Genomic DNA, 57,671 nt, shown 5'->3' on the forward strand with positions numbered 1-57,671 from the left:
GAGCATGCGCTGGAGGCTGTGGCGCGGCGGCTGGCGGGCGTCACGGCTGCGGTCGATGGCTTTGCTGAGCGGCAGCAGGATCTGCTTAGCCGCGATTACAGCGAAGACCTCGCCTTGATCCATCAAAGCTGCGAAGACCTGCGTGAGACGATCGATGCGTTGGCGCAGAAGCCCGCGCTGGTGCTGACTCCCGAGATGATAGTTCAGCAGATCGAGGCGGCGGGGCGGCAGGTGCGCAAGGATGCCGATCTGGCTCTGGCTGCCGTCCACAACAATCTTCAGAATGCGATCAGCGCTCTCGCCAGGATGACAGGTTCGGTACGAACGGTGCGGCAGCAAAACCAATGGCTTGCCGGGGCTGCTGGTTTAGCTCTTGTACTGGGTACGATGGGCGGGTCGATCATCCTGCCTGCGATCGACTGGGTTGTGCCAGAAGGCTGGCTGTGGCCTGAAAAGCGGGCAATGTCGGCATTGCACCGTAACGGGTGGGCAGCAGGAGAACGCTTGCTTCTGGTCTCCGATCCGGAGCGCTGGAAGGCCATCCAGGCCGCGGCAACATTGTCGGAGGCAAACAGCGGCGCCATCAAGAGATGCGCCAGGCGCGCCGCAGACCGGAAACTCCGAAGCGTCGGTTGCACAGTTGAGGTAGAGGCACGAGATTACTGAATTGCCCCACTTGAGCTCACCACTGGACCTCAAAGATTGTAACGTGGTGCCCAGCATTGGATAGAGTCTGCGGCAGCTTTGCGCCCCAATCTCGGTCATTAGGCGGATCGTCATCGCTTCTCGAAAGCGGTCATAAGGGCTTCGCTGCAAGAGCGTCCGCTTTATTTCGCGCGAACCAGTTGGAGCCCGTTCTTTGTTCTTGGCCAATTACGGCCAAGGAGAATGACGATGACCTACTCTCACCTTGACCCTGCGATGCAAAATCGCTTGGCCTGGAATGCTGGCAAAAACGTCGGTACGAAGCGGCCTCTCACTCAGAAGCAGATCTGGGCGATCCGGTTCTTCCTCGACCGCGAGGAGCGACTGCGCGACCGCGCGCTGTTCGATCTTGCCATCGACAGCAAGCTGCGTGGCTGCGACCTCGTGAAGCTGAAGATCGGCGACCTGGTAGCCGGGACGGATTTTCGGACGCGGGCAATGGTGATCCAGCAGAAGACGGGCCGACCTGTGCAGTTCGAGATCACCGCCGACGCTCGCGGGAGCCTTGCGACATGGCTCCAACGCCGTCGCGGTTCAGCTGAAGACTATGTGTTCCCCAGTCGGCTCGATCAAAGCTCCCCAATGAGCACGCGCCAATATGCCCGGCTAGTAGATGAATGGGTGACAGCCATCGGACTGCGGCGCGAAGACTATGGCACGCATTCGATGCGGCGAACGAAGGCCGCGATGATTTACCGTGCAACAGGGAACCTACGCGCAGTGCAAATCCTGTTGGGGCATACCAAAATCGAAAACACCGTTCGCTATCTGGGCGTCGACGTGGAGGATGCGCTGATCCTTGCTGAGCGTACGGAAATCTGACTATAAATGCGGCCGTCGGGGATTGCCCGATGGCCGCTATCGGGGAGCGCAGAAAACCTTAAATTCGACGGAAACTGGGTGGTTAGCGGACCTATTGTGCGCATCGCTCCAAAGTTTCGATGGCCGACGAAGAGAGTGGCTGATTATGGCGGATCCTGGTTTTGACGGTGCCATCTGAAGGCTGCACCGAGAGGCGCATCTGCCCGTCGGCTGAAAGATAAGTCATCCCTATTTGGCAAGGCGTCCGACCGGTGCTTCCCCAACGGCATATACTAATTGGCTCGAGGTCACTCTTGATCTGCCTACTCTTGCTGGAAATGCACTCCATCACATTGCTCAAGCTTCGCTCACTCACATAGAGCGTTGTCAAGGCATACTCATCCCCCCGCACGAAGTTCGAAACCAAGACTACAGCGACGAGACAAGCGAAGATAGCGAACAGAGTTTTGATCACGGCGTGCCCCTGAAGTATTCAACCAGACAATGCGTTGTTTCGCCGGAGGCCTATGCAGTCAACGTCCGAAATGGGGTCGCTTTGCGAATTTCCGGTTCTGGCAAAAAATCCGTTGAAGCTGCCCGGCGGGTTTGAGGAGCAGGTCGAACCCCGGCTCATGGCCGCACTTGGGTGGATTTCGGACGCTTTCGCATCTATCGTCGCATGATGCGAAAACTGATTATTGCAGTCCTTGCCTGCTCTGCTTTTGCTTCACCAGCTTGTGCGGAGCCGAACCTTGAAAAGGGTTTCGACGGTGCGCTGCGCGGGTGCGAGGAATGGCTGCTAAATCCCGCAAGCTGGGCAGAGGGAGCCCGCCAATTCATCGACGCTGTCGGCCTTGGTGAGCAGATGGGGCTTGTTGACCGAGTGGAAGAGGTGAACCTGCCACCGCTCGAACTTCGGCGCGCGAACCACTACTGGCGCATCAATTCGACGACAAATGCAGGCTATGTCCTCGTTGTCTCCGACCAATTGCCAATGTGCCACATCACTGGTGGCGGCGGCGCAGACCTTCAGCCGAGCATTCAGAGCGTCCTCGCCTCAGATGAATTTAACCGAAGGTGGCAATCCGATAGGTCAACTGTAAAGAACGGCATGGCAACGACCGTTTTCCGCAACAGAGAAGAACCGGCCTTGTCCATCACCATCAGCCGAGCGGACAAAGCGGGTCAGCGATTGGATAGGGTGCAGGTGTTGGCGACTGCCGTCTACGAGATGGGCGGCTAATACCCCGACCCCATGACCGCAACGGGGTCGCTCCCAGAGCTGCAGGAAAAAGCGACAAACCGAAAAAATCGGCCTGGCGGCTTGCGACCCCGTTTCGGACATTCGCGATCGATGCTAAGCGTTGAGACATGCAAGTCAGTCGTATTCTCCTTGCCGCTCTAGTAACTTTACTTAGTGCTTGTGGCCCGAGCGGCCCGCCTTCCACTCCATTGTTCATCGGCGTTCAAGGTAAAAGCTACGCTGAGGGAACTCAACTGATCCAGAACCGTGTGATCACACGATTTCCCAAGGGAAGTTCGGAAGTTGCTCTGAAGAAATATCTGGAAGAGCAGGGTCTGCAAATTGAGACGAACTCGCGCTTGCCTGAGCCATACGCGGGTCGCGCTTCGGTGAAATACGGGGGATCGATTTGCGGGAGCCAAATCCGCGTGATTTGGATGGCAAACGAGGCCGGAAAGGTCGACAGCATCGACGCCTTGTATAGTGACAGCGGTTGCCCTTAGGGTCCGGAAACCACCCACAGATCGCCATTCAACACGGTTCGGTGCGCGCCCAAGACCGGACAGGCACCTATCGTAGCGATTCCGCCAGAACCGGAAATTCTTTTGCCGACCCCTTTGTGGTCATTGCAGCCTGCGGTAAGATCATGGCCATGAGACGCATTCACGCAGGCAGCCTTGTCCTCGTAAGTAGCTTGCTTGGTTGCCAATCGGGCACGCCTAGCGCGGAAACAACGCAGCGCGTTGTCGAGGAATCGCAAGCACAGAGTGTCTTTGGTGTAAAACCCAACTGGCTGAAGTTTACCGATAAGCCTGAGCTTTTTGATCGGGTGCGTGACCAAGCCTATAGCTATTGTCTGTCAGGCGGACGGATCAATATGGAATGTGCTGACAAGCAGGACGAAGCAGTAGAGGCGTCTGTGCTCGCGATACACATTGCTTCCGCTCAGGCGGAGATGACGAACAAAGACGCCTTGGGCACCAAAGAGAGATGGGTCGCCATTAACCCGGATATAGCGCCGCGTGTGGCGAAGGAATGCTGGTCACTCTACGAGGAGCATGGGGCATCAGACGCTCGAATCCTGGCGGTATGTCTTGGCAATCTGACAGACTATTCGCCGCTCATTCAGCTGCCCGTCGCGAATTGAAGCGGCCATTCCGCAAACCACCCAGTTTCGGCCATGGGACGCCCTGCGGTGGCTGGCTGAAAGCTGACATGCAGCTTCAGCCATTCGGTGGCCAAGACCTGCCATTCAACAACCGGCCCAATTGCCGACCTTCCGCTGATGGGACTTTGCTGCCGTCTACTAGCGCATTGCGAACGTCTGATTTTGCCAGGAACTGACCTCCAGCGCTCACCCGAACGATATTGAAGATCAACGGAAAATGGGCTAAACGCGTCGAATTGTAATTTTGCGGATCGACCGGCCTAGGGCCACGCTTCGTTGACCCTTCCGGGGACCGCAGGTGACGCACGTTTTTGTAGTGCATCCGCCATTTCCGTTGGCTAAATTGCGCGCTCAACTTAGATTGTGGCTGTCGCAAACTGCGGGCGAGGCTTTCATCGAATGGACGAGAAGACCGGATCATTTCGACCCGAACCGGGTGAGGGGTATTTCAGTGGCCTTGTCGCCCTCAGTGTGCGGTCGCCAGCCAACCGCATTGCCACGCAATTCCCTGTCAATCTGCTTCTCGAACTCGACGAGCATATCCTTGAAGTCGCCCCGCAACCTGGGTTCCTTCAGCGCGTAACCCAGCGCTTCTCCTTGCCGTCAGACAGCGCGCCGTCGCCGATCAGACTCGCCATCCGTCTGCGCCATTGCACAGTGCGTTACCTAGAGGACGGGGTCTCGGTGATCGCCGAGACGAAGTACCGCAGCCCGATTGAAGTGGGCAAATACACCGAGTCGACGTCAGAGAATGAAAAGGCAAAGCGCGAGAGCAGCGTCAGCGCCAATTCCACGTTGAAGACCGGAGCGACGCTCTCTCGTCCCATATTCAGCGTGCAAGGCCAGGTCGAAGCCGACGAGGACTGGCATGGAAACAACAGCACCGAGCGCGCGATCAAAGTGACCAAAGACCTCTATGAGGTTGAGGCAATCCCGAATGGCTGGCGTGTCGGCGACCGACAACTCGGCGACCCGCTCAAGCGTGGCGCCCTTCTGAGCGGCCCCTATTTCGGGCGGCCCCAACCCGACTATGACTATACCTGCTGGGTGGAGTTCGCCGATCAAGCCGATGCCGGCTCACTCACCGTCGTCGTCGCCGTCCACGATGGCCTGCAGGTCGAGCGGCTCGACGGTCACATGGCGACCGACAACGACCTCGACGCGGCGGAACGCGCAATGCGCGACAAACTCGCAGCCATCCGTATCGAGCGCGACAAGGCGGGGGCGGGCACTATATCTGACGCTCAGGGTGAAATGCCGCTTTATATCGTCGTTTGCCGATGCGAACGTGGTGATGATCTTGGTGCCGAGGCGGGCGAGGCGCCGCGTCTCGTGCCGTCTCCGACAGCTTTGCTCGAGGGGCCACCGCCGAGGCCGGCCGCCAAAGCGAAGCGTGCCCGGGCTCGTTCGCCACGGGCGAAGCCATGACCGGCTCGTCCGGCAAGGCCGCTCTAGTGGAGGATCTGTACGCGCTCTACGCGGAGCCGACGGGACTGTTCGATCATATGGTGGAAGCGGGAGGTCTAGATCCCGCGACCGATTTTCGCGATCGTGACCTTCGCACGATGTTGTTTCGCGGCGCGGATCTCGCAGGCTTCGATTTCTCGCGATCTAACCTTGTCGGAACCGCTATACGCCGCGCGCGCCGCGTCGACGCCTCGACCAAACTCGACGGCGCACTTCTCGACGAGCTGGATCAGGCGTGGCTTGCGCGGCGGCTCGATGGCGAGGGCCGATCTCGTCCAGCGCCCGCCGTTCTCCTGTCGCCGGTCAACAATCCCTTTGCGCCCGGCGCCGGTACTTTCCCACCGTTGCTCGCGGGTCGCGCAGACATCATTGAACGTGTCGAAGTCAGCTTCCAGCGGCTTCGACAGGGACGACCGGTACGCTCGTTGATCCTAACTGGCCTGCGCGGTGTCGGAAAGACGGTGCTACTTTCCGCGATCCAGGCGGTCGCTGAGCGCGACCACATGATCGTCGTGCGTCTCGAATCGATCGGTGAGCGGTCGCTGCCAGGCGCACTTGTGCCACCACTGAGACAGACCCTGCTCGCGCTCAGCGAGGGTGCACCTAATAAAATGGATGTCGAGAAGGCGCTCAGCGCCCTCGCAAGCATTGCTGAACTCACGTCGCTCGATGAGGAATTAAGTGGGGAGATCAGCGGATTGACGACCCCCGAACTCGCGGACGATAGCGACCTGTACTTCGATCTTTCAGACCTTTTTTCGACTCTTGGAGACATAGCTGAAAAGCGCGGGTCCGGTTTCGTCCTGATAATCGATGAAATGCAGTATCTTGCAGATAAGCAGCTTGCCGCGCTCATGGCCGCGCTGCACCAGCGATCACAGAAGGCGCGTCCGGTTATGATCGTGGGTGCCGGACTCCCGATATTGCTCGGCAAAATTGGGTCCGTCATGTCCTATGGTGAGCGGCAGTTCGAGTTCATCCACATCGGCCCGCTCGACGAAGTAGCGACGAACGATGCCGTTCTTGGTCCCCTCGTAAAGGAAGGGGTCCTGATCGAACCGGACGGGCTTGCCGCGATCTACGCGCACACAGAGGGTTATCCCTATTTCATCCAAGAATGGGCGCTCCACAGCTGGAACGAGGCCAAGGTTTCGCCAATCACCCGTGAGCACGTCGAGCGCGCGACCACGGCGGCATTGGCGCATCTCGACGAGAATTTCTTCCGCATGAGGTTCGATCGGCTCACCCCGTCAGAGATGCGCTATCTTCGGGCGATGGCAGAGCTTGGCCCGGGACCGCACCAGAGCCAGGATGTCGCAGGGGTCCTCAATTCGAAGGTCGTCGGCCTGGGACCAGTCCGTGGGAGCCTGATCAGAAAGGGCATGATATATTCCCCGACCCATGGTGAAACGGCTTTCACCGTCCCGCTCTTCGACGACTTCATCCGACGCGCGATGCCGAGCCTCTAGCGAGCCCGCCAGTATGGATTGCAAGGCCGCGACGGTAGCATGAATTTTTTTGACATGCTTGGATCGGAAGCGCCCGAACCGCGCGTATAGGGTCAGGGCTCACAACCACTGTGTGACGGCAGCCGCGAGATAGATAGCGCCGAGGAAATTGACGGCGAGTCAGTCGCATCGGGCGGCATACGGCGGAAATCCTTGAGGCGGCAGAATATACACTCGACGGCATTGCGGCCTTCGCAAAGCGGGCGCGAGGAGCAGGTTCTCCAGTGGCGCTTTGCCTTGGAGGGGATGTTTGGCGCTGCGCCCAAGCGCTCGATCAGGTCCCGGATGGCGTTACTATCATGGGCCATGCGGGCAAGTATGATCGTGCGCAGCTCGAAGTTGTCGAACAGGGGGTCGGATGCACAGCAGGCCGCGATATTGCCGCTGGTTAGAAGGAAGCGGAGCGGTCGGCCGTCGCCACCTGCAAGGGCATGGAGCTTGCAATTGCAACCACCCCGGCTGAGCCCCATGGCTTGAGAGCACGCCCCCGTTTTCTATCGCCCGCCGAGCGGAGGGCCTTTATATGATTGCGATAGATCTTGTGGGCTGCTCATTACTGCCAGACATTTTGGCGCACAGCCTGAGGGTAATCCTGCCGAAAGCTGCCCTCCAGAGCCCGATTGACGAACGGCTCGTTTTGGGTCGGATGCTGCCGAAATATTGGGGCTCAAACCCTGTCCATAACTCGGTCAATCGCAAGCCAAACTCTGCTGAGTGATTCTCGAAAGCAAGCAAAGCTCAAGTTCGAGGAAATTCCATCGCGGAGTTCAATCGAATCTCGCCTTAGGTTTATCGTTCGAGAGGGTGTTGGAGAGCCTTCGCCAGCCATGGCGCACAAACTTTTTTGACAGCCCAGATGTTACCTAGGGCGTTACCTAGAGCCATTTCCCGTCAATCTGACGAAAAAGGTAACCCGGCAACCATTTGAATTTAATAGAAAAATGGTGGACGCACTTGGGCTCGAACCAAGGACCCGCTGATTAAGAGTCAGCTGCTCTACCAACTGAGCTATGCGTCCATTCCGTGGCGGCGTGGTTTCGAATCAACCGCCGCTCGGGAGAGCGCTGCCTATAAAAGATTGGGCGCGGATGAAAAGGCTTTTGTGCGGTTTCCTGCGATTTTCTGGTCACCACCCGCGATCGCGAGCACAGCAACGGCGATCAATCGATCACCCGGCCGCCGCTGCCGCTGCTTTGGCGGGTGTTGTGTGCGATCCCCATCAACAGTCCGATGCAGATCATGATCGTCATCATCGATGACCCGCCATAGCTGAGAAAGGGCAGGGGGATACCGACGACCGGGGCCAGGCCCGTCACCATCAGCAAGTTGATCGCGATATAGAAGAAGATCACCATGGTCAGCCCGCCGCCAGCAAGCTTGCCGAAGCGGCCGGGGGCATTGAGTGAGACGAAGGTTGCCCAGCGCAGTAACAGCGCGAACAGCCCGATAACCACCAGCCCGCCGATCAGCCCCCATTCCTCGGCCATTGTCGCAAACACGAAATCGGTGTGGCCCTCGGGCAGGTATTCGAGCTGATTTTGCGACCCCTGCAGATATCCCTTGCCGCTAATGCCGCCCGATCCGATCGCGATCTTGGACTGGCTGATATGATAACCAGTGCCCAGCGGATCGCTCTCCGGGTCGAGAAAGGTCAGGACGCGGTTCTGCTGATATTCCTTGAGCAGGAAGAAATAGGCGACCGGCACGAATGCGGCCCCCGCAAGCCCCGCGCCGATGAACAGCCTCAGCGGGACTCCAGCAAGGAACATCACGGTCACGCCGCCGGTGACGATCGCGATCGAGGTCCCGAGGTCAGGTTGGGTCATCACCAGAGCGAAGGGGATCCCCATAATCACGAGCGGCGGCCACACCGCTCTCCAGTTGCGCGCCTGCCCGATGGGAAGCAACTCGTAAAACCGCGCCAGGGCCAGCACCACCAAAGGCTTCATGACCTCTGAGGGCTGCAGCCGAATGAACCCCAGATCGATCCAGCGCTGGCTGCCGCCCTTCACCGCCCCGACCAGCTCGACCAACAGCAGCAAAACGGCGACGACGATGTACCCGGGATAAGTCCAAAGCTTGATGAAGTCCTCATTGAACAGCCGGATCACCAATGCCATGATCAGAAACACAGAAAACCGGATGGCGTGCGTACCGGCCCAAGGAGAAAGGCTGCCGCCGGCTGCCGAGTACAGCACCACCACCCCGAAACCGGCGATGCCCAAAGTGATGCAGATGATCTGCCAGGGCATTTCTGCGATCGGGCGGGGGACGAAGCCGAACATGTCAGCCTGTCGGCTCGTCAGGCGGGGTCTGCGGCGCGCGCCCCTCGCTGCGGGCGCGGAACGCGGCAAATTCGGATGCCATGCGCTCTGAGATATTGCCGCCCCATCCAGCCTCGAGCGCGAGCAGACTGTCCATCGCCTTTTGCGGATCGAACATATAGGTCATGAAATCCTTGGCGACCGGCGCAGCGGCGCGCGATCCGCCAAGTCCGTGCTCGATCACCACGGCGGTAGCATAGAGCGGCTGCTCGACCGGGGCAAAGCCTATGAAAAGCCCGTGATCGCGGTATTTCCAAGGAACCCCCGCACCGCCACGGCTCCCCGAGCCAAACCCGCGGACCTGCGCGGTTCCGGTCTTGCCCGCCATCGTGATGCCTTCTAGCGGCAGCTTGCTGCGCGCGGCCGTCCCCTGGCTCACCACCTGCGCCATGCCGAGTTGCGCGATGGCGAGATGCTCGGGGGAATAGGGCAGGGTGGGGGCGAGTTTGCCGTTGGGGATGAAGTGCGGATATAGCTTTCGACCCGATGCGATGCGGGCGGTCATCACCGCCAGCTGCAGCGGATTGACGATGACATAGCCCTGACCGATCACCGCATTGAGCGAATCCGATGCGGTCCACGCCTGCTTGTACTTGCGCAGCTTCCATTCGCTGTCGGGGATCGTGCCGTACCGCTGGTTTGCACCGGCCAGATCGAATTCCTCGCCCAGTCCAAGTTCACGCGCGACCATCGCGATCTTGTCGTACCCCAGCCGGTGCGCCTGCGCGTAGAAATAGGTGTTGCAGCTCTTTTCAATCGCGCGGGTCATGTTGACCGGCCCGTGGCGGCCGAGACACTGATAGAAGCGGTTGCCGAGGCGATAGCCGCCGGGACAGTTGACCGTCTCGTCGGGATCGACCCCGTTCTGCAGCGCCGCGATCGCAGCCATCGGCTTGAGCGTGGAGCCGGGCGGATACAGCCCGCGGGTCGCCTTGTTGAGCAATGGCACTCGCTCGTCCTGCGACATCATGGCGTATTCCAGTCGCCCGATACCATCGGAAAAGCTGTTGGGATCGAAACACGGCATCGAGGAGAAGGCGAGGATACCTCCGGTCTGGCAATCGATCACCACCGCCGCGCCCGACTCGCGGCCCATCCGCCGCGCGACGAACTCCTGCAACCCGCCATCGATTGTGAGCTTGAGCGGCTTGCCGGGAATATCCTCCTGCACGCCCAGCTCGCGCACGATCTTGCCACGCGCGGTCACCTCGACCTTACGCGCACCTGGCTTGCCTTGCAGCTGCGGCTCGAAATACTGTTCCAGACCGTCCTTGCCGATCTTGAACCCCGGGGTGATCAGCAACGGGTTCCTGTTCTTTTCGTATTCCTCGGCGTTGACGATGCCGACATAGCCCAGCAAGTGCCCGACTGCGGCTCCTGTGGGGTATTGGCGCGAGAATCCTCGCTGCGGTGCGACACCGGGGAGATCGGGCAATCGCACGGATAGCGTTGCAAAGTCCTCATAGGTCAGCCCCGATGCCACCGGTACCGGCTGCAACCCTCGCGCATCCTTCATCGCGGTGCGCAGATCCTCGACCTTGTCGGGTGGCATTTGCAGGATATCGCGCAGCTGTTCGATCGTCGCATCGACATCCTTGACGCGCTGCGGAATCAGATCAACCCGGAAATCGGCCTTGTTGTTCGCCAGCGGTTTGCCGTGTCGGTCGATGATCCAGCCGCGCCGAGGCGGAATTAGCGTCAGGTTGACCCGGTTGCTCTCCGACAGCATTTTATAACGCTCGTTCTCGACCACCGAGATGTACGCCATGCGTGTCGCCAGAATGGCACCTACCAGCCCCTGCGCACCACCGATCAGCGCGGTGCGGCGGTTGAATGTGACATTGAGCGAACTGCGGGTGATCAGCTTGCCGGGTCGTTTCATGGCGTTGGCGCCTTCACCGCTTCAAACGGACATGGTCGAGCCTTGCTACCAGTCGCAGCACCAGGGGGAAGGTGAAGATTGCAAGTATCATCTGGGGATAGAGCACCGACAGGTGGATATCGCTCACGAGAAAATTGTTGATCGCAAGGCCGCCTGCGAGCGCGACTATAATCGACACCGCCGCGATGAACCAGTCCTGCCAGTAATTGCGCCAGATATAGCGCTGATCGATCAGGTTGATCGCAATCAGGATGATCGACCACAACAGCACCGCGCTGCCGACGGGCTGACCGCCGACTATATCATCGAACACGCCAAAGGGCACGCCGACCCAGACCGGCCAGAGACCGGGGCGCAAGATCTGCCAGGAGATCAGCACCATCAGCCCGAACGGAGGCAGGACCGGGGCGGATGCGACCAAAGGCAGTAGCGGGGTCATCGATCCGGCAAGCACCGTCGCGATCGGTATCGAGGCCCGGCGCAAGGGGGAGGCTTCGCGGTTGAGCCGGGCACGATAGGGTGCCTTCATGGCTGCGGCGCGCCGATCGCTGGCACAGGCTGTGACGGCGCAGCGGGCAAGGGGGCGGCGGGCATAGAAGATACCGGCGGGAGCTCGCTCGGTTCAGGGGCGACAAGTTCGGGCTCGTACATTTCCTGCACGATCACGAAATCGGTGCCGGCAGGGTTGGCGAGCAGCTTGCCTATCGCGCCGTCGCTGGTGAGCCGTTCGATGATCGCAACCGGTACGTTGGGGGGATAAATGCCGCCATTGCCCGATGTCACCATGACATCGCCCACCTTGAAGGGGTTCACGCCGATGTCGATCAGCTTGATATCCACCCGGCCATCACCACGGCCCTGCGAGAAAGCGACAACGCCATCGCGCGCGCGGCGCACAGGCACAACGTTTTCGGTATCGCTGAGCAAAAGCACCCGCGATGTATTGGGCCCGGTTTCCAACACCCGTCCAACCAGTCCGCGCTGCGCCCGCACCGGCTGGCTGCGCTGCACGCCCTGACGCGAGCCGACATCGATAGTGGCATAACGCCGGCTGCTCGAGGCGCTGGAGTTTATCAGCCGCGCGGTAGCGACCGGCCGGCCTTCCTGCTTGATCAGTCCCAGCAGGCGGCGCAGTTCGCGGTTTTCTTGGCGGAGCGCGCGCGCTTCGATCATGCGGACGCGATTGCGTTCGACCTCGCGCTGCAACTTGGCATTTTTCGACCCTGCCTCAAAATAGGCAGAAACCTCGCGCCAGCCGCTCTGGGTGCTTACCCGAATTCCGGTCAGCAGCCGGGCTGGTGGCGCAGTGACCTCGGCGGTCATGCTGCGCACGGCGGAAAAGGCCGCTGGATCGAAATAGGACAAAGCAAGCAGCAGCAATCCAGCGAACGCACCGGTAAAGGCCAGCAAATAGCCGGTGAAAATCTGCAACTGCGCCTTGCGGGAGAACCCGGGGCGCCGGTTCCGCGGCGGCGCCATGCTGTGCTCGCCCGTCAGGCGGTCATCAGCACGCCCCGGAAGATCGGATCTTCCATGGCGCGGCCGGTGCCGATAGCAACACAGGTCAGCGGGTCTTCCGCAACCGAGACGGGCAGGCCGGTCTCTTCACGCAGATGCGCATCAAGGCCCTGGATTAGCGCCCCACCGCCGGTGAGAACGATGCCCTGATCGACGATATCGGCGGCGAGTTCGGGCGCGGTGTTTTCCAGCGCGATGCGTACGCCCTCGACGATCGTGCTGATCGGTTCGGACAAAGCTTCGGCGATCTGGCCCTGGTTGATCGAGATTTCCTTGGGGATGCCGTTGACGAGGTCACGGCCCTTGATCTGGATGGTGTGGCCGATGCCGTCTGCAGGCGCGACCGCAACGCCGAAGTCCTTCTTGATGCGCTCGGCGGTGGTTTCACCGATCAGCAGGTTGTGGTGACGGCGGACATAGGAGACGATCGCCTCGTCCATCTTGTCGCCGCCGGTACGCACCGAGGTGGTGTAGGCCAGACCACGCAGCGAAAGCACAGCGACTTCGGTGGTACCACCGCCGATATCGACGACCATCGATCCGATCGGTTCGGTCACCGGCATATCCGCGCCGATGGCTGCTGCCATCGGCTCGACGATCAGCATCACCTGGCTCGCGCCTGCATTCGATGCCGCATCGCGGATCGCGCGGCGCTCGACCGAGGTCGAACCCGAGGGCACGCAGATCACGATCTCGGGGTAACTGAACATGCTCCGCTTGCCGTGCACCTTCTGGATGAAATACTTGATCATGTGCTCGGCGACTTCGATGTCGGCAATGACGCCGTCACGCAAAGGGCGGATCGCCTCGATCGAATCCGGGGTCTTGCCCATCATCATCTTGGCATCGACGCCCACGGCCTTGACCCGCTTGATGCCGTTGATCGTCTCCAGTGCCACTACTGAAGGTTCGTTCAGCACAATCCCCTGATCCTGGACGTAGACAAGCGTGTTCGCGGTGCCCAAGTCGATCGCCATGTTGTGCGAGCCGAACCGGAAAAGTTTGGAGATGAACGACATGCAGACTTTCCAAAAATCAAAGTGGCCAGGAACCATGCGCAGGCAGTGGCAACCGCGCTGTTTTGCAAGCGCAAGAGGTCTCAGATCGGAGGCTAACCCGAGAGCCCGGCCAGACCAAGCGTTGATATGCGGGGAACTCGGGAGTCGCGTCCAAGGCGCGCTTGGGCTAGGACCGAACCCATGTCAATAAGAAGGCTTCCAAACGCACTGATAAACCGGATCGCAGCGGGCGAAGTGGTGGAAAGACCAGCCAGTGCGTTGAAGGAACTGGTTGAAAACGCCATTGATGCCGGCGCAGACCGCATCACTATCGCGCTGGAAGACGGCAGCCTTGGCGGGCTTGAAGTGATCGACAACGGCTGCGGCATGACCCCCGACGACATTGCGCTGGCGCTCGAGCGCCACGCGACATCCAAGCTCCCCGATGACGCCATCGAACTGGTCGCAACGCTGGGTTTCCGCGGAGAGGCGCTGCCCAGCATCGCCAGCGTGGCGCGGCTCTCGATCTCCAGCCGCGTGGCGGGCGGCGATGGCTGGCGGCGGGTGGTCGATCATGGCGAGGTGGTGGAGGACGGTCCGGCTTCGGTGCCGCCCGGCACCCGCATCCGGATGGACAATCTGTTTGGCAATGTTCCTGCGCGGCGCAAGTTTCTGCGATCTGCGCGCAGCGAATATGCCGCGTGCAGCGATGTGGTGAAGCGGCTCGCCATGGCGCGGCCCGATATCGCGTTCAGCTTCGAATCGGATGGCAGGCGCGTGTTCTCGGTTCAGGCGGGCGAAGCGCGACTCACCCGCATCGCCTCGCTGACCGCACGCGGACTGGCCGACAACGCGGTGCTGCTCGATTTCGAGCGCGAGAGCGTGCGGCTGACCGGGGTCGCAGGCCTGCCGACCTACAATCGCGGTGTCGCCGATCATCAGTTCCTGTTCGTCAATGCACGGCCGGTGCGCGACCGGGTGCTGGTGGGCGCGGTGCGCGCTGCCTATGCCGAAATGCTGGCGCGCGACCGACACCCGGTGGTGGCGCTGTTTCTCGACGTTGTGCCCCAGGATGTCGATGTCAACGTCCACCCCGCCAAGACCGAGGTCCGGTTTCGCGATGCCGCTATGGTGCGCGGCATGATCGTCTCCGGCCTTCGCCGTGCACTCGATGAGGGCGGCTTCCGCGCGGTGCAGCGCCCGGCAGAGGGCGCGCTGTCGCGCTGGCAGAGCGAGGCTGCTACACCGCCGCCGCCCGAGCGCGATATGTTCAGCGCAGCTCCGGCCATTGCACTGGCGCCCGCCGAGGAACCGGCGTGGCTTGCGGCCGCCGGGATAGCGGGCGGGTTCGCCGAACGCAGCCAGCCTTATATCGCCGCAGCCCCGATGGGCCGCGCCGAGCCGTCTTATGCTCCGGTGCCGATGGCCGAGCGCTATCCCTTGGGCATCGCGCGCGGGCAGATCGCCAAGACCTACATTGTCGCCGAAGCCGAGGACGGTCTGGTCATCGTCGACCAGCACGCCGCGCACGAGCGGCTGGTGCTCGAGCGGATGCGCAAGGCCGCAGACGGCGGGCGAATTGCTTCCCAGGCGCTGCTGATCCCCGAGGTCGTCGAGCTCGACGAGATTTCCTGCGACCGGATCGAACAGCGCGCAGGCGAGCTTTCGGATTTCGGGCTGGAGGTTGAGCGCTTCGGCCCTGCGGCGGTGCTGGTGCGCGCGGTGCCGGCGATGCTGGGCGGCGGCGATGTGCACGGTCTGGTGCAGGACATCGCCGACGAACTTGGCACATTCGATGCGGCGCTTTCGCTCAAGGAGCGGCTCGATCTGGTCGCCTCGACGATGGCGTGCCACGGATCGGTCCGCGCAGGCCGCGTGCTCTCGGTCGCGGAGATGAACGCGCTGCTGCGCGAGATGGAGATCACCCCGCATTCGGGCCAGTGCAACCACGGGCGGCCGACCTGGGTGAAGCTGGCGCATAGCGATATCGAGCGGCTGTTCGGGCGGAAGTGATCGCAAGCAAAGCTCCTCACAGTCTGCCAGAGGCGAGAGGCACGAGGCTTTAACCTCGTGCTTTGGCGCGCTAGGGTCGATTGTCTGTCCCAAGTCTCCGGAGCATCCCCATGCGCATCGTTTTCCTGTTTCCAATCGCCTTGCTCGCCGCATGCAGCAGTCAAACACCCGCTGATGATTCGACTGGAACGCCCGATGGGTCGAGCGGGAACGCGCCTGCTGCCACCGCGGCTGCAGGTAGCGGGCCTTCAGCCAGCGGGCCTGCGACCTCGCAAGCCGCCGTCCAGGCCGTCGATGCCGAAGGACCGAAGCTTGAACCCCTGCTGTCCAACGCGATCACCGAGGCGGGTCTGGTTTCTGCGTCTTGCAGGTTCAGCCCGGCACAGGGCGCGCTGCCGGTCCTGGTCGCGAGCACGACCGGTGGCAATGGCATCATCTCGGTCGCAGGCAGGCAGATCGATGTCGCGCCTTCGGGCGCGGTCGCGCTGACCGGTGGCAGCTTCGCAGCGCCGGGTGTGACGATGATGGTCTCGGCCTCGGGCAACGCTGCGGGTAGCACAGCCAGCATGCAGGTCACCGGCGCCGATGGCGCGGTGTTCGTCTATCGCGACGGGATCTGGTTCTGCAACTAAGTGCCCGAAGGCGTCATTCCTCGATCGGCGCTTGCGGATTGCGCACCATGATCAGGCCGTTGCTGCGCATCGTCATCACCGGTTCGTCGTTCTGGTTGAAGACGGTGAGGTCGGACTTGAACAGGCCCATTTCGGGGCGCTTTTTCGAGCGGCGCTTTTCGATGACCTTGGATTCGCAGCGCAGCGTATCGCCGGGATAGACCGGCTTGACCCAGCGCAATTCGTCCATTCCGGGTGACCCGAGCCCCGCCTGCTTGTGCTCCTTGAGGTTGGCGACCAGCATCGCCATGGTCATCGCGCACGTATGCCAGCCGCTGGCCGACAGCCGCCCGAAATGGGTCTTGGCTGCCGCCTCGTCGCTAAGGTGAAACTCCTGCGGATCATATTTCGAGGCGAATTCGATCACCTCCTCGCGGACGACGTCATAGCGGCCGAAGCTTTGGGTGACGCCGATTTCAAGATCTTCAAAATACATCATGGCCATGAGTTTCGTTTGGCAACCTTGAAACTGCAAGCGAATTATCGGGTGACTATACCCGAAAGCGTTGCGACAGTGCCATCCGTGGGGAGCGGGTCGAAACCCGCAAGCCTGGCAATCAGCGGGTAGACATCGACATTATCGAACACCGGCAGACTCGGCGTCGGCGTGATCGACGGGCCGAACGCCATGAACAGCGCCAGCATGTCGGGATCGGCATTGTCATAGCCGTGCGCACCGCCGGTGACCGGATTGCGCGGCGGGCCCGAGAGGATGGTCCATCCGGGGGCAGCCAGGCAGATGATCGCTGCGACACGTGGGTTCTTGCCATAGTGCAACCGCGCGGGAAGGTCTTCCTTGCGATAGCACTGCATGTGGTCGTGTGGCTTGAGCAACGCATCATGGACGCGGGTGTCGGTGCCGGTGACCGGCTCGATCGCGCCATAGGGCCCCATCTCGACCGCGATATAGCTCGCCTGATCAATCAGATCGTCAAGCTGGATCACGCGGTCTTCGGCCATCTGCGCCATGCCATGGTCGGCGGTGATGACGATGTTGGCTTCGCGGCCCATCGCGGCGATCCCGGCAACGAGATCGCCGATCCGCGCATCGACCTCGGTGATCGCAGCATCGAGTTCGGGTGACCGGCCCGGACCGAAGCGGTGGCCTATGGTATCGACGGTATCGAAATACATCGTGATCAGCTGGGGGCGGATCTCGGCGGGGCGGCGCATCCAGTCCAGCACGGTGTTGACCCGCTGCGCGTTGCCGATGTTCTGGTCGAAGCGCATCCAGTCGCGCGGTCGCAACTTCAGCCCGGTAGCAGGGTCAACGCTCGCGACCTCGCTGCCCGGCCAGAACATCGTTGCTGCGCGGATGCCTGCCTTTTCGGCGGTGATCCACACAGGTTCGGCCTCGCTCCACCAGAACGGGTCGAGCGCCTGCCGGGCATCGCCCATGCTGAAGATCTGTCCGGGGCGGCGCGGATCCATCATTGAATTGCCGACGATGCCGCTGCGGTCGGGCCGCATGCCGGTGACGATGGTGTAATGGTTGGGGAAGGTCTTGGTCGGGAAGCTCGGGCGCATCGCGGCGGCGACGCCCTTGGCCTTCAGCGCGTTGAGATTGGGTGTAAGGCCGCGGTCGAGATAGTCAGGGCGCATCCCGTCGATCGAGATCAGGATGGTCGCGGGGTGCTCGGCTGCCTGTGCCGTCGCAGGTTGTACTGTCGCAGGTTGTGCTGTCGCAGGTTGTGCAGTCGCCTGCTGGGCTCCGGCAGGCAAGGTTGTCGTTAGTGCTGCGGTCAAGGACAGCGCGATGAATGCGCGGAAGGTCATCATGCTGAAACTCCTGTCATACGCGCCCCGGGGACACCGTGCGCGACCTCGGCGGTGGCGCGACGCTTGATGGTGTTGGTCTTTGTCGAAACCTTGTCGACCACCTGAAAATGGCTGAGCCACGCATCGGGACTGACCTCGCATACGACATAGCCCCGCTGGTCGTTGAGGAACTTGAGCTCGGGGTTGTTGGTCATCATCAGCTCGCTGCCATAGCGCAGGTCCGATCCGTCACCGCCACTGCTGATCGATGTCGAGACGATCTCGGTGCCAACCACCTTATCGCGATGAACCAGATCGCCGACGAAATTCTGGTGCTCATCGCCCGTCAGCACGATGACATTGCCGAGGCCTGCCATCCGGTCCAGCATCCGCTGGCGCGGCACTTCGTAAGCTGCCCAGCTGTCCATGTTGGCGATGCGCGTGTCCTCGTTGGCGGCGCGCCTGCGATCAAGGCTCATCATCATGATCTGCTGCGCAAGGCAGTTCCAGCGCGCCTGGTTGCCCGAAAGGTTCTTGGCCAGCCACGCTTCCTGTTCGGCACCCAGAACCTGCGCATTGCGGTCGTTCACGCCCTCGCATAGCGGCTTGAAGCCATCGTCGCAGGCCTGGTCGCTGCGATACGAGCGGGTATCGAGCAACTGAATTTCCGCGAGATTGCCGAAGCGCGCGGTGCGATGGAATTTACCGGTGCCAAAGCGCGGCATATTCGCCTTGCGCACCGGCATATGCTCATACCACGCCTGCAATGCTGCGGCCCGGCGCAGCGCGAAGGCTTCGGCAGGCGAGCCGCTACCGCTGATGCCCGCGACCCAGTTGTTCTCGATCTCGTGATCGTCGAACGTGGGGAAGAAGCTGTGCGCAGCATGCGCGCGTTGGAGATCAGTGTCGGTCTTGTACTGCGCGTAACGCTGGCGATAATCTGCGATATCGTACAGCATCTGCCCGGCATGCTGGCGCACCGGCACCTGCAACCCGCCCCCGAAATAGTTCGAGCGGGTTGGGCTACCGCGATATTCGTAAATATAGTCGCCATAGTGGAATACAAAATCGAGCTCTTCGCGCGCGAGATGGTTGTATGCGCCGAAATAGCCGTCCTCGAAATTCTGACAGCCGACAACACCGAACTTCAACCTGTCCATAGCTGCGCCAGCGAGCGGCAACGTGCGCGCGCGGCCCATGAAGCTTCGCTCGCCGCCCGCAGTGAAACGGTACCAATAGGGCCGGTTGGGTTGCAGTCCGGCGACCTCGACATGCACCGCGTGCGCCATCTCGGGCCGAGCGATCGCTTCGCCCTTGGCCACGATCGTGGCAAAGCGATCGTCGCTGGCGACCTCCCACTCGACTGGCATCGGACTCATTGCCATGCCGCCATGCTGCTCCAAAGGATCGGGCGCCAGCCGGGTCCAGATCACGAAGCCATCGGGCGAGGGATCCCCTGATGCGATACCCAGTGCGAACGGAAACGTGCGGAACACACTTTGAGCGCGCAGCAATCCGGGCGCTGCAATCAGGCTCAGCGGAGCGGCGGCGATGAACAGACGGCGAGAGAGCATCCGGCGATGTCCTTCATGGCAGGAGAACGGTGCGTGAACCCCTAGGCGAGATATCTGGCAGTTCGATGACGGTTGGCAGATTGGACTGCCCCGCCGCGATCAGACGTTGAACTTGAAGTGCAGCACGTCGCCGTCCTGCACGACATATTCCTTGCCTTCCTGGCGCAATTTGCCCGCATCGCGTGCGCCAGCTTCACCATTGAGCGCGATGTAATCGTCAAACGCGATGGTCTCGGCGCGGATGAATCCGCGTTCGAAGTCGCTGTGGATCTCGCCGGCCGCCTGCGGACCTTTCGAGCCGACCTCGACCGTCCAGGCGCGCGCTTCCTTGGGGCCGACGGTGAAGAACGTGATGAGGTGGAGCAGGTCGTATCCGGCGCGAATCACGCGGGCGAGGCCGGTCTCTTCCAGACCCAGATCGGCGAGGAATTCCATCCGGCCGTCCATGTCCATGGTGATCAGCTCGGCCTCGATCGCGGCGGAAACCACGACGGCTTCGGCGCCCTCGGCCTTGGCCTTCTCGAACACCCGCGCGCTGAAGTCGTTGCCGTGTGCGGCGCTGCCTTCATCGACATTGCAGACATAGAGCACCGGCTTCGACGTCAGCAACTGCGCCTGCGCGAGCACGCGCGCTTCCTCTTCGTCCGCCGCCTCGGTCAGCCGCGCGGGCTTGCCCTCGCGCAGCAGCTCGAGCGCCTTGCCCAGCACCGATGCGCCGATCTTTGATTCCTTGTCACCCTGTTGACCGCGCTTGACCAGGCCGGGGACGCGCTTTTCGAGGCTTTCTAAATCGCTCAGCAGCAGTTCGGTCTCGACCGTCTCGGCATCCGAGATAGGATCGACCTTGTTCTCGACATGCTGGATGTCGTCATCCTCGAAGCAGCGCAGAACGTGGACAATCGCATCGACCTCGCGGATGTTGCCGAGGAACTGGTTACCTAGTCCCTCGCCCTTGGAGGCACCGCGCACCAGGCCTGCAATATCGACGAACGCGAGCTGGGTCGGGATGATCTTCTGGCTGCCCGCGATCGCGGCCAATTTGTCGAGCCGGGGATCGGGCACCGCGACATTGCCGACATTGGGCTCGATCGTGCAGAACGGATAGTTCGCCGCCTGCGCTGCCTGCGTCTCGGTCAGCGCGTTGAACAGCGTGGACTTGCCAACATTGGGCAGTCCGACAATACCGCATTTGAAACCCATAAATATCCCAGTCTGAAAGTAGGACCGGTCAGAAGACCGGCAATCGCCGCGCCCTAGCGCTATCGCGCTGGCAATTCCAGTGGCAGCATGGTGGAGGCGGCACAATAGGGCGTCGCCAGCAGCGCCGCGCCCAGCCAAAGGCCCAGCGGAAAGCTCATCCCTGCACCGACCAAGGGCACGGGAAACCAGCCGAAGACCGGGGCGATGAAAGTCACGGCGCAATAGAGCGCCAGGGCGCGCGCCGCGCGGTCATTCGTTCCGTAGGTCCAGAACACGATGGTCAAGGTGGCAAGCGTGGTGACTGCAAGCGCGGCCAGCGCGGGGTGGACCGATAATGCCAGCGATATAATCTGCTCGACTTCGGCTACCGGCTCCAGAGGGTCGGGGCTCAGCGTCGCAAGGATGGCCAAGCCGATCAGAACCAGGGCCTGCGCTGCGACGCTGGGCGAACGATTGGGGAGCAGCCAGGCGAGACAGGCGAGCACGAAGCCCCAGGCCTGCGACGCATCGGGCTGCAATGCGATGATGGCTGCGGTCATGACTGCGATGGCCTGCGCGAACCGGTTTCCTGGACCCAGCCGGGCGAGCGCGACGATCACGGCGGGGAGGACCACGCCTGCCGCATTGATGGACAGCGGTCCGATCGCCAGCCAGCGGTGCACGCCGAGCTGATCGGGGCCGAGCAATGTCGCGGCGATCGCAGCCGCCCCACCGATTGCGACAATCAGCCACGCACCGCGCTGCGGGCGAGTGCGAACGATCGCCAGTGCGAGGAGCCCGCCGACACCCCATGCGGCAAGGTTGGGTCCCCAGCGAATGGTGGGCGTCCCGATGCTCGCCATGGTCACCGCGCCGCTGATCGCGGCGAGCAGCGATAGGATGGCAAAGCCTGCCAGTGGCCTGGAGCGATTTCCCGCCGATTGCGGGTCGATCACGGCGTTCATTCCTGAAGACGAAGTGCCACGTCGTTCATGAAGCGTGCGTCATCGTCCTGGGCGAGCCAGGCGGCTTCGGCAGCGATCGCGCCCAGCATGTCGGTGAGCTCGTCGAGTTCGGTCTTGTGATAGTTGCCCAGGACATGGCCAGTGACCCTGTCCTTGTTGCCCGGATGGCCGATGCCGATCCGCACCCGGCGGAATTCAGGCCCGATGTGCTGGTCGGTGGAGCGGAGGCCGTTATGGCCAGCCGTGCCGCCGCCGCGTTTGACCTTCACCTTGAACGGCGCAAGATCGAGTTCGTCATGAAAAACGGTAACGGCGTCAGGTTCGAGCTTGAAGAAGCGCATCGCCTCTCCAACCGCCTGGCCGGATTTGTTCATGAAAGTTGCGGGTTTGAGCAGCAGCAGCTTTTCGCTGCCCAGCCTGCCTTCCATGGCCCAGCCCTGGAAGCGGCGTTTTGGAGGTTCGAAGCCGTGGACATCGGCGATGGTGTCCAGCGCCATGAAGCCGACATTGTGCCGGTTCATCGCATATTCCGCGCCGGGATTACCGAGGCCGACCCAGATTTGCATGGGATACTCCCTCTCCCGTTGAGCTCCGCTCGTCTGCGGCTCAGGGGAGAGGGTAGGGGAGAGGGGACTGCCTAAGCAACGTCGCCCTGACTCCCCCTCTCCCAACCCTCTCCCCTGAAGGGGAGAGGGCTAAATAGCGGATTACGCTTCTTCAGCTGCCTCATCGGCAGCTTCGCCGTCGCTCGACTTGAGCGCCGAGGGAGCAACGATGGTGGCGATGGTGAAATCGCGATCGGTGATCGCCGATTCGCTGCCCTTGGGAAGGGTCACCGCAGAGATGTGGATCGAATCGCCGATATCGGTGCCGGTAACGTCGACTTCGATCTGGTCGGGAATCTTGGTTGCGTCGCAGACCAGCTCGAGCTCGTGGCGCACGACGTTGAGAACGCCGCCACGCTTGAGACCGGGCGAGGCTTCTTCGTTGACGAACATGACCGGGACCGAGACCTCGACGGTCGAGCCCTTGGCGATACGCAGGAAATCGACGTGAAGCGGACGATCCGACACGGGATGGAAAGCCACGTCCTTGGGAAGGGTGACAACCATCTTGCCGTCGATTTCGACTTCAACGATCGAGTTCATGAAATGGCCGGTGCCAAGCATCTTGTTCAGATCGCGCTCGGCGATGTGAATGGCTTCCGGTTCTTTCTTGTCGCCGTAAATTACGGCGGGTACACGGCCTTCGCGGCGGAGTGCACGGGAGGCTCCCTTGCCTGCCCGATCACGCAGCTGGGCCGACAGGGTAAGCGTATCGCTCATAGACTGTCTCCAGATATTGGGTGGTCGTTCAATCCCCCCGCCACGCCTCCAGGGATGACCATGACATCGGGGAAGCGCATGCCCTTAGGCGTGACCACGCCCAAATGCAAGCTTTCTGGCGGGCAATGCTATTGCAGCCGAGTGACGGTATAGCCCTGCGCCTCGAGCAAAGCCTGGACGCTATCGTCCCCGGCCAGATGCGCTGCCCCCACCGCGACGAACGGACGTGCCCCCAGCTTGAGCATATCGGTGATCTGACCGGCCCAGTCACGGTTCCGGCGGACCAGGATCTGCTCGCGGATCTGTGGGCGCTGAAGCAACCCGCGGTTGGCGGCCTCGGCCAACCTGGCGGTATCGCCAGCGAGCCAGCCAGTCACCATCTCACGGTATGCCGCAGGTGCGTTTTCCGCATCGGCGATGACGCTGATCAGCATCGCGCGCTGGTCGTCCTCTGGAAGTTCGTCGAAATAGGTAAACTGGCGGGCAGGGGTTTCCAACCCGATCACCGCCTTGTCACGGCTGCGATAGCGCTTGGCGAGCACGCGCTCGACCCCTGCTTCGCGCACCATATCGAGGTTGGCGGTAGCCGCGCCCGCCAGCGTGATGGCTGCGGCCCAGCTCTCGAGCGTTTCGAACTTGGCGGGGTTGACCCGGCCCTTCTCGCGCAGCTTTTCACCGGCTGCCCGCAGATCGGGCGGCAAGCGCTCGGCAAGCGGGGGTTGCCCTTCGCTGTTGGCCATGGATTGGAACACCCGGGTGATCTCGGCCGAGTCCTCAAGCCCTACGACCTCGAGCACCAGCCGGTCGCTGGCATCCATCGCCTTTTTCATCCGCGGCGTGATCCATTTGATGTTTGCGGGCAACGCATGGATGCCGCCGAACAGCCACGCCTCACCGTCGGGACCCTCGACGTGCCACAGCGCTGGGGTGCCTTTGTCGGGACCATCCCACGCCGCCATTGATGGAAACGCGCTGCACGCCTGGGCAAGCAGCAGCAGCGGCAACATCAGCCAGCGGGTCAGGACATGGTTCATGCGGCCCTAATTAGGGATGGTGGTGCGCAAAGGGAACCGGTGTTGGGCAGAGCGTAGTGTCGGCGGCTCATTCGGCGAATGCGGCCTCTATTTCGCGCCGGATCGCCGGGACCAGTTGCGGGTCTGTCGTCAGGACCGTTTCTTCCTCGTCACAAATCGCAAGGAATGCCCGGCGCTTGAAATCCGCGAGCACAGCCACTGGCAAGGGAGCTTCGGGGGGCAGAGCCGAGGCGATGATGTCGATCAGCCGCTCGGCACCATGTAATCGGCCCCAAAGATAGTCGTTCTCGCGATAGCTTCGGCTGAAAAATGCGCCGAAGCTGTTGAACTCGATGCCCTTGAGCGTGGCATCCGCACCGCCCTTGCGGATCGACTGCGCGTCGTCGGGCGAAATCCGGTCGACCTTGATCAAATCATACTCGTTCTGCGCTTCACCCTGCAGCAGCGGAAGCGTCGCGATGTCGTAGAAAGGAAAGCCCAGATAGGCGAGCAGCATCGATCGGCGGCTGGCCTTGGGCAGCATCGCGAGGGCACTGGCAAGCTGTTCATCGACGATGGCATCGGCCGCGCGCAGATCGCGTCGGGCCGCAAGTTCGGATATCGCCAGTCCGGGGTTGTCGATTGCCGACGCGGCTATATCGGCGAAGTCCTGGCCCAGCATGTCGGCTGTCTCGCGTTCCAGATAATGCGAGAGGCAGGTGTAGAGTGTGTCGTGCATCGCCACGACCGCTTCGGGCGGAGTGCGGCCCGTTTGTGCGATGTCTTCGCCCAGCCGCCGCGCGAGAAAACGCAGGCGGCGGATGCGGAAACCCATATCCTGGGTGCGGAAAAAAATTATCGCGGCATCGCTCGCCCCGCCCCCCTTGCCAGAGAGATGATCGAGCCCGGTGCGGCGCAGCTCTGCGCTGATCGCCTCGCGCAGCCGTTCCGCATACAGCGCCTTGGGTCCCTGATGGGCACGGCGCAGCGTATCGACGATGTCCTCGATGATAGAGGCCAGCTTGAGCTGGCCATACGATGCATAGGCAAAGCCTGCCATATGCGCGGCGCGATCCTGCGCCTTGTTGCGCCAGTTGGTCAGCCGGCGCGGGGTCGGGCTGTCGAGAAACAGCGTATAACCGAACAGCTTGCTCACCGTTTCCTCAACCTCGGTGCGCAGAGAATCGGTGATCATGCGCATCTGGCGAACCCGGCTGGTGCGACGCTCGATCCCTTCGAGGTTGTCGCGAATCGGCTGTTCGCGCGGGATATCGGATAGTGCGCCGAAGATCGTCGAGAAGAAGCCGGGCAATCGCTGCCCCATCGCGTCACGGTCCTGCGCCTGGTCCATATTGCGGACGATATCGGGCTTGGGATCGATATAAACAAAGCGCCGGTCGACCTCGCGGTGCGCAGGTCGGTTCCTCAGCGCGTCGATGGCTTGGGCGAACGGCGCGTTGGCCAGCACCGATCCATCGATCAGCACGGCGGTCTCGGCATGCCCGTCCAGATGATGCTGGGGAAAAATGCGGCGGAGGAAACGCTCGCGCCCCGGCCACAGCTTGTCGCGCTTCACCAGCATCCTGTCCATCTCACCTACATTGAACGGGGGAAACGCACCCGGGAAGCTCGCGGTGGCACGCGCGGCGAAGACGAGCTCGGCAGGATCGGCCAGTGCGTCGTCGCGCCCGCGCAGATAGCGAAAGCCGATCGACAGCCGGTGTTCGGTCTCTACCACCTCGGCCGGGCTGTTGAGCCGCAACCGTTCGAGGCGCCCCCTAAAGTCGGTAACCGTGACAAACAGGTCGAGCGGCTGGCCGATGGGAACCAGCCTTGGCCCGGCAGGCGTTGCCGCCATGGCTTCGAGCGCATCGTAGAGCAGCGCGGAGAACCCGATACCGCTGAACGGTGGTGCAAACCAGCGTGCGCGCACCAGGCGCGAAAGCTTGGTGCGCACCTCGCTGCGTGCCTCGGGTGCGACAGTGCGGTCGAGCGCGCCGCCGGGTCGGCGCAGCAACAGCCACACCAGAGGCTGCGCCCAGAACTTGGTGAATCGCGACCAGGGCCGCGCATCGGGATCAAGCAATTGGTCGATGTCCGCGCATTCGAGCCACAGCCGGGTCAGCGGCTCAAGCGATTGCCCGCTGGCCAGCGCCTGCGCCAGGAAAACGCCGTTGATGCCCCCCGCACTCGCCCCGGCGATGATGTCGGGTAGCAGCCGGAGCTTGACCTGCGAATGGTCGGCGATCGTTTCGAACAGCGCGCGGTACACCCCCTGGCTACCGCTGGCCGGGGGATCGCCTGCATGGAAATTGCGGCTGGCCCGGGTTGCACGCCAGATTTCCTTGGTGATGCCGTGCATGTAGACCGCAAGGCTGATGCCGCCGTAGCAGACCAGGGCAATGCGGAGTTCCTTCTGGCGCATGTGGCTGGCGCGGACCTTTTATCGTAACGGTAACCCGTGCGGGCATTCGTCGCAAAGCTATCCAAGTTACGCCCGATGGCAAGCGCAAAGCGGCAATTGCGTTCCAGTTTTGTTCAAGCTATGCCGCAGCCATGGCAAAGCCCCGGAAAACTTACGTCTGTCAGGCATGCGGCAGCGTTGCGACCCGCTGGCAGGGCCAGTGCGCCGATTGCAATGAATGGAACACGTTGGTCGAACAGACCGCGCCAACTGCATATTCGGCACGGCATGATCTGCAGACCGGCGGGCACCGGATCGTGCTGTCGCGGCTCGACAGTGCGGTTGCGCTCCCGCCGCGGATTCCCACGGGTATCGCCGAATTCGATCGCGCGCTTGGCGGCGGACTGGTCGCGGGATCGGCCGTGCTGATGGGCGGCGACCCGGGCATTGGCAAATCCACGCTACTGCTGCAGGCATCGGCCAACATGGCCAAGGCGGGCAGCCATGTCGTTTACATCAGCGGTGAGGAAGCGGCCGATCAGGTGCGGCTGCGCGCAAAGCGGCTGGGCCTCGCCGACGCGCCGATCGATCTCGCCTCGGCGACATCGGTGCGCGATATCCTGACGACGCTGCGCGCGATGGCACCCCCGATCATGCTGGTGATCGATTCGATTCAGACAATGCACAGCGATCTGATCGAAGGTGCGCCCGGTACGGTCAGCCAGGTGCGCGCATCGGCGCAGGAACTGATCCGGTTCGCGAAGGAAACCGGCTGCGCGGTGATCCTCGTCGGGCACGTCACTAAGGATGGCAGTATCGCCGGGCCGCGCGTCCTCGAGCACATGGTCGATACGGTCATGAGCTTCGAGGGCGAGCGCAGCCACCAGTACCGGATCCTGCGATCGATCAAGAACCGCTTTGGCGCGACCGACGAGATCGGCGTGTTCGCGATGGAGGAAGAGGGTCTGTCCGAAGTGGGCAACCCCTCGAGCCTGTTCCTGAGCGATCGCGACGCGCAGATGCCCGGCACATCGGTTTTTCCCGCACTTGAAGGGACGCGTCCGGTGCTGGTCGAGATCCAGGCACTGACGGTGCGGCTGTCGAGCGGGGCTACCCCGCGGCGGGCGGTTGTCGGGTGGGATTCGGGGCGGCTGGCGATGGTGCTCGCGGTGCTCGAGGCGCGCTGCGGGCTAAGCTTCTCGACCGCAGAGGTCTATCTCAACATCGCGGGCGGCTATCGCCTGTCGGACCCCGCGGCCGACCTGGCGGTTGCTGCCGCGCTGATCTCGGCTCTCTCCGAGCGCCCGATCGGCAGCGGCACGATCGTGTTCGGCGAGCTTTCGCTGTCGGGCGAGTTGCGTCCGGTTGCGCATGCCGGGCTGAGGCTGCGCGAGGCGGCCAAGCTGGGCTTCGAAAAGGCGCTGGTGCCTGCCAGTGTGACGGCAAAAGGAGCAGGGGACAGCAGCGGAATGCGGCTGACTTCCTACGCCCGATTGGCAAATCTCGTTGACCAACTGCTTGGCCGAAACTAGCGCAATTTGCCATGACCGCATTTGATATCATCGTGCTGACGCTGCTTGCGGGCGGTGCGATTCTGGGCTTCGTGAACGGCTTCGTCCATGCGGCGGTCTCGCTGATCGCGTGGGTGGCGGGAATCTTCGCACTGCGGTTGTTTCATTCGCCGGTCACAGCGATGCTCAAGGAACCCGTCGGCAACGATAGCGGCGCAGCGGCGCTGGCTTTGGTCGGCATCTATATGGGCGTTTACCTGCTGGGCAAATTGATCGCCAGCAGCCTGCGCACGCGAACCCGCAAATCTGTGCTCGGACCCATCGACCGGGTTCTGGGCTTTGGCTTTGGCGCGCTCAAGGGTTTGATCCTGGCAACATTGGCCTATCTGTTGATCACCATGGTCCATGACATCATCTGGCCCGGCGAAGGACAGCCCGCATGGATAACCGAAAGCCGTACATTCCCGCTGCTCAACGCCAGCGGTACTGCGCTGGTGAGCCTGTATGATTATCAGCAGATTCTCGGCGATGAGTAAACTTGCACCCCTCGCCGTGAGCACAGGACGATGAGCGGTGCGGGCAGGGTGCTGTACACGCCCGACATCCTGTCGCTGGCGGTATCGCTAATCGACTGGCCGATGCAGGACGATCTCTCCTGCCAGGCCGAATTGCGTTCGCAAAGCTGCGGGTCTGTGGTGCGCGTCGGGGTTGAACTCGACGCTGCGGGGAATGTCGCACGTTTTGGTGTCGACGCCCACGCCTGCGCGCTCGGCCAGGCATCTGCGGCGGTACTGGCGGATCATGTCACAGGACAGGACCGCGCCGCATTGATTGCCGCGCGCGATGCGCTGACCGCGTTTTTTGCCGGCGAGTGCGCCGATCCGGGTGACTGGCCGGGAACACAGCATCTGGCGAGTGCCTTGCCTTATCCGGCGCGCCATGGTTCCATCCTGTTGCCCTGGCGCGCGGTCGTTGCGGCGCTGGATGCACCAGGGGCGGACGCGAGCCGATGAAACCTTACTGAGGGAACGTGCCTGATGGACCATGGGGGCGACATTTTCCTGTCAGGCACCGTGCTGCTGGCAGCGGCATTGGGCTTTGTGCTGCTGTTCCGAAGGCTGGGGCTGGGTGCGGTGCTGGGCTATCTGGTCGGCGGGATCATCATCGGGCCCGAGGTTCTGCAACTGGTCGCCGATCCTGAATTGATCGTCAGCTTTGCCGAGATCGGCATCGTGTTGCTGCTGTTCCTGGTCGGGCTCGAGCTTGCGCCACAGCGGCTTTGGCAGCTCAAGCGGGACATCTTTGGCCTGGGTCTGTCGCAGGTGGCCTTGTGTGGTGTAGCGCTCGCGGTGTTCGTCTATTTCGTGACCGGGTCGAGCTGGGGTGCGGCTTTGGGTCTGGGCCTGCCACTCGCGCTGTCATCGACCGCGCAGGTGCTGCCTTTGCTGCAATCACAGGGGCGTCTCAACACCCCTACTGGCGAACGTGCATTTTCGATCCTGCTGTTTCAGGACCTGTCGATCGTCCCGCTGCTGACCATTATCGCAGCGATGTCGCGCGCTCCGCAGACCGGTCCGCAGACGCCGGGTTGGCTGACCGCAATCTATGCGCTGGCGGCCATCGCCGGGTTGGTCGCCGCCGGGCGCTATGGTCTGGCGCCACTGCTCAAGCTGATCGGAAAGGTTGCCGAGCGCGAGCTTTTCATCGTCGCCGGACTGTTTGCGGTGTTCGGCAGTGCTGCGCTGATGCATTCGATCGGCATTTCGGCAGCCTTGGGCGCGTTCGTTGCTGGTGTGATGCTGGCAGATTCGCCCTTCCGGCACGAACTCGAGGCCGATATCGACCCGTTCCGCTCGATCCTGCTCGGGCTGTTTTTCCTCGGCGTCGGGATGATGCTCGATCTGGGCGTCATCCTGGCTGACCCGATGTTCATCGTGACGATGGCGCTGGCGCTGGTGGCGATCAAGGTCGCCATCATCTTCGGCCTCGCCAAGGCCTTTGGGATGGAGAACCGCGCGGCGTTCGTGCTCGGGTTGCTACTCAGCCAGGGCGGCGAATTTGCCTTTGTGCTGTTTGCCGAGGCGCAGGCTGCATTGCTGATCGCGCCCGAAGCCGCGAGCCGGTTCGGCGCGATCGTTACCCTGTCGATGGCAACCACGCCGTTCCTGATGCTCGCCACCCGGCTGTTTGGCGGCGTGCGCGGGTCGTGCACCGAGGACATGGACGACCCTGAACTTGCCCGCCAGTCGAGCGCGATCGTCATCGGCCATGGCCGGTTCGGACAAGCGGTCGCGCAGATCTTTGCAGGGGCGAACATTTCGGTGACGCTGATCGACATCAACCCCGACCAGATCCGGTTGAGCGGCGAGTTCGGCCGAAAGGTGTTCTATGGCGATGGTACGCGGATCGATCTGTTGCGCCGCGCTGGTGCCGAGCAGGCCAGCGCGTTGCTGTTCTGCATGGATGACAAGGATTTCGGGCCTGACCAGATAGCCCCCGTCGCGCATGCATTCCCTGAGGCACAGATTTTCGTCCGTGCGAATGACCGGCGCCAGTTGCTCGCGCTCAAGCACGCACCGATTGCTGCGGCCCAGCGCGAATTGTTCGAATCCTCGGTCAAGCTGGCGCATACTGCGCTGCTGCGCACCGGGATCGATCCGATCCTGGCCGATCGTGTCGTGGAGGAATTCCGCAAACGCGATTGTGAGCGTCTGGAGTTGCAGATGGAGCAGGGCAGTATGCATGCGGGCAAGCACTTGAGCTTTGGCGCACTCGATTCACAGGCATTCGATCCCGAAATTGGCTAAGCGCGTGATCTGCATTGGCCCTTGCAAAACATTGGACGAAGCCGCCGCCAGTGCCTATGTACCGGGCTCGCCAGGGATAAACATCGTCACGTGAAGCTGCTTCTCGCCTTACTCGCCATTCTGACCGGTTTTACGGTGACCGATGGCGTGCGAGTGTCGGAACCAGCGATCGCAGAGGGTGAAGGCGCGCTGCGGGGCGCCTGGAACGGCGACGATACCCGCCCAAACATCGCCATTGCAGCGGTTCTGCTGATCGCCTCCGTACTACCGCTCGTGCTCGCATCGCTCCCGGCGATGCGCTGGGCGTCTAAGCCCGCGACTTTTGCAGTCACGGCCACGGTCCACCGGTCCGATCGGTTGTTGCAATAAGCGTTACGTCCTGACGGCTGCCTTTTACCAATGCAGCATTTCGCGTGCGCCCAAGGGCTGCAACGCAAGCCTTTCCAAGCCTTCACCAAGGCCTTGCCATACCGCCCTTATTGCGCGCGTCGGCATATTCACATCCCGTTTTATCTAAGGAATTATCGCCATGCTCGGCGCCATTGCCAAATCGCTTTTCGGGTCCGCCAACGACCGCTATATCAAAGGCCTGCTCAAGATCGTCGACAAGATCAACGCTTTCGAGCCGCAGATTACTCCATTGTCCGACGATGACCTGCGCGGCCAGACGCAGAAATTCCGGGATCGGCTCGCCGCCGGCGAAACGCTCGATGACATCCTGCCCGAGGCCTTCGCAACCGTTCGCGAAGCCTCGGTCCGCACCCTGGGCATGCGCCACTTCGACATGCAGATGGTCGGCGGGATTACGCTGCACCGGGGTGAGATCGCCGAAATGCGCACCGGCGAGGGCAAGACCCTAGTCGCGACGCTCGCCTGTTATCTCAATGCCATCGAGGGCAAGGGCGTTCACGTCGTCACCGTCAACGATTACCTCGCTGCACGCGATGCCGAGTGGATGGGCCAGGTCTATCGTTTCCTGGGTCTGACCACCGGCGTGATCGTTCCCAATCTGGGCGAAGCGGCGCGGCGCGATGCGTATGCGGCGGACATCACTTACGCTACCAACAACGAGTTGGGCTTCGATTACCTGCGCGACAACATGAAGCACGAGCGCAGCCAGATGGTGCAGCGCCCGTACAACTTCGCGGTGGTCGATGAGGTCGATTCGATCCTGATCGATGAAGCCCGCACCCCGTTGATCATCTCGGGTCCGACCGACGACAAATCCGAGATGTACATCGCGGTCGATGCGATCGTGCTCAAGCTCGATGACGGAGACTATGAGAAGGACGAGAAGTCCCGCTCGGTTATCCTGACCGAGGACGGTACCGAAAAGGCCGAACGTCTGCTCGAAGAGGCAGGCCTGCTGGAAGGCAGCAACCTCTACGATGTAGAGAACACCCAGATCGTTCATCACCTCGATCAGGCGCTCAAGGCCAATGTGATGTTCAAGCGCGATATCGACTATATCGTCAAGGACGATCAGATCGTCATCATCGACGAGTTCACCGGGCGCATGATGGATGGCCGTCGCTGGTCGAACGGCCTGCACCAGGCGGTCGAGGCCAAGGAACGCGTCCAGATCAAGCCGGAAAACCAGACGCTCGCCTCGATCACCTTCCAGAACTATTTCCGCATGTACCCCAAGCTTTCGGGCATGACCGGCACCGCGGCAACCGAAGCGGCCGAATTCTTCGACATCTACAAGATGAACGTCGTCACCATCCCGACCAACAATCCCATTCGCCGGATTGATGAGGAGGACGAGTTCTACAAGAACACCGCCGACAAGTTCCAGGCGATTGCCAAGGGCATTCGCGAAAAGAACCTGATCGGCCAGCCGGTGCTGGTCGGCACGGTGTCGATCGAGAAGTCCGAGCTGCTGTCCGAGTATCTCACCAAGGAAGGCGTACCGCACAGCGTGCTCAACGCGCGTTTCCACGAACAGGAAGCGCGGATCGTGGCGCAGGCCGGACGCATGGGCGCGGTGACCATCGCCACCAACATGGCGGGTCGCGGTACCGATATCCAGCTGGGCGGGAATGTCGAATACCGGATCGATGACGAACTGCGCGACATGCCCGAAGGCCCCGAGCGCGATGCCGCGATCGCCGCCATCAAGGCAGAGGTCGCCGCCGAAAAGGCGAAGGTCCTCGAAGCCGGCGGCCTGTTCGTGCTCGGCACCGAACGCCACGAAAGCCGCCGCATCGACAACCAGCTGCGCGGCCGTTCGGGCCGCCAGGGGGATCCCGGCCTGTCGCGCTTCTATCTGTGCCTGGAAGATGACCTGCTGCGCATCTTCGGGCCCGACACCCTGTTCTCGCGGATGATGAAGAACAACCTCGCCGATGGCGAGGCGATCGGCTCCAAATGGCTCTCGAAGGCGATCGAGACCGCGCAGAAGAAGGTCGAAGCGCGCAACTACGACATTCGCAAGCAGGTCGTCGAATATGATGACGTGATGAACGATCAGCGCAAGGTGATCTACGAACAGCGCGCCGAGATCATGGATGCAGACGCTGTCGATGATGTCGTGCTCGATATGCGCAACGACACCGTCAACACCATTGTCGGCGAAGCCTGCCCTCCGGGCACATACCCCGAGCAGTGGAACGTTCCCGGCCTCAAGGCGCGCGTGTCCGAAGTGCTGGGCATCGAACCCGACATCGACGCCTGGCTGCAGGAAGACGTGATCGAGCCCGACATGATCGAGGAGCGTATCCGCGAGATGGCCGAGGCCAAGGTGACCGACAAGGCGGCGGAGGTCGAGGAAGGCATGTGGCGCTCGATCGAGAAATCGGTGCTGTTGCAAAGCCTCGACCATCACTGGAAGGAGCATCTGGCCACGCTCGATGCGCTGCGTCAGGTGGTGTTCCTGCGCGCCTATGCACAAAAGACCCCGATCAACGAGTACAAGCGCGAGGCGTTCGGCCTGTTTGAGCGGATGCTCGAGGTGATCCGCGAGGATGTCACCGGTACGATCATGAGCCTGGAGATCCGCGAGCCCGAAGTCCCTGCGCTCCCCGAGCTCCCCGATTTCCTGACTACGCACTTCGATCCGTTCACCGGCGAGGATAACAGCGCAGATATCGATGGCGGGACGCTGGGAACCGTGGCGACCACGCTCCCACCACGCCAGTCGCCGATGCCCGAAGCATCAGAGGAGTTGTTCAGCGGTGAAATCAGCCGCAACGCACCTTGCCCGTGCGGATCTGGCCGCAAGTACAAGCACTGTCACGGCAAGGCGGCCTGATAGCCGATGTGGGGGCTGGCTGGCGGGTTTGCGCTGACAGCCCTGTTATATGCGTCGGTCGGCTTTGGCGGCGGATCGACCTATAACGCGCTGCTGGTGCTCGCCGATACCGATTACCGGCTGCTGCCGGCGATCGCATTGCTGTGCAACCTGATCGTGGTCACCGGGGGTACCATTCGCTTTGCGCGGGCAGGGCAGGTACCCTGGCGCGCGCTCTGGCCCATTCTGGTCCTGTCAGCCCCCTGTGCGTGGGCAGGCGGCAGGCTGCTGGTGGACAAACCGTTTTTTATCTTGCTGCTGGGCTCTGCGCTGCTGCTGGCAGGCATTGTCATGCTGGTGCAGCGAGAGCACGGCGATGCGATTGCACCAGGCCATCCACGCCTGCCATGGGTTGGTGCGCCGATCGGCATGGCGGTGGGATTTTTCAGCGGCATGGTCGGGATCGGCGGTGGCATTTTCCTCGCGCCGGTCCTGCACCTTTTGCGCTGGGCAAGTGCGCGCCAGATAGCCGCCAGCGCCAGCGTCTTCATCCTGGTCAACTCCTTGGCAGGCCTGGCGGGCCAGTTGATGAAGCAGGACGCCGCGGCGACACCTGAGGCCATATCCGCCTATTGGCCGCTGTTCCTCGCGGTCTTTGCCGGAGGGCAGGTCGGCAGCCACATCGGCGCGCGCCTGCTGCCGCAAAAGGTCATCCGCTACGGGACGGCTGCGCTGATCGTGTATGTCGCAGCGCAGTTGCTGTGGCAGCGGTTTGGCGCCTGAGACTTGATCTGGACCATCGCATAGTCTAAATATTGCTGACCACTCAAATCCAGAGGGCAGCATGGATGTCTCGGTAACCGACGCGAAGGCGCAATTGACTGACCTCGTCAGGCGGGCGGAGGCAGGCGAGGAGGTCGTGTTGACCCGCCATGGCCATGCCATCGTCCGGATCGTGCCAGTTGCGCCGGTCCAGAGCGCTAGGTCCCGCAGAGCGGTTCTGGACGCGATACGGAAGGTCGGCCCAACCCAGGTATTGCCGGGACCGTCCGCCGCGCAAAGCCAAGATCATTTATACGGCGACGATGGCCTGCCACAGTGATTGCAGTCGATACGTCGGCGCTGATGGCGATTGTGCTCAACGAAGCGCAGGCTTCGCCGTGCGCAGCGATACTGGCAACAGACCAGCGCCTGCTTTTGTCGGCAGCCACCTCGACTGAAGCGCTGATCGTTTCTGCGGGGCGGAACGTTCGGCCAGAGATGATACAGCTGATCGCCGGGCTGGGTTTTGAGATTGTTGCGGTGACCGAGGATTTCGCGCGTCGGGTCGCCGACAGCTTTGGCTTATGGGGCAAGGGTATCCACCCGGCAGCGCTCAACTTTGGCGACTGCTTTGCCTATCAGGTCGCCAAGGACCGCAGTTGCCCGCTGCTTTATATTGGCAATGATTTCACGAAAACTGACATCGCCAGCGCACTTTGCAAAGGCTGGCTCCCCGAGTAGGATTCGAACCTACGGCCAAGTGATTAACAGTCACCTACTCTACCGCTGAGCTATCGGGGAATGCCCTGCCCTCAAAGAGAGCGATGCCCTCCAGAGGAAGCGCGCCTATAGCACTGGGTTTTTTGGTTTGGCAAGCGTCTGCTTGACCTGTCAGACGATAAATTGTTCAGCCGAAATGCGGTCGTCGAGGCTGTGCCCCGGATCGAACATCAGCGACAGGCGGCGATTGGGATCGATGGCGATCTGGATATCGCGAATGTCGCGGACTTCTCGCTGGTCCGCGACCGCGCTGACCGGGCGTTTCCCGGGTTCCAGCACCCGCAACGAGATCTTGGATGAATCGGGGAGCAGCGCCCCTTTCCAGCGCCGCGGGCGAAACGGGCTGATCGGGGTCAGTGCCAGCATTCCGCATCCCAGGGGCAGGATCGGGCCATTTGCGGACAGATTGTAGGCGGTCGATCCGGCAGGTGTCGCCACCAGCACGCCGTCGCAGACCAGTTCGCTGATTCGCACCGCATCGTTGACGCTGACCTCGAGCTTGGCGGTCTGGCGGGTCTCGCGCAGCAGCGACACCTCGTTGATTGCGGGGTAGGTGACGCGCTCGCCTGACATGGTGGTCGCGGTCATCGACAGTGGCAGCACCTCGAACGCCTGCGCCTGTTCAAGTCTGCGCTGGATGCTGTCGCCGCTGCGCCACAGGTTCATCAGGAAGCCGACGGTGCCCAGGTTCAAACCATAGACCGGAACGATCTTACCGCGCTCGAGCATCTGGTGGAGTGTCTGCAGCATGAAGCCGTCGCCGCCCATGACAACGACGATATCGGCGTCTTCAAGCGCCGCCCATTCGTGCGCAGCCTGCACCTCGCGCGCGGCCTTGCGCGCCCGCTCGGTGGGAGACACGGCCAGCGCGATTTTGCGATCGAGAACCGAAGTCGGCATAAACAGCACCCCAAGGGATAGTGCACCGGGTCTTAACTGATCCGTGGTAATGCGCCAATCATTCTTGACGCGGCCTGCTGTCCAACCCAGAGGCACTTTTTGGGGCCGGGGCGCCAGCAAACCATCATGTTTCTACAGGAGCGGGATCTGACGAGCACTGCCGATCAGCAGCGACGGCCCAGCTGGCGCACCCTTGGCGAGGGGCCGTTCGACCCTGCGCTGGTGACTGCGCTTTCGGCCGCAGGCTATGATCAGGCCACAGCGCGCGATGCCGACCTTGCGATCCTCGATCTGCGCTGGGACGGCATGGCAACCTTGCCATCGGTGCAATGCAGTCATACCGGCCCGACACTGTTGCTGTGCTCTGCCGAGCAGGCTGACAGGCTGCCACATGGCATCCCCGGTGCCACCCACTGCCTGGTCGGGCCGATCAGCGATGCGGCGCTGCGGCTGCAGCTGGTGCTGATCCATCGCCTGCTGAGCGTCGATGCGGACATCGGGGATGATGTGCATCTGCGACTGGCTGCGCTGGCGCAAGCTGGCGAGGGTAGGCTGCATGCGATCCTGATCGGTCTGCGCCGGATGTCGGCAATCAACGCCACCTATGGCGCGGCCGTGGGCGATGTGGCGCTCGAAGCGATCGAACAGCGGCTGGCGCGGCACAGCGCACGGCTGCAGGGTGGAACAGCGCTGACGCTGAGATTGTCTGGCGGGGATTTTCTGGTTGCGCATGTGATGCCTGAGGAGCGGGTGGGCTGGCAGGTCACGGCCGAACGCCTGCTGCGCGTGATATCGGAACCACTGGATGCAGCAGGGCACCGGTTGCGGCTCACCGCGCGCGCCGCATTGGCGATCGCCCGGCCCGACGAAAGCCCGCTTTCGTTGCTGGACCGGCTTTCGGCAGGGCTGGCCACGGCGCGCGAGAGCGCAGCAGAACCCGTGCGCTGGGCAGACCGACAGTCGGACAATGCACCTGAAAGCGGTTACCGGCTGGAGCAGGAGATCGTCCATGCCATCGAGCGCAACGAGATCACGGTGCTGTTCCAGCCGCAGTTCGCGGTGGACAGTGGGAACATCACCGGTGCCGAGGCGCTGGCCCGCTGGCAGCATCCCCAGCATGGCGAGATCGGCGCGGGCACGCTGTTTGCGATCGCCGACAAGGCGGATTTCACGCGGCTGCTGTCGCGGCATATCCGTGTGCGGGCAATGGAGCAGGCATCGGGGTGGACCGGGCCGTTGGCCGGACTCCGACTTTCTCTCAACATTACGGCAGAAGACCTTGGTGAGAAAGGATTTGCTACCCGCGAACTCGCCATGATCGCAGCTTCGGGCTTCGATGCCCGGCGGCTGACCTTGGAGATGACCGAATCCGCGCTGGTGCCCGATCTGAAGCGGGCAGCAGTACGCTTTGCCAGCCTGCGCGAGGCAGGCGTCAGGATCGCGGTGGATGATTTCGGTACTGGCTATTCCAGCCTGCTGTACCTCAAGCGCCTGCCGCTCGATTACCTCAAGCTGGATCACGCGATGACCCGCGATATCGGCGGGGCCGAGGCAGACCGGATCATTGTCCGCTCGATCATCGCGATGGCAAAAGCGCTTAATCTCAAGGTGATCGCCGAGGGGGTAGAGAGCGAGGCGCAACTCGAGGCGCTGCGCGAGGAGGGCTGCGACTATTTCCAGGGCTTCCTGCGCGGCAAGGCGGTGGAGGCGGATGTGTTTGCGGAATTTGCGCGGGATGCGTTATCGCAACACTGAGGCCCATTTTTCGTTTTCCGGCAAAAGCCGGAATCCAGGGGCAGGTTCGCACTGTAGCCGCTCCTGGATTCCGGCTTTCGCCGGAGAACGGAGTATAGCTGAGCCGTATTCTTACGCCCTCGCCTTCTTCCTCAATATCCCCGCCAAGCCCTTGGAAAGCTGGATCAATCCGTTGATCCGTGACGCCGGATCACTCCACACCCGCTGGATCATCAGCTTCTGGTCGGGGCGCAGCTTGGCGATGCCGTTGAGCCGTTCGACATAGGCCAGCAGCCCCGGCACGTCGGGGAAGCTGTCGTTGTGGAAACTGACCAGCGCGCCACGTGCGCCGACGTCGATCTTGCTGACGCACGCCGCGATGCAGTTCTGTTTGATCTCGATCAGCTTGATCAGGTTGGTTGTCGCCTCGGGCAACGCGCCGAACCGGTCGATCATCTCGGCGGCGAACGCCTCGATCTCGGGGCCGCTGGTAAGGTCGTTCATCCGCCGATACAGCGCCATCCGCACCGCCAGATCGGGGACGTAATCCTCGGGGATCAGGATCGGTGCATCGACGGTGATCTGCGGCGAGAACTTCTGGCGCGGCAGGTCGAGCGCAAATCCTCCCGCCTTGGCCTCGAGGATCGCCTCCTCGAGCATCGACTGATAGAGCTCGAACCCGACCTCGCGGATATGACCTGACTGTTCGTCTCCGACCAGATTGCCCGCGCCGCGGATATCGAGATCGTGGCTGGCGAGCTGGAAGCCCGCACCCAGTGTATCGAGGTCGCCGAGCACTTTGAGGCGCTTGTCGGCGGTCTCGGTCAGCACCCGGTTTTCAGGTGTCGTGAGATACGCATACGCGCGAGTCTTCGACCGGCCCACGCGCCCGCGCAGCTGGTACAACTGCGCCAGTCCGAAGGTGTCGGCCCGGTGGATGATCAGCGTGTTGGCGCTAGGGATGTCGAGCCCCGATTCGACGATCGTTGTCGACAGCAGCACATCGTACTTGCGGTCGTAGAACGCGCTCATCCGCTCCTCGACCTCGGACGGCGCCATCTGGCCATGCGCCATGATGTGGCGGATTTCGGGAACCTCGTCGCGGATGAACTCTCCAAGCTTGTCGAGGTCGCTGATCCGCGGCGCGACGAAATAGGACTGGCCGCCGCGATAATGCTCGCGCAGCAGTGCCTCGCGGATCACCACCGGGTCCCAGGGCATCACATAGGTACGCACCGCGAGCCGGTCGACCGGCGGGGTCTGGATCACCGAGAGCTCGCGCAGCCCGCTCATCGCCATCTGCAGCGTGCGCGGGATCGGGGTGGCGGTCAGCGTCAGCACATGGACATCGGCCTTCAAGGACTTCAGCCGCTCCTTGTGGACGACGCCGAAACGCTGTTCCTCATCGATGATCACCAGCCCCAGCCGCTTGAACTCGACGGTTTTGGAGAGCAGCGCATGCGTGCCGATCACGATATCGGTGGTTCCCGTGGCCAGCTCCTCGCGGGTCGCCTTGGCCTCGCTTGCGGTCACCAGCCGCGATAGGCGGCCGGTGATCAGCGGGAAGTTCTGGAAGCGCTCGACGAAGTTGGTGTAGTGCTGGCGCGCAAGCAACGTGGTCGGTGCAATGATCGCGACCTGCATCCCCGCCATCGCGGCGGTGAACGCGGCGCGCATTGCAACCTCGGTCTTGCCGAAGCCAACATCGCCGCACACCAGCCGGTCCATCGGCTTGCCCGACGCCAGATCCTCGAGCACTTCGGCAATGACGCGCTCCTGGTCCTCGGTTTCCTCGTAAGGGAAGCGATCGACGAAGCTGGCATAGGTGCCTGGATCGATCTCGGCGACGTCGGCGGTGCGCAACGCGCGTTCCGCTGCGGTCTTCATCAGCTCGCCCGCGATCGCCTGGATGCGCTCCTTGAGCTTTGCGCGGCGACGCTGCCAGGCTTCGCCACCCAATTTGTCGAGCGGAACCCCGTCGCTCTCCGAGCCGTAGCGCGTGAGCACGTCGATGTTCTCTACCGGGACGTAGAGCTTGTCGCCACCCGAATAGGTCAGCCAGACGCAATCGTGCGGGCTCTTGCCGACCGGGATCGACACCAGGCCTTCGTAACGCCCGACGCCGTGGTCGATATGCACGACGAGATCGCCCTGCGACAGCGACTGCAGCTCGGCGAGGAAGGCATCGGCGGACTTGCGTTTCTTGCGTCGCCGCACCAGCCGATCGCCCAGCAGGTCCTGTTCGGAGAGCAGCTCGTAGCGGTCGGTGGCAAAGCCGTGGTCCTGCGGCAGCACGACCATAGCGGCCATGCCGGTGGCGGCCTGGCCCAGCGCTTCCTGCCAGCTGGCAGCGAGCGCCATCCGGGCAAGACCATGATCCTTGAGCAGCCCGAGCAGGCGGCTGCGCGAGCCTTCCGAATAGCTCGCGACGATCGCGCCCTTGCTCGCCGCGCGCAACTGATCGATGTGCGTGGCAGCAGCGGTGTAGATGTTGTCGCCGCGCGCGCGCTCCGCGCCAAAGTCGCGTGCAGCCCGATAGCCGAGGCCCAGCACGGTCGTCGATTCGGGCTCGTCATGGCTGCTGACGAGGTGCACCGGCGTATCTGCTGCAAGCGTGCGCCATTCCTTGGCCATCAGATACAGCGCGGTCGGCTTCAACGGGCGGTAGCTGCCGGTCTTGTCCTCGTTCCCGCGGGTCCGGTTGGCGTGATAGTCGGTGATGCTCTCGAAGCGTTGTTCGGCGGCGGCATCCGCTCCCGCATCGCGCAGAATGAGATCATTATCTTCGAGATGATCGAACAGCGTGTCGAGCCGTTCTTCGATCATCGGCAGCCAGTGCTCCATGCCAGCGAGCCTGCGGCCGTCGCTGATCGCCTGGTACAATGGATCGCCGGTGGCATTCGCGCCGAAGGTCTCGCGATAGGCGCTGCGGAAGCGCTTGATGCTGTCGGTATCGAGCAGCACTTCGGAGGCCGGCAGCAGGATGTGCCGCGCGACGCGTTCGGTCGAACGCTGCGTACCTGGATCGAAAGCGCGCATCGAATCGAGCTCGTCACCGAAGAAATCGAGCCTGAGGCCACTGTCCATCCCGGCGGGGAAGATGTCGATGAGGTTGCCGCGCACCGCGAACTCGCCCGAATCGGCGACGGTGTCGGTGCGGGCATAACCCTGCCGTACCAGCTTTGCGATCAGCGCCTCGCGCTCGACCACCATTCCGGGTTTGAGCTCGGCGCCGATCTGGCGGATGCGGAAGTTGGTGAGCGTGCGCTGCGCGACGGCGTTGACCGTGGTAACCAGCAATTGCGGGCCACCTGCGGGCTGCTGCAGTGTCCACAGCGCCTTCAACCGCCGCGCGGTGATCGCCAACGAGGGTGAGGCGCGGTCATAGGGCAGGCAGTCCCATGCGGGGAACTCGATCGCCTCGAGATCGGGCGCATAGAATGGAGCGGTTTCCGCCACCGCATGCATCAGCGAATCGTCGGGCGCGATGAAAACCACCCGCCCGCCTGATTTGCGCGCAGCTGCAGCGCGCGCCAGATCGGCAAGCAGCAACGGCAATGCACCCGGTGCAACGCCTGCCAGCGTCAGCGGGGTTACCGCTGCCAAAATCCTGCTGATACTGTCCATGTTCTGTAAGGTGCCTGTTGTCCGGGTCAGCGCGGGATGTTGATGAAATCGAGCTTGCGCATGGCGTCCATCTGCGGCCCGGCAAAGTTATCGGGTACGGGCAGCGTACCGATCGCCCAGGCCATGATGTCGACATCCTGCTCCTCGATCAGCGCCTCGAACCACGTCAGGTCCTCGTCCGACCAGTCGTTGCCGTAACGATCGAAAAATCCGCCGATCATGAAATCGGCCTCACGGGTACCACGGTGCCAGGCGCGAAAGGCCAGGCGGCGCAATCGGGTTTCGCGGTCCATCGCTTGGGTCCTTCGCTTGCAGCTTGCCTTGGGGGTTCACTTGCGGGTCAGGCCGTGTCTGCCTAAGAGGTGAGGCAAGACTTCAGCCAGCGGCACAAAAGGTGACCGCTTTTTTTGCGATAGCCATGCGCCCCGATATACTCAACCCCGCATTCGCCGAGATCGAAACCCTCAAGGGCGTCGGCGTGAGCCTGCAGAAACCGTTTGCGCGGCTGGGAATCGCGCGGGTGAAGGACATGGCCTATCACCTGCCCACCGGGTTTATCCGCAGGCGGTCGGTGGGCAATGCCGATCAGGCAGGCACCGGTGAGCAGATCATTATCGCGCTGACCGCCACCGGATACCGCAGCAGCCCGGGCCGCGGGCCGACCCGGGTGATGGCGGAGGACAGCATCGGCAACCACATCGCGCTGGTGTATTTCGGTGGCAATCCCGGCTGGGCAAGGAAGCTTTGGCCACTGGGCGAGACCCGACTGGCGGCAGGCAGGCTCGAGATATGGGGCGAGGCGTGGCAGATCGTCCACCCCGATCATGTCGTCGCCCCCGAGGACGCCGACCAGATCGGCGAGGCCGAGCCGGTCTATCCGCTGGCCGAAGGGCTGGGGCAGAAGCGGGTCGCCTCGCTGGCCGCGCAGGCATTGTCGCTGATGCCGCCTTTGCCCGAATGGATCGAACCGTCGCTGATCGCCAAGCAGGACTGGCCCGGCTGGCATGAAGCGCTGGCCGACGCACATCAGGGAATGGACGAACTTCCCCGCGAGCGGCTGGCGTACGACGAAATCTTCGCCAACCAGCTCGCTTTTGCGTTGATCCGGCAGAGCAACCGCAAACGCAAAGGGATCGCGCTGCAGGGCGATGGCCATCTGCGCGATGCGTTGCGGCTGCCGTTTGCGCTGACCGGTGCGCAGCAGCGTACGATCAGGGAGATTGCAGGCGACATGGCGCAAGGCGTGCCGATGCTGCGGTTGCTGCAGGGCGATGTCGGCGCGGGCAAGACCCTGGTCGCGGTGATGGCGATGCTCAACACCGTGGAATGCGGCGGGCAGGCGGCGTTGCTCGCGCCAACCGAAATCCTGGCGCGGCAGCATTTCGATACCATCTCGCGGATGCTCTCGGGGCTTCCGGTGAGCATCGCGGTGCTGACCGGGCGCGACAAGGGCCGCGCGCGCGAAGCGACGCTGATGGGGATGGCCGATGGGTCGATCCAGATCGTCATCGGCACGCACGCATTGTTCCAGGATGCGGTGCGCTACAAGAACCTCGCGCTCGCGGTGATCGACGAGCAGCACAAGTTCGGCGTGTCGCAGCGGTTGATGCTGCAGGAAAAGGGCCGGGCGACCCCGCATCTGCTGGCAATGACTGCCACGCCGATCCCGCGCACGCTGACGCTGAGTCATTACGGCGAGATGGACGTTTCACGGCTCGACGAGCTGCCGCCGGGGCGCCAGCCAATCGAGACGCGGGTGATCGCGGACGAGCGGTTGTCCGAGATCGTCGACGGGCTGGGCCGGCATATCGAGCGCGGCGGGCAGGCGTATTGGGTGTGCCCCTTGGTGATGGACAGCGAAACCAGCGATCTGGCCGCCGCCGAGACGCGTGCGGCGCAATTGGGCGAGCGGTTTCCCGGCAAGGTTTCACTGGTCCACGGCCAGATGCCCGCCGAGCGCAAGGATGCGATGATGGCGGACTTTGCCAGCGGCAAGACCGCGCTGCTGGTTGCGACGACGGTGATCGAAGTGGGGGTGGACGTGCCTAACGCAACGCTGATGGTGATCGAGGCGGCCGAGCGTTTCGGCCTCGCACAGTTGCACCAGCTGCGCGGCCGGGTGGGTCGGGGCGACCAGAAATCGGTGTGCGTGCTGCTGCGCGGAAGTGCCTTGAGCGAAACCGCGCGCGCGCGTCTGGCGCTGATGCGGTCAAGCCAGGACGGATTTCACATCGCCGAGGAAGACTTGCGCCTGCGCGGTGGCGGCGAATTGCTGGGGACGCGGCAGTCGGGCGATGGCGCGTTCCGCATCGCCACGCCCGAACAGGTCCAGCGGCTGATCGCGACCGCAACCGACGATGCCCGGTTGCTGATGGATCGCGATGGCGGGCTCGACAGCGAACGCGGCCAGGCCGCACGGGTGGCGCTGTATCTGTTCGAGCGGGACTATGGGGCGAAGCTGCTGCGGGGCGGATAGATCTGTCCGGTCTTACGCACAACTGTTCTCCGGCAAAAGCCGGAGGCCAGGGGCGAGGTTACTCTGTCATCGCTCTGGATTCCGGCTTACGCCGGAAAACGGCTAGCTCAAGTATCAGCGCGTTGCAGAAATCCGTACTGTTGGATCAGGCCGGGCCGGCTTCAACGCCGTCCATTCGGCCCGGTGTTCGATCCCAGCACGTCGATCATCTCATTGAATTCGTTCAGCCGGATTACGCGCTCGAGCTGGAAGCCGCTGCGGCCGCCCAGCGACCAGATCAGATGCGCCTCGATGCGGCCGATGACCGGTAGACGTACGGTGATCCGCTCCCCCTTGGCCAGCGGCATTTCGCCTTCGGTCATGAAGCCGTTGGCGGAGATGTTGACGATATGCGTCTTGATGTCGCCCAGATGGCGATGCTCGGCAATAGTCGCATGGTTTACCGCATGGCGCGCGGCATGACGCTTTTCCACCACTGCGAGTTTTGCTCCTCTGGACATATTCGACCACCCGTTCCGGCATTATTCAACGATCTATATAATCATTCAAAAGTGCGAACAAAGTGTAAATTGTAAAAGACCGTTTACGCCGCAAAACTACGGGGATGCGCGCCCTGACGGGTGACGATCAGGCGTTTGCGATCACCAGCCCATGCTTCTTCTGGCCAAGGCTCACAGTGTCTCCGGGCATGACCATATGGTTGAACACCGTGACCTTATCGCCGTTGACCCGCACCGCGCCTTCTTCGATCTTGCGCTTGGCTTCCTTGTTCGAGACGGTGAAACCCAGGCCGGTGGTCGCCTGGACGATCGACAGACCGTCAGCCGGTACGCGGATGCTCGGCAGGTCACCGCCGGCATGGCCCTGCTCGAAGGTCGCGCGCGCGGTTTCGGCGGCGGAGCGCGCCGCATCGGCTCCCCGGCACAGCGTTGTCGCGGAATCGGCGAGCACCTTCTTGGCGTCGTTGATCTCGGCGCCCTCGAGCTTTTCAAGCCGCGCGATCTCGTCGAGCGGAAGGTCGGTGAACAGCCGCAGCCTGACCCCGACATCACTATCGGCGGTGTTGCGCCAGAACTGCCAGTAATCGTGGTGCGAGAGCTGGTCTTCATTCAGCCACACGGCGCCGCCAACGGTCTTGCCCATTTTGCTGCCGTCGGCGTTCGTCAGAAGCGGCGTGGTCAGCCCGAACACCTGCGTGCCGTCCACACGTCTGGCAAGGTCAACGCCGTTGACGATATTGCCCCACTGGTCTGAGCCGCCCATTTGCAAACGACAATCGGCGCGGCGCGACAGCTCGAGAAAGTCGTACGCCTGCAGGATCATGTAGTTGAACTCGAGGAACGACAGCGACTGCTCGCGGTCGAGCCGCAGCTTGACCGAATCGAAGCTGAGCATCCGGTTCACCGAAAAATGCTGACCGATGTCGCGCAGAAACGGAATGTACTCCAGACGATCGAGCCACTCGGCATTGTCGAGCATGATCGCGTCGGTGGGCCCGTCACCAAAGGTGAGGAAGCGTTCGAACACGCGCTTGATCGAGGCGACATTCGACGCGATCAGGTCGGTCGTCAGCAGCTTGCGCGCTTCGTCCTTGAAACTGGGATCGCCGATCTTGCCGGTGCCGCCGCCCATCAGAACGATGGGTTTGTGGCCTGCCTTCTGTAACTGGCGCAGCATCATGATCGACACAAGGTGGCCGACATGCAGCGAGGGCGCGGTCGGATCGAAGCCGATATAGCCCGGCACGATCTGTTTGGCGGCAAGCGCATCGAGCGCTGCGCCGTCGGTCAGCTGGTGAATATAGCCGCGCGCGTCGAGCAGCGCCAAGAGATCGGATGTGTACTGGCTCATGATGGCCGCGCGCTTAGCATCGATGAGCGCGGGCGGGAAGATCGCTTGTCATGCACCGGCGACTTGAGCGGGCGGGCAGCGGGCGTCGTCACAGGGGATCACCTCGAAAGTGCAATGCGACAGGTTGCCGATGCCATCGAGCAGCGCGCGATAATGTTCGGGCGGGCGAGGGTGGTGGGTGGCGAGCGACACGATCAGCGCGAAATGTCCGGTGCCGACCTGCCACAGATGCAGATCGACCACGCGGTTGTCGGCATCGGCCTCAATCCTGTGGCGGATGGTTTGTGCGGTTGCCGGGTTGGCCTCCATATCGAGCAGCACGCTGGCGCATTCGCGCATCAGCCCGCGTGCCCACCAAAGGATGACGACCGCGCCGACGATACCCATCAGCGGGTCGAGCCAGTCCAGCCCCAGCATCAACCCACCGATCAATGCGACCAGCGCCAGCAGCGATGTCAGCGCATCGGTGAGCACATGCACATAGGCGGCGCGCAGATTGTGATCTTGGTGGTGGTGATGGTCGTGGCCATGGTTGTGACTGTGGCCGTGATCGTGCCCATGACTGCTCAGCATGAACGCGCTGGCAACGTTCACGACAAGCCCGATCACCGTCACGATGATCGCTGCGGAATAATCGATCAATACTGGCGCGGCGAGGCGATGGGCGGATTCCCAGATCATCAGCAGCGCGATTACCCCGAGCAGCAATGCGCTGCTGAACCCGGTGAGCGATCCCACCTTGCCGGTACCCATTGAAAACCGCCGATCCTGCGCATGGGTGCGGGCAAAGCGATAGGCGAAGGCGGCAAGCCCCAATGCCGCGACATGGCTGCCCATATGCCAGCCATCGGCGAGCAGCGCCATTGACCCTGTAAGCCAACCGCCAACGATCTCGGCGAACATGGTGACGGTGGTCAGTGCAACCACCCACAAGGTGCGCTGTTCGCTGCGCGCTTCACCCGAGGCGGCAAAGCGGTGATCGTGGGTCAGTTTTTCGAGCGCGGCATCATGATGCATGGCGGTTCCAGACAGGTGGCAGATCCGGGATGCTCGGCCCCGTTCTGCGCAACTGTTTCTGTCAGGCCTGCGCCGCCAGTGCAACCCCTGGGAAAGGCGATGCTCAGCCCTGGGCGAGTGCCTTGAGCAGCGCGCGTTCGAGTGGATCGAGCTGGCCATCGCCATCGACCATCGCCTGGACCCAGTCCTGTTCGTTGGCGGAGAGCGGCGCATCGTGGGCTGCCGCCGCTTCGGGCTCGGATTCACGCAACAGCTCGATCGGCGCGCCGCTGACCAGCGCACCTGCCATCCGGCCAAGGAAGCTGCCGATGCCCGGCGAGGTGTCTTCCATAAATGCATGCAGCCGTGCCGCATCCTGGCGGCTGAGCGCCCGGAAGCGCTGGTCGGTGAGCAGATGCAGGCTGACCGCCTGGACGAACAGTGTCTGCCACTCTGGCGCGTTGCTGCCCGCTAGCGTGGCATCCTTGATTTCGAACAGCAGCGCGGCTTCGTCGCGGTTGATGTGCGCGGGCGCTGCCCCACCTGCGGCGTAGAGGACCCGGCGCAGCAGGCGCACCTCGGCGGTGCCGATGCTGCCGGATTTCAGGCTGCCGCCCTGGCGGGTAGGGCCTTCGCCGTGGAGCACGGCATGCCTGACCTGCTTCAATGCATAGGATTTCAAATTCTCAGGTACGTTCTCGGCGCGCTCGATCACCTTCACCAAAAGCTCGAGTTCGGCCAGCGTATCGACCTTGCCGTCATGGTCGATCGCCTGCATCAGCCATGCGGCATTCTCCTCGCTGACATAGCCGCGCGGTTCGGCCTGTTCGACCAGATAGGCGGTGATCGCTTCGACGAAGAAATCGACCCATTCGCGGCTGGGCTCGCTGCTGACCCGGTTGAGTTCGAACAGGATGTCGGCCTCGGCCGCACTGATCTCGCCGTCAGGCCAGACCGTGCGCCGCAATGCGAGCGTTTCGTCCGCCCCTAGCGCGCGCGTCTGCGCGATCATTGCAGTTACATCTTCGAGAGGTTTGGTCATGAAATGCGCGCCGTCTGCTACTGCTGTTGGAGATCAGAGTACAGCGCAACATTTAATGATGCGTTAGCCTTGAATGGTTGCGCCGCCAGAGGAGCGATTCTAACAGGAATCCATGCCGTTAGCACCCAACCGCCTGAAGATCATGAAATCGGTTCGTCTTGCTGGGCTTGCCAGCTTGGTTTTTGCGCTTGGCGCGTGTGCCAGCAGCCGAATGCTGGACCGTACAGCGTACTGTGTGAACCCCGCTGCGCTTCCTCAAGTGCGCACTTTTGAGCAGGGGGAACAGGCCGTCCGCCTGCGGGTGCTGATTTACAATGTCGAAGGCCTTCCGTGGCCCGCGCGCAGGAACCGCAGCGATTCCCTGCGGAGGATCGGTGAAACCCTCAAAACCTTGCGAGGCAACGGCAGCGGACCGGACGTCGTTATGCTGCAGGAAGCATTCACCCCGCATGCCCGTGATGTTCTGGCGATAGCAGGATATGCTAATATTGTTTCGGGCCCAGGTCGGCGCACGAATCGTGCTGCGCCAGGGGCCGAGATCGAGCGTTCGTTCGAACAAGCCCGCAAACGGAAGAAAGGCGAGCGGTTCGGTCGATTTCTGAACAGTGGCCTGTACATTGCGTCCGATCTGCCGCTTTCGGTGCTGGCAGCTGAGCCATTTTCGCAGCGTGCCTGTGCAGGTTTTGATTGCCTCGCCAACAAAGGGGCGCTTGCAGCAGAGCTGAGCATAGCGGGTGTGCCCGGGTCTTTGGTGCTGATGACGACACACCTCAACTCGCAACGTGCAGCCCGGGTGCCACTCGACCGCGCCCGCAAGGCGCATGGATACCAGATCGAAGAAAACGCTCTGTTGCTGAGCCGGGTTCGGGATCCGTCTGCTCCGCTGATTATCGGGGGTGATTTCAACATGCGCGGCGACCCGGCACGGTTCGAAGCGTTTGCAACCGCGCAGCCCTATACCATCGTCCATGAATTTTGCGTGAGCCAGCCACTGGTATGCGCGGTCAAAATGTCATTCGACGGGGACGAGCCTTGGTTGGATACCCAAGACCTGCAGGCCTTTGATGATGGCATCTCAGTGCGGATCATTCCCGTTGAGATCGAGGCGATGTTCGATGGGCTGAACGCGGAGCGTCTTTCAGATCATGACGGTTTGCTGGTCACCTATGAGTTGCGTTGGCAGGCTTCGCAGCCGATCATCGACCAAGCGATGCCGCTCTGTCCGGTGTGATTTTCAACGCCGCCTGGGTGGTAGTGGTAAGAATGGGGACGTTCGCGCAATGTAATCTGCATAATCGGGCCGCGTTTTCTTCAGTCCTCGTTCGAGCATCGCTGCGCCGCTCCACTTCACCAACGTGAAGTTGAGGAACACCGGCCCGATCAGGCTGGCAAGGCCGATGTCCCAGCCGGTCGACAGCGCTACCAGCCAAATGCCCCACCAGGTGCACGCATCACCGAAGTAATTCGGGTGGCGGGTGTAGCGCCACAGGCCGGTATTGAGGACTTTGCCCATGTTGGCCGGGCTGGCACGGAAGCGTTCGAGTTGCAGATCGCCAACCGTTTCGAAGGCGATGCCGATGATTGCGATGATCGTTCCAGCCATTGCCAGTGCGCCAGCCTCGCCGCCGCGCCAGATACCCAGTTGGGCGGACAGGCACACCATGAACAGCAATGGACCCTGGACCAGGAACACCTGCAGCAGTGCGGTCTTGGCAAAGCTCCAACCCTTTTTCTCCTTCGCGGATGCGATGATCTTGGCATACCGCGGGTCGACCCCGTTACGCCGCCAGCGCACGAACAGGTGCAAACCCAGTCGCACGCCCCAGGCGGTCGTCAGCGCCAGCAACAGCAGCGACGCGGGTGATGCGGCATTGGCGAGCCAGAAACTGACCGCCGCGAGCAGCACCATACCCATCGGCCAGACCGCATCGATGAAAGACACGTCCTTGATCGCCACGGCGACGATCCACAACAGGATCATCACGCCAAAGATCAGCACCAGATTGTGGAGCAGCAACGGGATGGCTTCGGTCAATGGAAGGATCACAGATAGCTGTCCTTGCTTTGGCTGTCCCAGATCTGGCTGGCCTCGATAATCTCGTTACCCGCACGCTCGGGGTGACGCGGGGTCACGCTGGAATAGTATTCCATGATCTTTTTCATGTCCTCGGCATAGTCGCCCGTGGGCATGATGGCGGGGCCCAGCCCGCCGACCTTGCGGCCATAGTCCATCAGCCCGCAGACCAGTGGAACGCGCGCGGCAAGGGCGATCTGATAGAAGCCGGTGCGCCACTGGCGGACGCTGCCGCGCGTGCCCTCCGGTGCGATCGTCAGCATGAACTCATCCCGCCGGGAAAATTCTTCGACCATTTGCTGCACCTGGCCACGGTTATAGCTGCGTTCCACAGGAACTCCGCCCATGTCGCGCATGAACCGTCCCAATGGCCAGCGGAACAGCGAGGTCTTGGCCATGAAGTGTGCCTTGACACCCAGGTCGGTCGTTAGCCCCAGAAAGTACAGGAAATCCCAGTTGCTGGTGTGCGGCGCAGCGATGATCACGAAGCGGCGCGGTTCGGGCACGTCGCCTTCAGCGCGCCAGCCATGGCTACGATAAAGCAGAAGCAGTGCCCTGCGAACCAGGCGGGACAAGATCGTGGGCGCACGACCACCGGTGCGCGGCGGCCACGCTTGGTATTCAACTTCCATGATCCCCGCAACGCCCCCCGCTGTCTGCCCATTCGGGCCAGTTACGGGACAGTCAGAGCATAAGATGCGGCAGGCACGCAAATGGTATTGATCTATGTTGGCTTGGTGCCGGTTTGCTCGCCCGTCAGCTTTTTAATGGTTCGGTCAGGGCAATCAGCCGGGTGATCAGCTTTTCGCTGTCGCCCGCGACATGGACCTGCTTGTTGCGTCCGGTTTCGCCCGATTGGATGGTGACGTCGCGCTTGCGCTGCGCAAGCGCCGATGCGAGCAGATCGACAAGGGCGGCGTTGGCCGCGCCTTCAGAAGGCGGCGCTGCGATGCGGACCGCCAGCACGGAACGGCCATCTGCGTCGTGCCCGATCCCGGCGATCTGGCTGCGGCTTGCGCGGGGCGTTGCCCGAACCGCAATGATCACCCCGCCCGGCGCGGTGCGCCAGGGCGGGGGAGGGTCAATTGCGGTCAGGGGTTGATCAGTCAGCCTTGATTACCCCTTGGAGGCGACGATCCAGCGGTTGATCTTCTCTTCCAGCACGCTCATCGGCAGCGCGCCGGTGTTCAGCACCTGATCGTGGAACTCACGCGGATCGAACTTTGCGCCCAGTTCGGCTTCGGCCTTCGCCTTCAGCCGCTGAATGGTCAGCGCTCCGATCTTGTAGGCCAGCGCCTGGCTCGGGATAGCGATATAGCGCTCGACTTCGGCGGTGGCGTCGGTTTCACCCATCGACGAATTGTCGAGCATGTACTTGATCGCCTGTTCGCGGGTCCATCCCTTGGAGTGGATACCGGTATCGACCACCAAACGCATTGCGCGCAGCATCTCGTCATCGAGATGGCCGAAGCGCTGATAAGGGTCGGTGAACAGGCCCATCGGATAGCCCAGTTTTTCCGAATACAACGCCCAACCCTCGACATAGGCAGTGTTGCCGCCAAAGCGCATGAACGCTGGCAAAGCCTCGTTTTCTTGCGCCAGGCTGATCTGGAAATGGTGGCCCGGCGCGCCCTCGTGCAGATACAAAGTGGTAATGCCCGGGGTCGTCCGACTGGGCAGATCATACGCGTTGAAATAGAAGATTCCGGGGCGCGACCCATCGGGGTTGCCCGACTGGTAACTGCCACCAGCCTCGAACTTCTCACGGAATTCCTCATAGGGCCGGATCTCGAGCGGGGTGATCGGCAGCACCTTAAACTGCGTCGAGATCTGCGCATCGACCTTCTTGCCGATGTCGTAATAGCTCTGAGTCAGGCCGGCGCGGCTTTCGGGCTTGAATTTCGCGTCGGTGCGAATGTGGTTGAAGAACTCCGGAAGCGTCCCCTTGAAGGCAACCTCCGCCTTGACCGATTCCATCTCGGTAAGGATGCGCTTGACCTCGCTGAGCCCCAGATTGTGAACTTCGTCGGCGGTCAGCGGCAGCGTGGTCGTCTGCTCGATCAGATAGGCATAGAGCTTTTCGCCGCCCTTCATGTATTTCAGGCCCACGCCCTCGCGCGCATCCTGAAGATACTCATTGGCCAGATAGTCGCGCAGCCGCTTGTAGGCGGGGTAGATTTCATCGGTGATGACCCGGCTATACTCCGCCGTAAACCGCGCCTTGTCCGCGTCGCTGAAATCAGCCGGCAACACCTTGATCGGACCGTAATATGGCGAAACTTCCGGGGCCTGCTTGAGCTGGGTGTCGAGTTGCTCGATCACGTTGCGGATGGTCAGCTTGGTTTCGAAAACGCCCGAGGCCTGACCTTGCTTGAAACGGTCGATCGACCGGTCGAGCAGGACGATGAACTCCTTGTGGCGCTTCAGGTTGTTTTCGTAATCGACCACGGTCTTGAATGGCGCGGTGCCGGTTCCCGATGCGAAATTGGGGTAGAAGGTATGAAATCCGAAAAAGTGATTAAGCGGACGGACCGCCGTAAGCGGCAGGTATTCCGGCGAAAGACCCTTGAGGGTATCCTTCTGGTTACGGGTGAAGATGTCATAAGCAATCTGGTTGGTCGGCGTCAGCTCGCCGCGATTGATTCCGGCCAGCGCCGCCAGATTGGCCTCTGCCGCCTGACGTTCCGCAGCGTAATATTCATCGGAGACATAGTCGCCGAGCCGGTCGGCATAGCGCAGGTCGCCGCGGAAAAGCCCGCCGATCGGATTGCGCTTCATCTGCGCTTCGTCGTCTGCCGCGAACAGCGCATTGAGCCGTGCATCTTCAGTCTGCGGGGCAGCTTGGGCCGTTGGCTGAGCACTAGCCGGCGCAAGCGACAGCGGCGCCGCCATGGCGGCACCGGCGAGCAGGAGAATTGTTTGACGGAACGACGGCATAGATGTGGAACCTTCCAGGTCACAATGAGGGTGGCGCAAGCGCAAAATGCGGGTTTTCGCGGATGCGTCTGCGCTAACACGCGATTAGCCGCGCAGCAATTGCGCCGTTATCGCGTTGGTCGACACTAGCGGCCGATTTGTAGAATTCTCAACCGCGAAACGCGATGGATCGAGCCTCGCGATTAACTTGGATCAATTTATCTATGAAACTTTATGGCCCACCGGTGGTTTGATGTTCCAAGCGCTGCCCATTGGGGGCTGCAAACGAAAGTTTTGAAAAACCAATATCATGAGTGCCCGCATCCTTATCATTGAAGACGAATTCCTCGTCGCGCTCGACATGCAAGTCGGGTTGGAAGATGCCGGGCACGACGTGATTGGCGTGGGGGATGACTGGACATCGGCCATGCAGCTTGCAGAGCGCAAGCCTGGCGTGGCGCTGGTGGACATCAACCTATGCGATGGCGCCACGGGCCCCGCGATCGGTGCCTGGCTGGGGCGCGAAATCGGTTGTACGGTGATCTTCGTGACCGCGAACCCTCGCCAGATCGACAAGCCGATACCCGGTGCGCTGGGGGTGATGATCAAGCCTGTGGACACGCGCCAGGTGGTCGAAGCGGTCGAATTTGCCGTGGCAGCCCGCGACGGACGCAGCACTCCGACGCCGCCGCCATGTCTCACCCTGCTGGAAGCTTGATCGCGTAATCTGCGCAGAACACCTCCGTCGGGACTTCCGCCGATTTTCGAGCAACCCGTTGGCAGCTACATCAAACCGGTGCGCCCTCGGCGCGGCGCAGGCGCGCGGAAGAGATGCGCATGTCGACACGCAATCCTTCAGATAGCCAGTGACGTTCGATCGCCCCGGCAAGCTGCTGGGTGATCGCCAGCTGAACCAACCGCGTTCCAAACCCGGTTTCGGTCGGTTCGCCGCTCACGATTGGCCCGTCGCGCTCGATCCAGTTGATCACCACGTCGGTGTCGTGCTGGGCGATTTTGATCGTCACCTTGCCAAGCGCAGCCGATAAACCTCCATACTTTGCAGAATTTGTGGCGAGCTCGTGAAACACCAGAGCGATGGGCGTCGCACTGCGGTCATCAATTTGCGGGTTGTCGCCCGAGATAACCAACCGGCCTTCGCCAAGCGCGGAATAGGCCCGCAAAATTTCGGTGAGCAGCCCCTGTAAGTCTGTGGCAATCGATACCGGCCGCGATTGCTCGCTGTGCGGTCGTGCAAACTCATGCGCTCGGCCCAGAGCGGCAATCCGCTCCTGCAGTTCGGCAGCAAGCGGTTTCAACTCGGGGCTCTGCCGCGCCGACATGCTGATTAGGCCATTGACCACTGCAAAAATGTTCTTGATCCGATGGCTCAGCTCGCGGCTCAACACCTCGTTTTCCTCGGCCATCATCTTGGCTTGATGGATGTCGGTGCAGGTTCCGATCCACCGGACGATCTCGCCTTGCTCGTTGCGCAACGGTAGCGCGCGACCCAGCGTCCAACGGTAATCACCACTGTGGTGCCAGAGCCGATAGGTGATTTCATAAGGCTCGCCGGTTTGCAGCGACCGCTGCCAGGTGGCCCGGGCATGGTCCTGATCGTCGGGGTGGAAGACATCATTCCACGCATCGCCATCGGTCGATCCGCCAGGCACCCCGGTAAACTCGTACCAGCGTGCGTTATAGTAATCGTGAAATCCGTCGGGAAGCGTGGACCAGACCATTTGTGGCATGGCATCGGTCAGGATCCGAAACGCGGAGTTCATTCGCAGCATTGCGTCACGCGCTGACAGAACGGACGCACCGGTCTCAGCCGAACCCTGTTCCAAAACAGAGCCGAAACCAAAGGCACGCGACAGGAAATCGAGTTCAGACATAGAAGGACTTTCTAGCGGGCATCACCGCAACCCAACAAATGGGATCATGACAGGTTATGTGTTGGCGGGTGGGAACCAGCTGGAATCCAGCGTACCAAACCGATCTATGAACCGGGCAAGATCGACCAATCCAGCTTCATCGACCAAGGTTACCGTGGCTCGGTTACGGGTGATCAATTTTTCCTCGGTCATCTGCCGGATCAGGCGATTGACATGGACCTGCGTCAAACCGACCGCATCACCCAGATCGGTCTGTGTCAGCGGAATGCGCACCACCGGGTTATGCTCCCCGGTGACCGCGCGCATTCTGGCGGAGATCGAAAGGAACAGGTTGGCCAATCTGGCCTTGCCGTCGCTCCGGCCAAGCGAGCGCAGTCGATCGGACAGGTCGATGCTTTCCATTTGGCTGATGGAGAAGAACAAGGCTGCCAGACGCGGGTGTGCAGCAAATGTTTCGCCAAGGGCTTGCCTTGGGAACCGGCAAACCGTCATGTCAGTTGCCGCCACGATGCTCGATGGCGCATCGCGAAATGCGATGCCGGACGCTCCAATCATATCGCCGCTGAAATGGAAACGCAGAATCTGGCGCCTGCCGCTGGTCAATCGGGTCTCGGACAGTGCCCAGCCTTGATGAACGATCATCAATTCGGTGACATCGTCGCCCTCTGTCCACAAAACGGTGCCCGCCGGATAGATTTTTGGATCACGCTCAAGACCGGCAATCGCCTCGCGTTCAGAGGGTGTGAGATCGAGATAACGTTTGAGACGGGCCACGAAACAGCTGTCGAACAAGGTTGGCCTCCTGCGGCGTGGACAGGAGGCAACGTGCCGTCATGTCCGTAAATTGATTTTCAAACTCATGCTCGGCGATGGCCGCGTTATGGTACTTGAGATTAATTATCCAGTAAAAACAGTAAATTAACACATGTTATAAAGACAGCACATCACCAATTGTGCACAACGCATAGCGTTGAAAACCGATCCTGAAATTCAATGATTGCGCCGCGCATTCATTTGCATAGTGTTATCGCAAGACAAGAAAACGCTCTGAGAGGATCGCTCTGCCATGACGCTTACGGAAACCGCAATTCCACCAGAAGACCGCGACATTGATGCGTGGACCGCTCCTGCCGGTTGGCCAGCAATGGCGCTGCCACAGATCGAGGCGATGCTGTGTGCGGCGGGCCAGCCCTTCGAGATGGAAACGATCGAGATCGACGGGATCGCGACAAGATGCTGGAAGTACGCACCACCCAGCCTGGCTGCGCTGGCGCAGATTGCGCGGGGGCATGGCGACAAGACCTTCGTGGTCTACGAAGACGAGCGGGTCAGCTACGAAAGCTGGTTTCGCGCTACCGCAACTTTGGCCGACCATCTTCGTGCTGTGGGCATCGCCAAGGGTGACCGGGTGGCGCTGGCGATGCGCAACCTCCCCGAATGGCCGGTGGCGTTCTTTGCGATCGTCAGCATCGGCGCGATCGCTGTGCCGCTCAATGCGTGGTGGACGGGCGGCGAACTGGCATATGGCATCGCGGATTCAGGCGCGAAACTGCTGATAGCCGATGCCGAAAGGCTCGACCGGATCATGCCGCATCTCGATGACCTTTCATCTTTGCAGGCCATGCTGATCAGCCGCAGCACCGGAGGCCTGCCCGATCGCGCCACCCGTCTTGAGGACGTGGTCGGGTCACCGCCGGCGTATGGGGAACTGGCCGATGCCGATCTGCCGGTCACCGACATCCACCCCGATGACGCCGCCACGATCTTTTACACCAGCGGCACCACGGGGAACCCCAAGGGCGCGCTGGGCAGCCACCGCAATATGACCACCAACATCATGACCTCCGCCTATGCCGGGGTGCGATCATGCCTGCGCCGGGGCGAGGCGCCACCAACGCCGGAGCCTGCGGTGATGCTGACAGTCATTCCGCTGTTCCACGTCACTGCCTGCAGCGCGGGGATGACCGGGATCATGTTCGGCGGCTCGACCATGGTATTCATGCACAAATGGGATCCGCAAAAGGCTCTGGAGATTATCGAACGCGAGCGCGTCACGGCTACCGGGGGAGTTCCGACGATCGCCTGGCAGCTGATCGAGCATCCAGACCGGGACAAATACGACCTGAGTTCGCTCAAATCGATCTCTTATGGCGGCGCGCCGTCAGCGCCCGAACTCGTTCGCAAGATCCGCGAAGTCTTTGGCGCGCTGCCTGGCAATGGCTGGGGCATGACCGAGACGATGGCGACTGTGACGAGCCATACCGCAGAAGATTATCTTAACCGTCCAGACAGCTGCGGACCGGCGGTGCCGGTGTGCGATCTCAAGATCGTCGATGCTGATGGTGTGACCGAGATGCCGGTGGGGGAGGTCGGCGAGCTGTGGGCGCGCGGTCCGCAGATCGTGAAGGGCTATTGGAACAAGCCGGAAGCAACCGCAGCAACCTTTGTCGATGGCTGGGTCCGCACCGGCGATCTTGCCCGGCTGGATGGCGAAGGCTTCTGCTATATCGTCGACCGCGCCAAAGACATGATCATCCGCGGCGGCGAGAATATCT

The 57,671-nt window shown here is 62.0% G+C and carries 49 protein-coding genes and 2 tRNA genes (1 of these 51 running past the window's edge); 22 read left to right on the forward strand and 29 right to left on the reverse strand.

Annotation, left to right across the window (positions count from 1 at the left end; all coding sequences use genetic code 11):
- From IEW00_RS11840 to IEW00_RS11865, 6 genes are all read left to right on the forward strand, one after another.
- On the forward strand, nucleotides 1-666 hold a 666-nt coding region (locus IEW00_RS11840; RefSeq protein WP_188514635.1), incomplete at its 5' end, for a DUF6118 family protein.
- Between the two features lie 228 nt (nucleotides 667-894).
- Nucleotides 895-1,527 carry a tyrosine-type recombinase/integrase gene (locus tag IEW00_RS11845; RefSeq protein ID WP_188514916.1) on the forward strand — a complete coding sequence of 211 codons (633 nt, stop codon included), beginning with the start codon at nucleotides 895-897 and terminating at the stop codon, nucleotides 1,525-1,527.
- A gap of 658 nt (nucleotides 1,528-2,185) precedes the next feature.
- Nucleotides 2,186-2,749 (forward strand): hypothetical protein, encoded by a 564-nt coding sequence (locus tag IEW00_RS11850; RefSeq protein ID WP_188514636.1) that lies wholly within the window; start codon nucleotides 2,186-2,188, stop codon nucleotides 2,747-2,749.
- A 544-nt stretch (nucleotides 2,750-3,293) separates the two neighbouring features.
- Complete coding sequence (locus IEW00_RS11855) at nucleotides 3,294-3,896, forward strand: hypothetical protein (protein WP_188514637.1); 603 nt, start codon at nucleotides 3,294-3,296, stop codon at nucleotides 3,894-3,896.
- Nucleotides 3,897-4,316: 420 nt separating this feature from the next.
- Nucleotides 4,317-5,345, forward strand: a complete 1,029-nt coding sequence (locus IEW00_RS11860; RefSeq protein ID WP_188514638.1) for a hypothetical protein — start codon at nucleotides 4,317-4,319, stop codon at nucleotides 5,343-5,345.
- Nucleotides 5,342-6,853 carry an ATP-binding protein gene (locus IEW00_RS11865; protein WP_229737002.1) on the forward strand — a complete coding sequence of 504 codons (1,512 nt, stop codon included), beginning with the start codon at nucleotides 5,342-5,344 and terminating at the stop codon, nucleotides 6,851-6,853. The genes IEW00_RS11860 and IEW00_RS11865 overlap by 4 nt, the downstream gene beginning before the upstream one ends.
- Before the next feature lie 981 nt (nucleotides 6,854-7,834).
- Here the strand turns inward: IEW00_RS11865 and IEW00_RS11870 are convergent.
- The 6 genes from IEW00_RS11870 to IEW00_RS11895 form a co-directional block, all read right to left on the reverse strand.
- Nucleotides 7,835-7,910, reverse strand: a tRNA-Lys gene (locus tag IEW00_RS11870).
- Between the two features lie 142 nt (nucleotides 7,911-8,052).
- Nucleotides 8,053-9,177, reverse strand: a complete 1,125-nt coding sequence (gene rodA / locus IEW00_RS11875) for a rod shape-determining protein RodA (protein WP_188514639.1) — start codon at nucleotides 9,175-9,177, stop codon at nucleotides 8,053-8,055.
- 1 nt (nucleotide 9,178) lies between these two features.
- Nucleotides 9,179-11,098 carry a penicillin-binding protein 2 gene (gene mrdA, locus IEW00_RS11880; RefSeq protein WP_188514640.1) on the reverse strand — a complete coding sequence of 640 codons (1,920 nt, stop codon included), beginning with the start codon at nucleotides 11,096-11,098 and terminating at the stop codon, nucleotides 9,179-9,181.
- Between the two features lie 13 nt (nucleotides 11,099-11,111).
- The gene (mreD, locus tag IEW00_RS11885) at nucleotides 11,112-11,627 is read right to left on the reverse strand and encodes a rod shape-determining protein MreD (protein WP_188514641.1); all 516 of its coding nucleotides are present in this window, start codon (nucleotides 11,625-11,627) and stop codon (nucleotides 11,112-11,114) included.
- Nucleotides 11,624-12,577 carry a rod shape-determining protein MreC gene (mreC, locus tag IEW00_RS11890; RefSeq protein WP_229737003.1) on the reverse strand — a complete coding sequence of 318 codons (954 nt, stop codon included), beginning with the start codon at nucleotides 12,575-12,577 and terminating at the stop codon, nucleotides 11,624-11,626. Before mreC ends, mreD begins: the two co-directional genes overlap by 4 nt.
- A 14-nt stretch (nucleotides 12,578-12,591) precedes the next feature.
- The gene (locus IEW00_RS11895; protein ID WP_017670842.1) at nucleotides 12,592-13,635 is read right to left on the reverse strand and encodes a rod shape-determining protein; all 1,044 of its coding nucleotides are present in this window, start codon (nucleotides 13,633-13,635) and stop codon (nucleotides 12,592-12,594) included.
- A 180-nt stretch (nucleotides 13,636-13,815) separates the two neighbouring features.
- Between IEW00_RS11895 and mutL the strand changes: the two genes are divergently transcribed.
- Nucleotides 13,816-15,627 carry a DNA mismatch repair endonuclease MutL gene (mutL, locus tag IEW00_RS11900; protein ID WP_188514642.1) on the forward strand — a complete coding sequence of 604 codons (1,812 nt, stop codon included), beginning with the start codon at nucleotides 13,816-13,818 and terminating at the stop codon, nucleotides 15,625-15,627.
- Nucleotides 15,628-15,737: 110 nt separating this feature from the next.
- Nucleotides 15,738-16,259: a hypothetical protein gene (locus IEW00_RS11905; RefSeq protein ID WP_188514643.1), complete on the forward strand. Its 522-nt coding sequence runs from the start codon at nucleotides 15,738-15,740 to the stop codon at nucleotides 16,257-16,259.
- 13 nt (nucleotides 16,260-16,272) lie between these two features.
- On the opposite strand, the gene IEW00_RS11910 is transcribed toward IEW00_RS11905, so the two are convergent.
- The 9 genes from IEW00_RS11910 to IEW00_RS11950 all read right to left on the reverse strand — a co-directional run bounded on the left by IEW00_RS11910 (nucleotide 16,273) and on the right by IEW00_RS11950 (nucleotide 26,537).
- Complete coding sequence (locus IEW00_RS11910) at nucleotides 16,273-16,737, reverse strand: MaoC family dehydratase (RefSeq protein ID WP_188514644.1); 465 nt, start codon at nucleotides 16,735-16,737, stop codon at nucleotides 16,273-16,275.
- Nucleotides 16,738-16,778: 41 nt separating this feature from the next.
- On the reverse strand, nucleotides 16,779-18,074 hold the full coding sequence (locus IEW00_RS11915) for an alkaline phosphatase family protein (protein ID WP_188514918.1): 1,296 nt from the start codon (nucleotides 18,072-18,074) through the stop codon (nucleotides 16,779-16,781).
- Nucleotides 18,074-19,630, reverse strand: coding sequence for an alkaline phosphatase D family protein (locus IEW00_RS11920; protein WP_188514645.1), 1,557 nt, complete (start codon nucleotides 19,628-19,630; stop codon nucleotides 18,074-18,076). Before IEW00_RS11920 ends, IEW00_RS11915 begins: the two co-directional genes overlap by 1 nt.
- A 99-nt stretch (nucleotides 19,631-19,729) precedes the next feature.
- Complete coding sequence (gene ychF / locus IEW00_RS11925; protein WP_188514646.1) at nucleotides 19,730-20,830, reverse strand: redox-regulated ATPase YchF; 1,101 nt, start codon at nucleotides 20,828-20,830, stop codon at nucleotides 19,730-19,732.
- Nucleotides 20,831-20,889: 59 nt separating this feature from the next.
- On the reverse strand, nucleotides 20,890-21,765 hold the full coding sequence (locus IEW00_RS11930) for a hypothetical protein (RefSeq protein ID WP_188514647.1): 876 nt from the start codon (nucleotides 21,763-21,765) through the stop codon (nucleotides 20,890-20,892).
- A 5-nt stretch (nucleotides 21,766-21,770) separates the two neighbouring features.
- Entirely contained in the window at nucleotides 21,771-22,340 is a 570-nt protein-coding gene (pth, locus tag IEW00_RS11935; RefSeq protein WP_188514648.1) for an aminoacyl-tRNA hydrolase, read from the reverse strand.
- A gap of 141 nt (nucleotides 22,341-22,481) precedes the next feature.
- On the reverse strand, nucleotides 22,482-23,099 hold the full coding sequence (locus tag IEW00_RS11940) for a 50S ribosomal protein L25/general stress protein Ctc (protein WP_188514649.1): 618 nt from the start codon (nucleotides 23,097-23,099) through the stop codon (nucleotides 22,482-22,484).
- 128 nt (nucleotides 23,100-23,227) lie between these two features.
- Nucleotides 23,228-24,133 carry a TraB/GumN family protein gene (locus IEW00_RS11945; protein WP_188514650.1) on the reverse strand — a complete coding sequence of 302 codons (906 nt, stop codon included), beginning with the start codon at nucleotides 24,131-24,133 and terminating at the stop codon, nucleotides 23,228-23,230.
- Nucleotides 24,134-24,200: 67 nt separating this feature from the next.
- A complete protein-coding gene (locus IEW00_RS11950; RefSeq protein ID WP_188514651.1) occupies nucleotides 24,201-26,537 on the reverse strand; it encodes a patatin-like protein in 2,337 nt (778 codons plus the stop codon).
- A gap of 131 nt (nucleotides 26,538-26,668) precedes the next feature.
- Between IEW00_RS11950 and radA the strand changes: the two genes are divergently transcribed.
- The 9 genes from radA (at nucleotide 26,669) to IEW00_RS11995 (ending at nucleotide 35,569) form a co-directional block, all read left to right on the forward strand.
- Nucleotides 26,669-28,048, forward strand: a complete 1,380-nt coding sequence (radA, locus tag IEW00_RS11955) for a DNA repair protein RadA (protein ID WP_188514652.1) — start codon at nucleotides 26,669-26,671, stop codon at nucleotides 28,046-28,048.
- An 11-nt stretch (nucleotides 28,049-28,059) separates the two neighbouring features.
- A complete protein-coding gene (locus IEW00_RS11960; RefSeq protein WP_188514653.1) occupies nucleotides 28,060-28,563 on the forward strand; it encodes a CvpA family protein in 504 nt (167 codons plus the stop codon).
- Between the two features lie 30 nt (nucleotides 28,564-28,593).
- Nucleotides 28,594-29,040: an iron-sulfur cluster assembly scaffold protein gene (locus IEW00_RS11965; RefSeq protein WP_188514654.1), complete on the forward strand. Its 447-nt coding sequence runs from the start codon at nucleotides 28,594-28,596 to the stop codon at nucleotides 29,038-29,040.
- Between the two features lie 24 nt (nucleotides 29,041-29,064).
- Nucleotides 29,065-30,834, forward strand: a complete 1,770-nt coding sequence (locus tag IEW00_RS11970) for a monovalent cation:proton antiporter-2 (CPA2) family protein (protein WP_188514655.1) — start codon at nucleotides 29,065-29,067, stop codon at nucleotides 30,832-30,834.
- Nucleotides 30,835-30,924: 90 nt separating this feature from the next.
- Complete coding sequence (locus IEW00_RS11975) at nucleotides 30,925-31,203, forward strand: hypothetical protein (RefSeq protein WP_188514656.1); 279 nt, start codon at nucleotides 30,925-30,927, stop codon at nucleotides 31,201-31,203.
- Nucleotides 31,204-31,363: 160 nt separating this feature from the next.
- Complete coding sequence (gene secA, locus IEW00_RS11980; protein ID WP_188514657.1) at nucleotides 31,364-34,087, forward strand: preprotein translocase subunit SecA; 2,724 nt, start codon at nucleotides 31,364-31,366, stop codon at nucleotides 34,085-34,087.
- 6 nt (nucleotides 34,088-34,093) lie between these two features.
- Nucleotides 34,094-34,849, forward strand: a complete 756-nt coding sequence (locus tag IEW00_RS11985; RefSeq protein WP_188514658.1) for a sulfite exporter TauE/SafE family protein — start codon at nucleotides 34,094-34,096, stop codon at nucleotides 34,847-34,849.
- A 61-nt stretch (nucleotides 34,850-34,910) separates the two neighbouring features.
- A complete protein-coding gene (locus IEW00_RS11990) occupies nucleotides 34,911-35,168 on the forward strand; it encodes a type II toxin-antitoxin system Phd/YefM family antitoxin (RefSeq protein ID WP_188514659.1) in 258 nt (85 codons plus the stop codon).
- On the forward strand, nucleotides 35,165-35,569 hold the full coding sequence (locus IEW00_RS11995) for a type II toxin-antitoxin system VapC family toxin (protein WP_188514660.1): 405 nt from the start codon (nucleotides 35,165-35,167) through the stop codon (nucleotides 35,567-35,569). The genes IEW00_RS11990 and IEW00_RS11995 overlap by 4 nt, the downstream gene beginning before the upstream one ends.
- Here the strand turns inward: IEW00_RS11995 and IEW00_RS12000 are convergent.
- Nucleotides 35,555-35,629, reverse strand: a tRNA-Asn gene (locus tag IEW00_RS12000). The two genes, IEW00_RS11995 and IEW00_RS12000, sit on opposite strands and share 15 nt — an antisense overlap.
- Nucleotides 35,630-35,719: 90 nt before the next feature.
- Nucleotides 35,720-36,508: an NAD kinase gene (locus IEW00_RS12005; RefSeq protein WP_188514661.1), complete on the reverse strand. Its 789-nt coding sequence runs from the start codon at nucleotides 36,506-36,508 to the stop codon at nucleotides 35,720-35,722.
- A gap of 126 nt (nucleotides 36,509-36,634) precedes the next feature.
- Between IEW00_RS12005 and IEW00_RS12010 the strand changes: the two genes are divergently transcribed.
- Entirely contained in the window at nucleotides 36,635-38,263 is a 1,629-nt protein-coding gene (locus tag IEW00_RS12010) for a GGDEF domain-containing phosphodiesterase (protein WP_188514662.1), read from the forward strand.
- A 111-nt stretch (nucleotides 38,264-38,374) separates the two neighbouring features.
- Here the strand turns inward: IEW00_RS12010 and mfd are convergent, their stop codons facing one another.
- On the reverse strand, nucleotides 38,375-41,869 hold the full coding sequence (mfd, locus tag IEW00_RS12015) for a transcription-repair coupling factor (protein WP_188514663.1): 3,495 nt from the start codon (nucleotides 41,867-41,869) through the stop codon (nucleotides 38,375-38,377).
- 26 nt (nucleotides 41,870-41,895) lie between these two features.
- Nucleotides 41,896-42,162, reverse strand: coding sequence for an FAD assembly factor SdhE (locus tag IEW00_RS12020; RefSeq protein WP_188514664.1), 267 nt, complete (start codon nucleotides 42,160-42,162; stop codon nucleotides 41,896-41,898).
- 125 nt (nucleotides 42,163-42,287) lie between these two features.
- Between IEW00_RS12020 and recG the strand changes: the two genes are divergently transcribed.
- A complete protein-coding gene (gene recG, locus IEW00_RS12025) occupies nucleotides 42,288-44,345 on the forward strand; it encodes an ATP-dependent DNA helicase RecG (protein ID WP_188514665.1) in 2,058 nt (685 codons plus the stop codon).
- A 161-nt stretch (nucleotides 44,346-44,506) separates the two neighbouring features.
- Here the strand turns inward: recG and IEW00_RS12030 are convergent, their stop codons facing one another.
- The 4 genes from IEW00_RS12030 to IEW00_RS12045 form a co-directional block, all read right to left on the reverse strand.
- On the reverse strand, nucleotides 44,507-44,845 hold the full coding sequence (locus IEW00_RS12030) for a PilZ domain-containing protein (RefSeq protein WP_188514666.1): 339 nt from the start codon (nucleotides 44,843-44,845) through the stop codon (nucleotides 44,507-44,509).
- A 127-nt stretch (nucleotides 44,846-44,972) separates the two neighbouring features.
- Nucleotides 44,973-46,196 carry a tyrosine--tRNA ligase gene (gene tyrS, locus IEW00_RS12035; RefSeq protein WP_188514667.1) on the reverse strand — a complete coding sequence of 408 codons (1,224 nt, stop codon included), beginning with the start codon at nucleotides 46,194-46,196 and terminating at the stop codon, nucleotides 44,973-44,975.
- A 48-nt stretch (nucleotides 46,197-46,244) separates the two neighbouring features.
- Nucleotides 46,245-47,213 (reverse strand): CDF family Co(II)/Ni(II) efflux transporter DmeF, encoded by a 969-nt coding sequence (dmeF, locus tag IEW00_RS12040; protein ID WP_188514668.1) that lies wholly within the window; start codon nucleotides 47,211-47,213, stop codon nucleotides 46,245-46,247.
- Nucleotides 47,214-47,316: 103 nt separating this feature from the next.
- A complete protein-coding gene (locus IEW00_RS12045; RefSeq protein ID WP_188514669.1) occupies nucleotides 47,317-48,234 on the reverse strand; it encodes a hypothetical protein in 918 nt (305 codons plus the stop codon).
- A gap of 112 nt (nucleotides 48,235-48,346) precedes the next feature.
- Here IEW00_RS12045 and IEW00_RS12050 point away from each other — a divergent pair, with 112 nt between their 5' ends.
- Nucleotides 48,347-49,465, forward strand: coding sequence for an endonuclease/exonuclease/phosphatase family protein (locus IEW00_RS12050; RefSeq protein WP_188514670.1), 1,119 nt, complete (start codon nucleotides 48,347-48,349; stop codon nucleotides 49,463-49,465).
- 3 nt (nucleotides 49,466-49,468) lie between these two features.
- Here the strand turns inward: IEW00_RS12050 and IEW00_RS12055 are convergent, their stop codons facing one another.
- The 4 genes from IEW00_RS12055 to IEW00_RS12070 all read right to left on the reverse strand — a co-directional run bounded on the left by IEW00_RS12055 (nucleotide 49,469) and on the right by IEW00_RS12070 (nucleotide 53,245).
- Nucleotides 49,469-50,281, reverse strand: a complete 813-nt coding sequence (locus IEW00_RS12055; protein ID WP_308419333.1) for a DUF1295 domain-containing protein — start codon at nucleotides 50,279-50,281, stop codon at nucleotides 49,469-49,471.
- Complete coding sequence (locus IEW00_RS12060) at nucleotides 50,278-50,940, reverse strand: lysophospholipid acyltransferase family protein (protein WP_229737004.1); 663 nt, start codon at nucleotides 50,938-50,940, stop codon at nucleotides 50,278-50,280. Before IEW00_RS12060 ends, IEW00_RS12055 begins: the two co-directional genes overlap by 4 nt.
- 124 nt (nucleotides 50,941-51,064) lie before the next feature.
- On the reverse strand, nucleotides 51,065-51,355 hold the full coding sequence (locus tag IEW00_RS12065) for a DUF167 domain-containing protein (RefSeq protein ID WP_229737005.1): 291 nt from the start codon (nucleotides 51,353-51,355) through the stop codon (nucleotides 51,065-51,067).
- Between the two features lie 69 nt (nucleotides 51,356-51,424).
- On the reverse strand, nucleotides 51,425-53,245 hold the full coding sequence (locus IEW00_RS12070; protein ID WP_188514671.1) for a DUF885 domain-containing protein: 1,821 nt from the start codon (nucleotides 53,243-53,245) through the stop codon (nucleotides 51,425-51,427).
- A gap of 289 nt (nucleotides 53,246-53,534) precedes the next feature.
- On the opposite strand from IEW00_RS12070, the gene IEW00_RS12075 reads away from it, so the two are divergent.
- A complete protein-coding gene (locus IEW00_RS12075; protein ID WP_188514672.1) occupies nucleotides 53,535-53,942 on the forward strand; it encodes a response regulator in 408 nt (135 codons plus the stop codon).
- A 70-nt stretch (nucleotides 53,943-54,012) separates the two neighbouring features.
- Here the strand turns inward: IEW00_RS12075 and IEW00_RS12080 are convergent, their stop codons facing one another.
- Nucleotides 54,013-55,116: a sensor histidine kinase gene (locus IEW00_RS12080; protein WP_188514673.1), complete on the reverse strand. Its 1,104-nt coding sequence runs from the start codon at nucleotides 55,114-55,116 to the stop codon at nucleotides 54,013-54,015.
- A gap of 54 nt (nucleotides 55,117-55,170) precedes the next feature.
- Nucleotides 55,171-55,890 carry a Crp/Fnr family transcriptional regulator gene (locus tag IEW00_RS12085; RefSeq protein WP_229737006.1) on the reverse strand — a complete coding sequence of 240 codons (720 nt, stop codon included), beginning with the start codon at nucleotides 55,888-55,890 and terminating at the stop codon, nucleotides 55,171-55,173.
- 292 nt (nucleotides 55,891-56,182) lie between these two features.
- On the opposite strand from IEW00_RS12085, the gene IEW00_RS12090 reads away from it, so the two are divergent.
- Nucleotides 56,183-57,671: the 5' portion of a class I adenylate-forming enzyme family protein gene (locus IEW00_RS12090; RefSeq protein WP_188514675.1), read on the forward strand. 275 nt of this gene lie beyond the right edge of the window; only the first 1,489 of its 1,764 coding nucleotides appear in the window; its start codon is at nucleotides 56,183-56,185; its stop codon lies off the right edge, out of view.

The organism is Blastomonas aquatica, from assembly GCF_014639875.1.
Taxonomy (GTDB): Bacteria; Pseudomonadota; Alphaproteobacteria; order Sphingomonadales; family Sphingomonadaceae; genus Blastomonas; species Blastomonas aquatica.

What these genes read in the sequence shown, in the direction of transcription:
- IEW00_RS11960 (WP_188514653.1), top strand. Translation starts at nt 28,060, where the DNA reads ATGACCGCATTTGATATCATCGTGCTGACGCTGCTTGCGGGCGGTGCG.
- IEW00_RS12030 (WP_188514666.1), bottom strand. Translation starts at nt 44,845, where the DNA reads ATGTCCAGAGGAGCAAAACTCGCAGTGGTGGAAAAGCGTCATGCCGCG.
- tyrS (WP_188514667.1), bottom strand. Translation starts at nt 46,196, where the DNA reads ATGAGCCAGTACACATCCGATCTCTTGGCGCTGCTCGACGCGCGCGGC.
- IEW00_RS11915 (WP_188514918.1), bottom strand. Translation starts at nt 18,074, where the DNA reads ATGACCTTCCGCGCATTCATCGCGCTGTCCTTGACCGCAGCACTAACG.
- IEW00_RS11910 (WP_188514644.1), bottom strand. Translation starts at nt 16,737, where the DNA reads ATGATGTATTTTGAAGATCTTGAAATCGGCGTCACCCAAAGCTTCGGC.
- IEW00_RS12005 (WP_188514661.1), bottom strand. Translation starts at nt 36,508, where the DNA reads ATGCCGACTTCGGTTCTCGATCGCAAAATCGCGCTGGCCGTGTCTCCC.
- IEW00_RS11985 (WP_188514658.1), top strand. Translation starts at nt 34,094, where the DNA reads ATGTGGGGGCTGGCTGGCGGGTTTGCGCTGACAGCCCTGTTATATGCG.
- mrdA (WP_188514640.1), bottom strand. Translation starts at nt 11,098, where the DNA reads ATGAAACGACCCGGCAAGCTGATCACCCGCAGTTCGCTCAATGTCACA.
- IEW00_RS12060 (WP_229737004.1), bottom strand. Translation starts at nt 50,940, where the DNA reads ATGGAAGTTGAATACCAAGCGTGGCCGCCGCGCACCGGTGGTCGTGCG.
- IEW00_RS12070 (WP_188514671.1), bottom strand. Translation starts at nt 53,245, where the DNA reads ATGCCGTCGTTCCGTCAAACAATTCTCCTGCTCGCCGGTGCCGCCATG.
- IEW00_RS12080 (WP_188514673.1), bottom strand. Translation starts at nt 55,116, where the DNA reads ATGTCTGAACTCGATTTCCTGTCGCGTGCCTTTGGTTTCGGCTCTGTT.
- IEW00_RS12045 (WP_188514669.1), bottom strand. Translation starts at nt 48,234, where the DNA reads ATGACCAAACCTCTCGAAGATGTAACTGCAATGATCGCGCAGACGCGC.
- IEW00_RS11945 (WP_188514650.1), bottom strand. Translation starts at nt 24,133, where the DNA reads ATGAACCATGTCCTGACCCGCTGGCTGATGTTGCCGCTGCTGCTGCTT.
- IEW00_RS11940 (WP_188514649.1), bottom strand. Translation starts at nt 23,099, where the DNA reads ATGAGCGATACGCTTACCCTGTCGGCCCAGCTGCGTGATCGGGCAGGC.
- IEW00_RS12010 (WP_188514662.1), top strand. Translation starts at nt 36,635, where the DNA reads ATGTTTCTACAGGAGCGGGATCTGACGAGCACTGCCGATCAGCAGCGA.
- IEW00_RS11865 (WP_229737002.1), top strand. Translation starts at nt 5,342, where the DNA reads ATGACCGGCTCGTCCGGCAAGGCCGCTCTAGTGGAGGATCTGTACGCG.
- IEW00_RS11920 (WP_188514645.1), bottom strand. Translation starts at nt 19,630, where the DNA reads ATGCTCTCTCGCCGTCTGTTCATCGCCGCCGCTCCGCTGAGCCTGATT.
- mreC (WP_229737003.1), bottom strand. Translation starts at nt 12,577, where the DNA reads ATGGCGCCGCCGCGGAACCGGCGCCCCGGGTTCTCCCGCAAGGCGCAG.
- pth (WP_188514648.1), bottom strand. Translation starts at nt 22,340, where the DNA reads ATGCAAATCTGGGTCGGCCTCGGTAATCCCGGCGCGGAATATGCGATG.
- IEW00_RS12050 (WP_188514670.1), top strand. Translation starts at nt 48,347, where the DNA reads ATGCCGTTAGCACCCAACCGCCTGAAGATCATGAAATCGGTTCGTCTT.
- IEW00_RS11895 (WP_017670842.1), bottom strand. Translation starts at nt 13,635, where the DNA reads ATGTCGTTCATCTCCAAACTTTTCCGGTTCGGCTCGCACAACATGGCG.
- dmeF (WP_188514668.1), bottom strand. Translation starts at nt 47,213, where the DNA reads ATGCATCATGATGCCGCGCTCGAAAAACTGACCCACGATCACCGCTTT.
- IEW00_RS11850 (WP_188514636.1), top strand. Translation starts at nt 2,186, where the DNA reads ATGATGCGAAAACTGATTATTGCAGTCCTTGCCTGCTCTGCTTTTGCT.
- IEW00_RS12020 (WP_188514664.1), bottom strand. Translation starts at nt 42,162, where the DNA reads ATGGACCGCGAAACCCGATTGCGCCGCCTGGCCTTTCGCGCCTGGCAC.
- secA (WP_188514657.1), top strand. Translation starts at nt 31,364, where the DNA reads ATGCTCGGCGCCATTGCCAAATCGCTTTTCGGGTCCGCCAACGACCGC.
- mfd (WP_188514663.1), bottom strand. Translation starts at nt 41,869, where the DNA reads ATGGACAGTATCAGCAGGATTTTGGCAGCGGTAACCCCGCTGACGCTG.
- IEW00_RS11970 (WP_188514655.1), top strand. Translation starts at nt 29,065, where the DNA reads ATGGACCATGGGGGCGACATTTTCCTGTCAGGCACCGTGCTGCTGGCA.
- IEW00_RS11905 (WP_188514643.1), top strand. Translation starts at nt 15,738, where the DNA reads ATGCGCATCGTTTTCCTGTTTCCAATCGCCTTGCTCGCCGCATGCAGC.
- IEW00_RS11965 (WP_188514654.1), top strand. Translation starts at nt 28,594, where the DNA reads ATGAGCGGTGCGGGCAGGGTGCTGTACACGCCCGACATCCTGTCGCTG.
- IEW00_RS11845 (WP_188514916.1), top strand. Translation starts at nt 895, where the DNA reads ATGACCTACTCTCACCTTGACCCTGCGATGCAAAATCGCTTGGCCTGG.
- recG (WP_188514665.1), top strand. Translation starts at nt 42,288, where the DNA reads ATGCGCCCCGATATACTCAACCCCGCATTCGCCGAGATCGAAACCCTC.
- IEW00_RS11860 (WP_188514638.1), top strand. Translation starts at nt 4,317, where the DNA reads ATGGACGAGAAGACCGGATCATTTCGACCCGAACCGGGTGAGGGGTAT.
- rodA (WP_188514639.1), bottom strand. Translation starts at nt 9,177, where the DNA reads ATGTTCGGCTTCGTCCCCCGCCCGATCGCAGAAATGCCCTGGCAGATC.
- IEW00_RS11990 (WP_188514659.1), top strand. Translation starts at nt 34,911, where the DNA reads ATGGATGTCTCGGTAACCGACGCGAAGGCGCAATTGACTGACCTCGTC.
- IEW00_RS12075 (WP_188514672.1), top strand. Translation starts at nt 53,535, where the DNA reads ATGAGTGCCCGCATCCTTATCATTGAAGACGAATTCCTCGTCGCGCTC.
- mutL (WP_188514642.1), top strand. Translation starts at nt 13,816, where the DNA reads ATGTCAATAAGAAGGCTTCCAAACGCACTGATAAACCGGATCGCAGCG.
- radA (WP_188514652.1), top strand. Translation starts at nt 26,669, where the DNA reads ATGGCAAAGCCCCGGAAAACTTACGTCTGTCAGGCATGCGGCAGCGTT.
- IEW00_RS11950 (WP_188514651.1), bottom strand. Translation starts at nt 26,537, where the DNA reads ATGCGCCAGAAGGAACTCCGCATTGCCCTGGTCTGCTACGGCGGCATC.
- mreD (WP_188514641.1), bottom strand. Translation starts at nt 11,627, where the DNA reads ATGAAGGCACCCTATCGTGCCCGGCTCAACCGCGAAGCCTCCCCCTTG.
- ychF (WP_188514646.1), bottom strand. Translation starts at nt 20,830, where the DNA reads ATGGGTTTCAAATGCGGTATTGTCGGACTGCCCAATGTTGGCAAGTCC.